Origin of the sequence: Agromyces indicus, assembly GCF_031432295.1 — a bacterium.
GTDB lineage: Bacteria > Actinomycetota > Actinomycetes > Actinomycetales > Microbacteriaceae > Agromyces > Agromyces indicus.
The window spans coordinates 1240851-1296768 of the sequence record NZ_JAVKGS010000001.1 but is presented as its reverse complement, the minus strand read 5'-3'; the positions used below and the strand labels follow the sequence as shown (position 1 = coordinate 1296768).

Here is a 55918-nt window from a genome sequence, read left to right as displayed (position 1 = left end):
CCGCGAAGACCGCGAGTCCCCAGCCGAAGTTGACCATGAGGAAGCCGCCGGCGAAGCCCTTCGTCTTCGCCAGGGCGACGTTGGCGACCACGCCGCAGCCGAGGAGCAGCAGCATGGCCGTGCCGATGAGTTCCGAGAGGAACACGACACCGAGATTGTCCACGTTGACCTTCTTTCGTTCATCCGGACCACCGCCGTCGGTGGCCGGTTCCGGGGGCGGGGCCGCTCGGCCCCGATGAAACGTACCCGCCGGAGCCGCCCGGAACGGGCGGTCCGACGTGCACGTCTGTGCAAGTTCGAGACCTGCGCCTCCGGCGCGCTACTCGACCAGCGACGGCTCGGCGAGGTGCACGCCGTGCCGTTCGGCGAGCACGCTCCGCGTGGCCTCGACCTCGGCCCGGTGCGTTCCCTCGTCCCAACCGAGTACCCCGCCGACGACGTCGGCCAGTTCGTCGAGCAGCGCCGGCGTCAGGGCGCCGGTGAAGGCGAGGCTCGTCCGGCGGAACACCACGTCGGCCAGGTGCACGACGCGCTCGTGGCGGGTGATCCAGGCGATCTCCTCGCGGCTGTACCCGTCGTGGCCGACGAGCGGCGTCTCGGGGCCGTCCTCGACCGCGGCGATGAGTGCGGCGGCGCGCGTGCCGTAGCGCTCGAGCAGCTGCTCGGCGCGCTCCCGTCCGACGCCGTCGCCGTGCCCGGCGATCCAGACCAGCCGCGCGTCATCCGTCGTGGGGTACCCGGCGCCGCCCCCGATCGGCAGGCCCCGGGTGGACCGCACCCGGGTGCGGCCGATGAGCCCGAGCACCTCGTCCGCGAGGTGCTCGGCGAGCGCGCGGAAGGTGGTCCACTTGCCGCCGACGAGGCTCAGCAGGGTCGTGCCCGGTCGCTCCGCGACATCCGCTCGCTCGATGCGGTAATCGCGGCTGACGAAGCCGGGGTTCGTGTCGTCGTGGCGCGGCAGCGGACGGACGCCCGAGAAGCGGTAGACGATCTGCGACCGGTCGACGCGGATGCCTGGGAAAACGTGCGCGACGAGGTCGAAGAAGTAGTCGACCTCCTCCTCGGTGCAGACCGCGGGCTCGCGCATGTCGTGCTCGAGGTCGGTCGTGCCGACCATGACGCGGCCCTTCAGCGGGTAGATCAGGACGATGCGGCCGTCCTCGTGCTCGAAAAAGATCTCGCGGCCGCCCGTGGCCTCGAGCAGCTCGGGGTGGTCGACCACGATGTGCGACCCCTTGGTGCCGCCCATGAAGCGGGTCTCGCGGCCGAGCTGCGCGTTCGTGAGGTCGGTCCAGGGACCGGACGTGTTGACCACCACATCGGCGGCGAGGTCGAACTCGTCGCCCGTGACGCCGTCGCGCACGCGCACGCCGGCCGGGCCGAAGCCGACGGCCTCGAGGTGGTTCGCCGCACGCGCGTGCGTCCCGGCGGCGAGGCCGTCGTGCAGCACGTCGAGGGCGAGCCGCTCCGGGTCGTGCATGCTGGCGTCGTAGTAGGTCGCGGTGTACTTCAACGCGGGGTTCAGGGCGGGCAGCTCCGCGAGCGACCGCTTCCGGCCGAGGAACCGGTGGCGCGGCACGCTGCCGCCGTCGCGCGAGAACGCGTCGTAGATCGTGAGGCCGGCCTTGATGAGGGCCGCCCCGCGCTCGGTGGGCGCGCCCTGCCGGTGGGTGAGGAACCGCAGGGGCGCCGAGAGGATGCCGGAGAAGGTCGAGAAGATCGGCACGGTCGTGCGAAGCGGCTTCACGTAGTGCGGGGCGATCCGCAGCAGGCCGTTGCGCTCCTGCACCGACTCCTGCACGAGCCGGAATTCGCCGTTCTCGAGGTAGCGGATGCCGCCGTGGATCATGTGGCTCGAGGCGGCCGATGCGCCCGAGACGAAGTCGTCGCGCTCGACGAGCACGACGTCGACGCCCTGCAGTGCGAGGTCGCGGAACGTGGCGATGCCGTTGATGCCGCCGCCGACGATGACGACCTCGGCGGTCGGCCGGGCGCGGAGCTCGGCGATCTCGGCGCGCGGGCGGCGGGCGGGCGTGGAGCGGGGCGTCGTCGGCGACGTGGTGGGCGACATCGCTGTCCTTTCGAGCTGGTCACGCCGGGTTGCGGTGGGTGCCCGGCTGTGGATGAATACATCGTGTGCACACGCGCACATGCTTGCAACCGGAATGAACAAACGTGCAAGGGAGTCCCGATGACGGTGACGGATGCCACGGGGCCCGCGCTCGACGGCGCGCTGCCCGACGGCAAGACCCGCGACGCGCTGCGCGCCGCCCACCTCTACTACCTGCAGGACCTCACGATGGACGCCATCGCGAAGGAGCTGCACACCTCGAGATCCTCGGTGTCGCGCCTGCTCAGCCACGCCCGCGCGACGGGACTCGTCGAGATCTCGATCCACTCGCCCCTCGACCTGCCGAGCCGCCTGGAGCAGGAGATCCTCGAGCGCCACGAGGTGTCCGCGCACGTCGTGCCCGTGCCCGACCACGCGAGCGACGTCGACCGCCTCGAGCGCGTGGCCCTCACGGCTGCACGGATTCTCAACCGGTTCATCGACTCGAACCAGACCATCGGCATCGCCTGGGGCTCGACGATGAGCGCCATGAGCCGGCACCTCGCGCCGAAGGCGACCCACAACTCGGAGGTCGTCCAGCTCAACGGCGCGGGCAACCTCCGCACCACCGGCATCCTCTACGCCTCCGAACTGCTGCGCCGGTTCGGCGACGCGTTCGGCGCGCGGGTCCAGCAGTTCCCGGTGCCGGCGTTCTTCGACGACCCGGCGACCAAGGAGGCGTTCTGGCGCGAGCGCAGCACCCGGCGCCTGCTCGACCTGCAGGCCGCGATGGACGTCGCGATCTTCGGCGTCGGCTCCCCCTTCGCCGAGGTGCCGAGCCACGTCTACCAGGGCGGCTACCTCGAGCGCACCGACTACGAGGCGCTCAGCCGCGACGGCGTGGTCGGCGATGTCGCCACCGTCTTCTACCGGGCCGACGGCTCGACCGACGGCATCGCCCTCAACGCGCGCGCGACCGGGCCCGACTTCGCGGTGCTGCGCCGTGCGCCGCGTCGCATCTGCGTGGTGGCGGGTGCCGCGAAGCTGCCGAGCCTGAGGGGCGCGTTGGCCGCCGGACTGGTGACCGACCTCATCGTCGACGAGGGCACCGCGCGCGGGCTCATCGAGACCGCGCCGACGACATCCGGCGACGCGACGCAATCGTGATCCACGACCGGGATTCCGACCGGTAGCGTGAGGCTCGCGGCCCCGGACGGCCGCGCACGAGAGGACCCCATGCACCCGTCCGACGCCACCCCCGCCCGAGGGCGTCGCTCCGCCGGCATCCGAGCCGCCGCGGCCGTCGCCGCGGTCATCGCGGTCGCCCTCACCGGGCACCAGGTGGGCTCGTCCCTCGCCCACGCCCAGGTCTGGCCGCAGTGGTCGGCCGCCGACGGGCGGTACGACGAGGCCACCGTCGACCACGGCGCCGCCGTCGACCACGGCGAGGCCGTGCTGGCCCGCGCGGAGCGGCTCCTCGAGGTGGCGGCCGGCGACCTCGTGAGCGAGGAGCATCGGACGGCGCTCCAGACCGCGGTCGCCGAGGCGGCCGAGGTCGTCGCCGACCGTCCGGCGGGGGCGGCCACGATCGCCTCGCTCACGGCGCCGTCCGAACTCGCGCCCGCGTGGGACCGGTACGGCGACCTGTGGGAACTCGTCGAGCTCATCCCCGAGCGCGTCGCGGCGTCCGAGCGCATCGAGGCATCGACCGAGCGCGTCGCGGGCGCCGTCCGAACGGTGTCGGATGCCGCGGACGCGTTGATGACGGGTGCCGAGGAGGCGGCGGCGTCCGTCCTCGCCGCGAGCCCCTCGGCCACCTACCGCACGCGCGCCGCCCTGCAGGCCGCCCTCGACGACGCGTCGGGCGGCTCGGGCACGACCGTGCGGCTCACCGACCTCGCCACGAGCGTCGCCGCCGTCCGCTCCTCGCACCAGGCCGAGGAGGAGCGGCGCCGGTCGTTCCCGGTGCGCGCCGAGATCGAGGCCTTCGCGCGGTCGATCTCGTTCGGGGTCGAGATCGACTTCGCCTGGGACTACGTCGTCGGCGGCTACTCGAGCGACGGCTGGTACTCGGGCACCGCCGAGTTCTTCGACGACGGCGACGGCTGGGGCCTCGTCTCGCTCAGCGAGAGCATCGAGGACGCCTGGTCGTGGGACGAGAACGCCAAGGCGGTGGTCGTGCACGAGGTCGGCCACACGCAGGTGCTGCGCGAGGCCTGCCATGCGATCTTCGCGGGGCCCGAGTTCTCCGGCGACCACGAGGCGTGGGCCACGGCCTGGGCGATCGGCATGGGCTACGACGTGCCCGGATCGGGCATCGAGGCGTACGGACGGCCGAGCGACGCGCAGATCGCCGCGGCGGCGGCCTGCCGCTGACCGTCGCGCGCGGGGCGTGCGAGCCCGGGAATACCGGGCGCCCTCCGGCGTTGACCTAGAATCGAATCGAAACGTGCTCCGGGGTCGGTGCAAGTCCGAACCGGCGGTGATAGTCCGCGAGCCGGGAGCGCGTGGCCGTCCGGCCGCGCGCGAACGGTTGAACCGGTGGAACTCCGGTACCGACGGTGAAAGTCCGGATGGGAGGCGGCACGGGTCGGCGACGCAGCGCGTCGCCGGCGTTTCCCGCGTCGTCGGGACCCCCGGAGCCTGGAAGGCAGGCACCCGATGTCCACGGCCACGCGAGCGGCGACGGATGCCGCGGCGATGCGCCGGGCGCTCGAACTCGCCGAGCGCGGCCCGGCCCGAGGGGTGAACCCCCGCGTCGGCTGCGTCATCCTCTCCCCCGACGGCCGTCCCCTCGCCGAGGGGTGGCACCGCGGCGCCGGAACCCCGCACGCGGAGGTCGACGCGCTCGAACGGCTCGGCCCCGACGGCGCCCGCGGGACGACCGCGGTCGTGACGCTCGAACCCTGCAACCACACCGGCCGCACCGGCCCGTGCGCCCAGGCGCTCATCGCGGCGGGCGTCGCGCGCGTCGTCTACGCCGTCGACGACCCCGGCGACCACTCGGCGGGCGGCGCCCGCACGCTCCGCGACGCGGGCATCGAGACCGAGGCCGGCCTGCTCGCCGACGAGGTCGAGGCGTTCCTCGACGACTGGCTCTTCGCCGCCCGGCACCGCCGACCGCGCATCACCGTGAAGTGGGCGTCGAGCCTCGACGGCCGCGTGGCCGCGCCCGACGGATCGAGCCGCTGGATCACCGGTCCGGAGGCCCGGGCCGACGTCCACCGGCGCCGCACCGCCGCCGACGCCATCGCGGTCGGCACGGGCACCGTCCTCGCCGACGACCCGTCGCTCACCGCCCGCGACGCCGACGGCTCGCTGCTCGACGCCCAGCCCGTCCCGGTCGTCTTCGGCCGACGCGAGGTCCCCGCCGGGGCGGCCCTCGAGCGGCATCCGCACGACCTGCTGCGGTTCACGGGCGACGACCTCGTCGCCGACCTCGCGGAGCTCCAGCGGCGCGGTATCCGTTCGCTCTTCATCGAGGGCGGACCCACGCTCGCGAGCGCGTTCCTCGCGGCCGGACTCGCCGACGAACTGCTCGTGTACCTCGCCCCCGCGGTGATCGGCGGCCCCAGGACCGCCGTCGCCGACGTCGGCGTGACGACCATCGCCGACACCCTCCGCTACGACTTCGCCGACCTCGTGCGCCTCGGCGACGACCTGCTCGTCGTCGCCCGGCCGCGCACGGCGGCGCACCCCGACCCATCCACCCGAGAGAAGGCCTGAGCATGTTCACCGGAATCATCGAGGAGCTCGGCAGCGTCGCGCGCGTCGAACCGCACGCCGACGTCGTGCGGCTCACGGTCCGCGGCCCCAAGGTCGTCGAGGGCGTCCGCCACGGCGACTCCATCGCGGTGTCGGGCGTGTGCCTCACCGTGGTCGACGCCGACGCGGAGTCGTTCACCGCCGACGTCATGGCCCAGACGCTCCGCATGTCGACGCTCGACGACGTCGCCGAGGGGCGACCGGTGAACCTCGAGCGGGCCGCGCTCGTCGGCGACCGGCTCGGCGGCCACATCGTCCAGGGGCACGTCGACGGCACCGCCGAGGTGCTCGAGGTGCGCCCGGGCGACGAGTGGCGCGTCATCCGCTTCTCGCTGCCCGACGCGCTCGCCGCACTCGTCGTCGACAAGGGATCCATCGCGGTCGACGGCGTCTCGCTGACGGTCAGCGCGCTCGGCGACGAGCCCGACGGCTCCTGGTTCGAGGTGTCCCTCATCCCCGAGACGCTCGCGGCGACCACGCTCGGCCGACTCGAGGCGGGCGACCGGGTGAACCTCGAGACCGACGTGCTCGCACGCCACGTGCAGCGGATGCTGCGGCTCGATGCGCACCGGGCGTTGCCGTCCTCGCTCGCCGAGCCGTCGATCGGAGGCGTCCGATGAGCCTCGCGACGATGCCCGAGGTCCTTGAGGCCCTGCGCGCCGGCAAGCCCGTGATCGTGGCCGACGACGAGGGCCGCGAGAACGAGGGCGACGCGATCATGGCCGCGGAGTTCGCGACGCAGGAGTGGATCGCCTGGATGGTGCGCCACACGAGCGGCTACCTGTGCGCGCCCATGCCGAACGCGTTCGCCGACCGCCTCGGCCTGCCGCTGATGGTCGAGCGCAACGAGGACGTGCGCGGCACCGCCTACACGGTCTCCGTCGACGCGGCCGACCGCATCTCCACGGGCATCTCGGCGTCCGACCGGGCCCACACGCTGCGGATCCTCGCCGACCCGGACGCCACGCCCGAACGGCTCATCCGTCCGGGGCACATCCTGCCGCTCCGCGCGGTCGACGGCGGGGTCCGCGAGCGCGCGGGCCACACCGAGGCCGCGGTGGACCTCATGCGCCTCGCGGGCCTCTCCCCCGTGGGCGTGATCGGCGAGCTCGTCGACGACGACGGCGAGATGATGCGCCTGCCGCGGCTGATCGCGTTCGCCGAGCAGGAGGGCCTGCCGGTCACGACGGTGGAGGCGCTCATCGCCTGGCTCCGCGAGCACCACGACGGCCAGGACCTCGCCGCCGGCGAGGCGCCCGAGCCGATCGCGGAGTCGCCGCGCGTGCAGTTCGAGGTCGAGACGAACCTGCCGACCGTGCACGGCACCTTCCGGGTCCGCGCCTACCGCGACCGCAGCACGGGAGCGGACCACCTGGCGATCATCGCGGGCGACCCCACCGCCGACCCTGCGGGCGCCATCGCGCGCGTGCACTCGGAATGCCTGACGGGCGAGGCGATCGGCTCGCTCAAGTGCGAGTGCGGCCCTCAGCTCGACACCGCCCTCGCCACGATCGCCGAGCACGGCGGCGTCGTCGTCTACCTGCGCGGTCACGAGGGGCGCGGCATCGGGCTCATCAACAAGCTCCGCGCCTACCGGCTGCAGGAGGGCGGACTCGACACCCTCGACGCCAACCTGGCCCTCGGACTGCCGATCGACGCGCGCGACTTCAGCGCCGCGAGCGCGATCCTCGACGACCTCGGGGTCGAGCAGGTGCGCCTGCTCACGAACAACCCGGAGAAGGTCCGCCAGCTCGAGGCCCACGGCATCCGCGTCGCCGACCGCCTGCCGCTCGTCGTGGGCGTCGGAGCGGTCAACGCGGGCTACCTCGAGACCAAGCGCACCCGCATGGGACACTCGATCGACGACGGCCTGCTCACCGAGGCGGCCGCGGACGCACTGCTGAGAGGACACGCATCATGAGCGGAGCCGGATCCCCCGAACTCGACGTCGACGGCCGCGGCCTGAGGGTCGTCGTCGTGGCGGGCAGCTGGCACGACGAGATCACCGACGGGCTCATCGCGGGCGCGACGGGCACCCTCGAGCGCGCCGGCGCCGAGTTCGAGCTCGTCCGGGTCCCCGGCAGCTTCGAGCTGCCCGTCGTGTCGAAGGCTGCCCTCGAGGCGGGCGCCGACGCGGTCGTGGCGCTCGGGGTGATCATCCGGGGCGGCACGCCGCACTTCGAGTACGTGTCGTCGGCCGCGACCGACGGGCTCACGCGCGTCGCCCTCGACACGGGCAAGCCCGTCGGCTTCGGCGTGCTGACCCTCGACGACGAGCAGCAGGGCCTCGACCGGGCCGGCCTGCCCGGGTCCAAGGAGGACAAGGGCCGCGAGGCCGCGGAGGCCGCGATCGTGACCGCGAAGGCGCTGCAGGCGCTGCGCGCCTGATCAGCCGGCGGAGACGAGCGGCGCCGGCCGGTCAGGTCGTCACGCGAGCAGCTTCGCCTTCGCCGCCGCGAACTCGGCGTCGTCCAGGATCCCCTGCTGCTTCAGCGCGGCGAGCTTCTGCAGTTCGGCGACCACGTCGACGCCGCCCTGCGCGGACGCAGCCGCCGATGGCGCAGCCGCCGGCGGAGGCGCGTACTGCGGCGCAGCCGCCGCCTGCTGGGCCTGGTACTGCTCGGCCTCCCACTGCTGCTGCGCCGCCGCCTGCTGCTCGGCCTGCTGGTTCGCGTAGCGCTGCTGCTGCCGACGGGCGACGTTGCCGCTCACCGCGGTCGCGGTGCCTGCGACCACGGCCGTCCGTGCGGCCATGCCGATCAGTCCCGGTCGGCCTCCCCTGCCGAGTGGCATGACGGTCCTCCCCTATTCCACGTTCGCCGCTGCGGCGAACACCTCGTTGACGACGGTCGCCGGGATGCGCTCGACCTGGAGCACCTCGCCGCCGGATGCGGCGAAGGCGGTGGCGAGCCGCTTCGCCCACAGCAGTTCGATCGCCATGACGGCTCCCGCCGTGCCGGGCGGGATCGCCTCGGCGAGCTCGTCGATGTCCTCGTCGCCGATCACGCCGGAGGCCTCGAGCTCGACGATCGTGAACCCGAAGTCGTCGCGGAACTCCTCGTACTCGCGGACGGTGACCGTGCCGTCATCGCCGCGCGCGACGATGAGCAGGTCGAGCAACCGGATCTCGTCGCCCAGCATCAGCTCGCCGAGCGCCGACAGCGTCGCGTCGTCCGGACGATCCCCCTCGAAGCTCACGACGTAGATGTCGACCGGCCCGTACTCCAATTCGGCCATGGTTCCCCCTGCCCCCGGATGTCGCGCGTGCGCGCGATCACGATTCAATCCCGGGTGGAGCGCTGCCGATGTGCCGAAAGTCCCACCCGGGCGGAGGCGAGCCATCCGCTCGCCCGGTTCCAGGCCCACCAGGCGGCGATGCCCACCGCGAACGACGCGACGATCGCGAGCGGCGGCGACACCTCCTCGATCGGCGGGTACACCTGCCAGTGGGTCAGGTAGACGAACATCGAGGCGGATGCCACGGTGCCGAGGCCCGCGGCGAGGCGGACCGGGACCGGCAGGCTCGTGACCCAGACGAGCAGGCCGAGACCCACGAGCACGACGGCCTCCCGGACCGGATCGCCGAAGAAGCCGGGCACGGTCACGAGCGCGATGGCGCTCGCGGCCACCCGACGTCGCGTGGTCGTCGCTCGCGCGATGAACCAGCCGAGCGCGATGAGCCAGGCGACCCCGGGCAGCGCGTAGTGCACCGGCGACGGCGTGGTGAGACCGCCGGATGCCGCGTACCGGAGCGCGAGCGCGGCCGTGAGGACGACCGCGGCGAAGGCGACCGGGCGCCGACGCTCGAGCGCATCCAGCCGCGGCACGGCCATGATCGCCGCGACCGCGAGGATCGCCCAGACGAGCGCCTCGAGGAACCAGAGGTGCCACTGGTCGCTCCATCCGCCGTCGGCTCCGGCGAGCCAGTTCGACAGGAGCACCGTCGCCGGGTCGTACGTGCCGGCGATGAGCGCGACCCCGCCGAGCCAGAGCACGGCCGGCACGGCGATCGATCGGGCGCTCCGGAGGAGGCCGCCGACGCGCCGCATCCGGGCCGCCCGGGTGCCGGCTGCTCCGGCCTCGCCGCCGAACCGCCCGGGCGTGAGCCGGAAGCGGGCGAGGTTGAAGCCGGCGACGGCGAGCAGCAGGTGGGCGCCGCCCTGGAGCTGGATGACGTCGGCGTGCGTCGCGACGATGAGCACGATCGCGACGGCGCGCAGGACCACGGAGGTCTCGACGTGGGCGATGCGGCGGCGTGCCGGCCCCGGACGGTCGATCCGGCCGGGGCTCCGTCGTGCCGGTCGCGTCGCCTCCCGCCCCGCGACGGTCGGTGCCCCTGCGTCGACCGCTGCGGCGGACGGTGAGGGGGTCCTGGCGGCGTCGGCGGCGACATCGGCGGGCGCCCGGGCTCCGGCGAGTTCGGCGATGCTGCGACTCGGCCAGTCCGTCGGCAGCGCCCCGAGGCGCGACTCGAGTCGCAGGGCGAGCTCGACGTAGTTGAGCGAGTCGCCGTCGAGGCTGGTGAAGCTGTCGTCCGCCGTGGCGTCAGGCCGGCCGAGCAGCTCGGCGTAGAGGTCGCGCAGATCCTCGGCGGTGGTCGCGCCGGCGGGCACGGCGGCGGCATCAGCGGCATCCGTCGCTCGCAGCAGGCGCGCGTGCGCCCGGAGCGCGGCGTGGTCCGGCTTGCCGTTCGGCGTGCGCGGGAACTCGGCGATGGCGTGCACGTCGAAGCCGTGCGCGGGCAGGCCGGTGATCCGCGCGGCAGCGTCGCGGGCCCGCGCCACCGTGCGCTCCCCGCGGACGAACACGGCGAGGTGCTCGTCGACGCCCACCACGCGCGCCTCGACGCCGGCCTCGGCGAGGCGTCGCTCGATGAGGTCGAGGTCGAGCCGCAGTCCGAACGCCTTCACGAACCTGCTGAGGCGGCCGGTGATCTCGTAGAGCCCGTCGTCGCGGCGGCGCGCGAGGTCGCCCGTCCGCAGCTCGTCGACTTCGGCTCCGCGCCCGAGGTCGGCGGCCGTCTCGGCGTAGCCCATCATCACGTTCGGCCCGGTGTAGACGAGTTCGCCCTCGCCGGGTGCGCCGCCGAGGCGCTCGTCGATGCGGAACGAGCCGCCCGGGATGGGCACGCCGATCGCGCCGGCCGCGGTCTCGGCCAGCTCGGCCGGCAGGTACGCCATGCGCGCCGTCGCCTCGGTCTGGCCGTACATCACGACGACCTCGAACCCGCGCTCCCGGCCGAGCCGCGCGAGCCCGCGCACGCGCTCGGGGTCCATGCGCCCGCCGGCCTGGGTGACGTACCGGAGCGACGGGTGCGGTCGCTGCGCGAAGTCGGTCGCCTCGAGCAGTTCGTAGGTGTACGGCACCCCTGCGATCGAGGTGGCCTCGTGCGCGTCGAACTCGACCCAGAACGTCGGTTCGACGACCGAGCGGTCGGTGAGCAGCAGGCTCCCGCCTGCGACGAGGTGGCTGTTCACGACCGAGAGTCCGTAGCAGTAGTGCAGCGGCAGGGTCGTCGCCGCACGGTCCTCCGGCGTCAGCTGCAGGTAGTCGGCGATCGCGCGGGCATTGGCGAGCACGTTGCCCTGCGAGAGGCGCACGAGCTTCGGCGAGCCGGTCGATCCCGACGTGCTCGCGAGCAGCGCGAGGTCGCGGTGGAACACGTGCCGGCTCTCGTCGCGGAGCCGGTCGAGCTCGACCTCGTCGTCCGCGCCGACCCGCACGACGACATCGGGTGCGTACCGCGCGACGAGGTCCTCGAGCGCCGATCCGCCCGCGGCGTCCGGTTGCGTGAAGAGCAGCGGGTGACCGCCCGCGAGCGCGGCGAGGTACGTCACGACGGTCTCGACGGTGTTCGAGCCGGCGAGGAAGACGAGGCGTCGGCCGGTGCCGAGTTCCGCCCGGCGGGCGGCGACGCGGTCGGCGAGCTCGGCGTAGTCGACGGATGCCGCGGGCGTGACGAGTGCGGGTGCGCCGGGGTCGCCGCCGAGCAGGTCGAGCGCGTGGGGCTCGGTCCGGGTCAGGGTCGTGCGCACGTGTGGCCGTTCGTGGGAGGGGTGCCGGGACCGCCCCGGCAAGATCAGGTAAGGCTTACCTTACGTGACATCCGTCGTGCGTCGAAATCGCCGACGTCGCCGTTCGTCGCACACCACGATCCGCTCGTCGCGTCCGGCTCGCCGGCGCCGCGGCCGCCGCGTAAGGTGAGCAGGTTGCCACAAGCAGCGGTTCCACCTTCACCCGGCGGGTCGCGCCCCATCCCGGCCCCCCGCCCCGGCCCACGCACGCACCGGAGTCCCGCCCTGCCATGACCGCAACCTCCTCGACCGACCCGAACCCGACCGCCCCGGCCACGCCCGCCGCGCCCGCGAACTCGCGCGGCCGCGTCATCCTCGCGAGCCTCGTCGGCACCACCATCGAGTTCTACGACTTCTACGCGTACGCCACCGCGGCCGTGCTCGTGTTCCCGATCCTGTTCTTCCCGACCGGCGACGACACCACGGCGCTGCTGGCGTCGTTCGCCGTCTTCGGCGCCGCGATGGTCGCCCGACCGGTCGGTGCGATCGTCTTCGGCCACTTCGGCGACAAGCACGGGCGCAAGGCCACGCTCGTGGCGTCCCTGTTCACGATGGGTATCGCGACGTTCCTCATCGGCCTGCTGCCGACGTACGACCAGATCGGCTGGTGGGCGGCCCTGCTGCTGCTCATCATGCGCCTGGCGCAGGGCTTCGCCCTCGGCGGCGAGTGGTCGGGCGCGGCCCTGGTCGCGACCGAGAACGCCCCGAAGGGCAAGCGCGCCTGGTACGGCACCTTCCCGCAGCTCGGGGCGCCGCTCGGCTTCATCATCGCCAACGGGGTGTTCCTCGCCATCAACCTCCTCGCGCCGTCGCGCGAGTGGTTCTTCGAGTGGGGATGGCGCGTGCCGTTCCTCTTCTCGGCCGTCATGGTGGTCGTCGGGCTCTGGGTCCGCCTGAAGCTGGTCGAGTCCAGCGCGTTCACGAAGGCCGCCGAGAAGGGCACGATCCGCAAGCTCCCGCTGGGTGCCGCGTTCCGCCACAACTGGCGCGAGCTCATCCTCGGCACGTTCATCATGCTGGCCACCTACGTGCTCTTCTACCTGATGACGAACTTCACGCTCTCGTACGGCACGAAGGCGGCCGACCTCGAGACCGCGTCGGCCGCCGCCGAAGCCGCGGCCGCGGCATCCGGCGCCGAGTTCGACGCGAACGCGTTCGCCGCGCAGTTCTACCCCGGCCTCGGGTTCGCGTATGCGGACTTCGTGACCATGCAGATCATCGGCGTCGTGTTCTTCGGCATCTTCACGCTGCTCTCGGGCCCGATCGCCGACGCGATCGGCCGCCGCCGCCTGCTCATCTGGGTCACCGTGGCGATCATCGTGTTCGGGCTGACGTTCAACCTGTTCCTCATGCCGCAGCTCGACCCGAAGTTCACCGGCGCGCTCGCGCAGGCGTTCCTCGTCTTCGGCTTCGTCCTCATGGGGGCGACGTTCGGCCCGATGGGCGCCCTGCTGCCCGAGCTGTTCCCGACCAACGTGCGCTACACGGGTTCGGCGGTGGCGTACAACGTGTCGTCGATCCTCGGCGCCGCGGTCGCGCCGCTCATCGCCGTGGCGCTCTGGGCGGCGGCCGGCGGCCAGCCGTGGCCGGTCGGGATCTACCTGTCGACGATGGGCGTGCTCACCCTCGTCGCCCTGCTGCTCTCGAAGGAGACCAAGGACGTCGACTACGACGACGCGGGCATCGGCGCCGACCGGGCGACGGGCCGCATCGCCGAGGGCGAGACCGAGGTCGCGTCGCTGTAGCAACCCCTTCAGGCGGTTCCGTACCCGGCGTACCATGTCGCGCGACAGGGGTCGCCGGGTCCGCAGCCGGCAATGTCGACGCCCGGCCCCCGGAACGGCGAGGTGCGCGGATGAACATGACGATGGACATGATGAAGGGCGCCATGTCGGGATCCGACATGCCCATGAAGGACATGGACATGTCGATGATGCAGGAGGCCATGGAGGCGCTCTCCGCGTGCATGCAGGCGTGCGTCATGTGCGCCGACGCGGACGCGGGCGAGGGCATGGGCCGGTGCGCCGCCATGTGCTCCAACTGCGCCGACGTGTGCGACACCATGATGCGAATGATGCTCCGCACGACCGGCTACGACATGCAGGTCATGATGTCGATGATGGAGACCTGCGTCATGATGTGCCGTGCCTGCTCGGAGGAGTGCGCGAAGCACGCCGAGATGAGCGAGCACTGCCGCATGTGCGCGATGGCCTGCGATCAGGCGGTGTCGGCCATGGAGAAGATGATGGGCTCGATGCGGGAGATGATGCCCGCGAGCTGATCACCCGGTGCGCCGGGCCGGCCCGTGGCCGCCAGTGCTCAGATCGCGGCGACGCTGAAACGGTCCTCGCCGCGCGCGAGCACGTCGTAGACCTCGTGGAAGGCGACCGGGTCGCCCGGCGCGAGCAGTCGGTGGAGCCCGTCGTGGTGCCAGACGCGACGGGTCCCGCCGTCGAGGTCCACGAGTTCGACCACGCCGTCGGCATGCACGGCGGTGACGACCGCGTCGAGCCACCGGCTGGCGGCGATGCGCGAGAGCCGCTCCTGCATGGGGTGCAGTTCGTGACCGGGCCGGAGGCTCGAGCAGGCCTCGCCGTCGACGCAGCCGCGCATGCCCATCGCGAGGCCCGGCTGGGACTCGGCGGCGGCGTGCGGCTTCGGGGTCGACATGGCGTGCTCCTCACGGCTCGGTGACGTGCAGGCGACGATACGCGCGGCCCGAGCGGATGTCGCGGTGAGCCGTCACACGCGGAAACACACGCCGACCGGCGGTTCGGTCAGTCGAGGAACAGCGCCCGCAGGCGCTTCGTGGTGAAGACCAGCCCGACGGCGATCATCGCCGCGTAGTAGGCCACGTGCACCAGCAGTCCGGGCCCCACCACGCCGGTGGTGAGCCCGCGCACCAGTTCGACCCCGTGCCAGAGCGGAAGCGCCTGGATCAGCCACTGGACCGGCTCGGGGTACACGGTGAGCGGGTAGAACGTCGCCGAGAACAGGAACATCGGCAGCATCACGAAGTTGATCCAGTCCATCTGCTGGAACGTCGTCAGGTAGCTCGTGATCGCCATGCCGATGCTGGCGAAGCCGAACGCGATGAGCAGCACGGCCGGGATCGCGAGCACGGCCCACCACGACAGGTTGAGGCCGAGCACCTGCATCACCAGCATGAAGCCGCCCGCGTAGAGCGCTCCCCGCAGGAGCGCGAGCGCGATCTCGCCCAGCGCCACGTCGAGCGGACCCAGGGAGGTCGCGAGCATGCCCTCGTAGAGCTTGGCGAAGCGGATCTTGAAGAAGACGTTCCACGTCGAGTCGTAGATCGCGCCGTTCATCGCCGCGACCGCGAGCAGCGCCGGGGCGATGAAGGCCGCGTAGGGCACCTCGCGGCCGTCGACGGCCACGGTCCCGACGAGGGCGCCGAGCCCGATGCCGAGCGAGAGCAGGTAGAAGATCGGCTCGAACACCCCGCTCAGCATGACCAGCCAGTTCGTCGATCGCGTCGCGCGCCAGCCGCGGTACATCACGGCGCGCGAGTTGCCGGCGTAGAGCGCGCCGACGCCGCGGCGACCGGTCCCGCGGTGCTCGAGCGCGTGGTCGACGAGGGTCATGCGGCCAGCCTCCGCACGGCGATGCGGCGCGCCCAGGCCCACCCGACGATCGTCATGGCGATCAGGACCACCACGTGGAGCACGGTGAGCCACACCGGCTCGGCGTACCCGAAGGTGACGACGCGAGTGAGCTCGGTGCCGTGCCAGAGCGGCGAGATCCAGCCGATCCACTGCAGGAACCACGGCAGCTGCGACAGCGGGAAGAACGTGCCCGAGAAGAGGGTGAGGGGCAGGACGACCAGGCGCTGCACCATCGCGAGCTGGCCCGAGTCCTCGCGGATGGTCGACGCGTACGCCATCAGGAGCGTGCCGAAGGCCATGCCCGTGAGGGTCGCGATCGGCACCGCGAGCCAGCCGGCCGCCGACGGCACCGCGCCGAACAGGAGCATGAAGCCGAAGTAGATCGCGACCGTCGCGGCGAGGCGCACGACGACCGAGATGACGAGGCCGTCGACGATCTGCCCCGGACTGATCGGCCCCGAGTGCATGCCGGTGAAGGTCGGGTTCCACTTGTAGCCGAGCAGCACCGGATACGAGAACTCGATCATCGCCGTGGTCAGGGCCGCGCTGCACAGCAGCGCCGGCGCGACGAAGACGAGGTAGCCGACCCCGCCGGCCTCGAGCGAGAGGTTGCGGTCGACGAGCGTGGCGAGCCCGACGCCCATCGCGTACAGGTAGATGAACGGCTCGCCGAAGCCGGTCACGAGGATGGTCTGCGCGTACGACCACATCACCCGGAACCGGTGCTCGGCGACGTACCACGCACCGAAGCGGCGCGGGCGGATGCCGCCGCCGAGGGCCCGACGTGCGTCATCCGTCGTCGCGTCATCGGCCGCCGACCGGTCGCGGTACGGCGCTCGGCTCTCACTCCCGCTCATTCGATGAGGCTCCGCCCGGTGAGGCGCAGGAAGACGTCCTCGAGGCTCGAGCGTCGCACGAGGCTCGTGATCGGGTGCAGTCCCGCGGCGGAGATCCGCTCGAGCTCGGCCTCGCCGTCGGCCGTGTAGACGAGGATGCGGTCGGGCAGCACCTCGATTCGGTCGCCGGACCCCTCGAGGGCGCGCGCGACCTCCTCGTTGCGGTCGGACCCGAACCGCAGCTCGAGCACCTCGCGCGACGAGTACTCGCGGATGAGCTGGGCGGGCGATCCCTCGGCCATGATGCGGCCGTGGTCGACCACGACGAGGCGGTCGCAGAGCTGCTCCGCCTCGTCCATGTAGTGGGTGGTGAGCACGAGCGTCTTGCCCTGCTCCTTCAGGCGGAACAGGCGGTCCCACAGGATGTGCCGGGCCTGCGGGTCGAGCCCCGTGGTGGGCTCGTCGAGCAGGATGATGCGCGGGTCGTTGATGAGCCCGCGCGCGATGGTGAGCCGGCGCTTCATGCCGCCGGAGAGCGCGTCGACCTTCGCCTGGCCTCGGTCGGCCAGCTGGGCGAACTCGAGCAGCTCGTCGGCGCGCTCGGCGACCACTCGACGCGGCAGGCCGAAGTAGCGGCCGTACACGAGCAGGTTCTCGCGCACCCGCAGCTCGGTGTCGAGGTTGTCGGCCTGCGGCACGACCCCGAGCTGCGAGCGGATGTCGGGACCGTGCCGGTCGGGATCGAGCCCGAGGATCGACAGGTCGCCCGCGGTCCGCGTGGAGACCGAACCGATCATGCGCATGGTCGTCGACTTGCCGGCGCCGTTCGGGCCGAGCAGCCCGAACGACTCGCCGGGCGCCACCTCGAAGGAGAGCCCGTCGACGGCGGCGAACTCCCCGTACTTCTTGACGAGGTCCCTGGCGACGATCACGGGCTGCGGCACGGTTCACCACCCTAGACCCGGCGGCCGACATAGCATGAGGCGCATGCAGACCGCCCCCTCCGCCGGCATCCGCATCGCCGATCGGGTGCGCGCCGCCGTCGCCGCCGGACGCCCCGTGCTCGCCCTCGAGTCGACGATCCTCACGCACGGCCTCCCCCGCCCCCGGAACCTCGAGGTCGGGCTCGAGACCGAGGCGCTCGTCCGCGAGGCGGGCGTCGAGCCCGCCACCATCGGCGTCGTCGACGGCGTTCCGACGGTCGGGCTCGAGACCCCGGAGATCGAGCGGCTGTGCGCGTCGGAGTCCGTCGTGAAGGCGAGCACCCGCGACCTGCCCGTCGCCCGCGCGCGCCGGCTCGACGCGGGGACCACCGTCGCAGCCACGGCATGGCTCGCGCACCGCGCCGGCATCCGCGTGTTCTCGACCGGAGGCCTCGGCGGCGTGCACCGCGGCGCGAACGCGACCTTCGACGAATCGGCCGACCTGCCCGCCCTGTCCGCGACGCCCATCACGGTCGTGAGCGCGGGCGTCAAGTCCATCCTCGACATCCCGGCGACGCTCGAGCGGCTCGAGACCCTCGGCATCACCGTCGTCGGCTATCGCACCGACCGGTACCCGGGCTTCTACGTCGCCGACTCCGGCTTCCCGGTGCCCGCGCGGGTCGAATCGGCGACGGATGCCGCGGACGTCGCCCGGGCGCGCGACGAGCTCGGGCTCGACGCCGCCGTCCTCGTCGCCAACCCGATCGCCGAGTCGGACCAGCTCGATCCGGCGGAGCACGAGCGCGTCCTCGCCGAGGCGCTGTCGGCAGCGGATGCCGCGGGCGTCACCGGCCACGACACGACCCCGTTCCTGCTCGACTTCGTGCAGCGCGCGACCGGCGGACGGAGCCTCGAGGTGAACCTCGCCGTCTACCGCGGCAACGCCCGGCTCGGCGCGGAGATCGCGCGTGACCTCGCCGGCTGAGTCCGCGGCGCCGGGCGTCCTCGTGGTCGTCGGCGATCTGCTCGAGGACATCGTCGTGTGGGCGACGGAGCCGATCCGCGCCGCGACCGATTCGGCGGCGCAGGTGTTCCGTGCTCGCGGCGGGAGCGCGGCGAACGTCGCCGCGCACGCGGCGTCCCGCACGCCGACGCGATTCATCGGCCGGGTCGGCGACGACGCCGCGGGACGCACGCTCGAGGCCGCCCTCGCCGCGTCGGGCGCCGAGGTGCGGGTCCAGCGCGACGGGCGCACCGGCGCGGTCGTGCTCATCGTCGCGCCCGACGGCGAGCGCACGATGTTCCCGGATCGGGCGGCGGCGGCCGAGCTGCACGAGGTCGACACCGGCTGGCTCGACGGGGCGGCGTGGCTGCACGTGCCGAGCTACGGCCTCGAGCACGAGCCCATGCGGTCCGAGGTGCGCCGGCTCATCGGCCTGGCCCGCGGTCGCGGCGCGCGGGTCTCGCTCGACGCGTCGTCGACCGGCCTGCTCGACGGGCTCGGCGTGGAACGCGTGCTGGGCTGGTACGCCGAGCTGCGACCCGACGTGCTGCTGGCGAACGAGACCGAGGCCGAGGTGCTCGGCGTCGCGGGCGGCGGCCCGGTAGCGGCATCCGTCGCCCGTCGGCTCGTCGTGAAGCACGGACCCCACCCGACCGAGGTGTTCGACGACGGCGTGCTCGTCGAGCGCGTGCCCGTGGCGCCCGTCGACGGGGTCCGCGACCTGACCGGGGCGGGCGACGCGTTCGCGGCGGGGTACCTCGCGGCCGCGATCGGCGGGGCGGATGCGACGGCGGCCTGCCTCGCGGGGCATGCCGCCGCGGCATCCGTCATCACGTCGCCCGGCGCGGGCTCGCCCGCCTGACGCCGACGCCCCTCAGCGACGCTCGACGACGAGGTTGAGCACTTCGCCGGGGTGCAGCGTGCTCACGCCGCCCGGCGGGCTGCGGTCGGGGTTGAGGTAGAGGAGGTCGCCGGCCGTGATCCCGAACCTCGCGGCGACCTCGTCGAGGAGGTCGTCGCGAGCGACCGTGTAGGCGACCGGTGCGCCGTCCTCGACCGTCGCGTCACCCCGGGCACCGCCCGTGGCACCGGCGTCGGATGCGACGAGTCCGGTCCGCAGCGGCGCGAACGTCCACTCGATCGGTCCGCGCGCGACGATGTCGGCGAAGCACTCGGTCTCCGCCGTCGCCTCCGCGGGACCGCGGACCAGGACGGCCTCGTCGAGGAAGGACGGATCGCCCTCGCCGAGGTCGGCGACACCCCATCGCGCCGGTTCGCCCTCGACCGGGGTCCCGAGTCCGTACCGCAGGCCCTCGTCGAAGCACGTCGCGTCGTCGGCGAGGGGGCGGGGCGCGAGCATGAGCTCGGTCCTCGCGAGATCGAGTCCCGGGGCGGGCAGGGAACGGATCTCGAGGAGGTCGCCGCCGGATCGCGACACCTCGACCGACACGGCGACCGAGCCGTCGGCGCCCACCAGCGTCGCCCGGCCGATGACGCCGTTCGGCAGCTCCGCCGGCTCGACGGCAGAGAATGACGCGGTCGCCCCGGCCCGCTCGGGCGGCGCGGGCGCGGGCGCGGCCGTCGCCCCGGGCTCCACGGCGGCGCACCCGCCGAGGGTCAGGGCGAGCGCCGCGGCGGCGGCGACGACGGGCAACGGGAATCGGGTCACGACGAGCCCCTTCGGTCGGTGCGACCGCGGCGACGTCGCCGGGCGGTCTGCGCCGAGCGTATCGCCGAGCGCCCCGGCGACGGCGCAGCCGTCCACAGGCTCACGGGATCCGCGTCCGGTTCCCAGCCGCCCGACGTATGCTGCAAGGCGGCCCGCGGCCGGGTGGACGGATGCCCCGGTCGTGCGCCAGGCGACAGGAAGACGAGATGAGCGAGATCGAGATGCGCCCCGGCACCCGAGCCGAGGCACGCGCCGCCGAACGGGCCACCGCACGCTCGGCGCGAACCGGCGGGATCCCCCTCCCCGTCCGGCGCACCGCCGAGCCGGCGACCGACGACGAGTCGGCGTCGACGTCGGCGGCATCGAAGCCGTCCGGCGGTCGAGCGGGCGCAGGTGCCCGACGCAGCCTGTTCGGGCGCCGCGGCGAGACCCCGCCCGGGCCGCGTGCGACCTTCCGGCAACTGCTGCCGTTCGTCTTCGAGCACCGGCCGGTGCTGATCGTCGTCGCGGTGCTGTCGATCGTCGGCGCGGTCGCGAGCCTCGCCCAGCCGCTGCTCGTGGGCCGGGTCATCACCATCGTCGAGGCCGGCGACGCGCTCGACGGGCTCGTGTGGGCGCTCATCGGCCTCGTCGTCCTGAGCGCGGTCATCACGGGGTACCAGCACTACCTGCTGCAGCGCACCGGCGAGGGCGTCGTGCTGTCGAGCCGGAAGCGGCTCATCGCCAAGATCCTCCACCTGCCCATCGCCGAGTTCGACATGCGCCGCACCGGCGACCTGGTCTCACGCGTCGGCAGCGACACGACGATGCTCCGGGCCGTGCTCACGCAGGGACTCGTCGAGGCCATCGGCGGCGCCGTCACGTTCGTCGGCGCGATCATCGCCATGCTCATCATCGACCCCGTGCTGCTCGGGCTCACCGTGCTCGTCATCGCGGTCGCGGTCACCACGGTCACCCTGCTCTCGGCACGCGTCCGCGAAGCCTCCCGCGCCGCACAGGAGAAGGTCGGCGACGTGGCGGCGTCGGTCGAACGCGCGATCACGTCGGTGCGCACCATCCGCGCCGCCGGGGCCACCGAGCGCGAGGTCGCCGACGTCGGCGTCCAGGCCGAGGGCGCGTGGCGCATGGGCGTCCAGGTCGCCCGCATCTCGGCGCTCATCGTGCCGATCGCCGGCATCGCCATGCAGGTGTCGTTCCTCGTCGTGCTCGGCGTCGGCGGATTCCGCGTGGCCTCCGGCGCGATCACGATCGCCGACCTCGTCGCGTTCATCCTGTTCCTGTTCATGATGATCCTCCCGCTCGGCCAGGCCTTCGGGGCGATCACCTCGGTGAACCAGGCGCTCGGCGCGCTCGGTCGGATCCAGGAGATCCTCGACCTCCCCGACGAGGATGCGCACGACCGCCGCATCGCCCCGCGCGCCGTCATGGTCGGGCCCGCGAACGAGGGCCTGCAGCCGGATGCCGCGGCGATCGAGTTCGACGACGTGCACTTCGCCTACGCCGTCACCACCCCGAACGACCCCGCCGACCCCGCGAACGAGTCGCCCGACGAGCACCTGCCGGAGCCCGACGTGACCGACCGGCAGCCGGTGCTGCGCGGCGTGTCGTTCCGGGTGCCGCGCGGGCAGCGCATCGCCCTCGTCGGCCCGTCCGGCGCCGGGAAGTCGACCATCCTCGCGCTCATCGAGCGGTTCTACGACCCGAGCGTCGGCACCGTCCGCATGGGCGGGCTCGACCTCAAGTCGATCGAGCGCCCCGAACTGCGCGCCCAGATCGGGTACGTGGAGCAGGACGCGCCGGTGCTCGCCGGCACCATCCGCGACAACCTGCTGCTCGGCAGCCCGGATGCGACCGACGAGGAGTGCGTGCACGTGCTCCGCGCGGTCAACCTCGGCGGCGTGCTCGAGCGCGACCCGGCCGGGCTCGACGCCGAGGTCGGCGAGAACGGGATCATGCTCTCCGGCGGCGAGCGCCAGCGGCTCGCGATCGCGCGGGCCCTGCTCGCGGCACCGCCGATCCTGCTGCTCGACGAGTCGACCTCGTCGCTCGACGGGGTCAACGAGCGCATGATGCGCGAGGCGATCGACGCCGTGTCCGCCGGCCGCACCCTCATCGTGATCGCCCACCGGCTGTCGACGGTCGTGGACTCCGACCGCATCATCGTGCTCGACGAGGGTCGCGTCATCGGCGAGGGCACCCACGACGAGCTCGTCCGGGCGGTACCGCTGTACCGCGAGCTGGCCGAGCACCAGCTGCTCGTCTGACCGTCGGCCGCGGCGCACCCCCAGGCGCGGCTCAGGGCTGGCCCCCACCCGGTTCCGGGGCGTACGCGGATGCCGCGGGCGACCGCTGTTCGTAGCGTGTCCTCCATTCGAGTCACCCGGCGCGCCCGCGCCGCATCGACGGAGGACCACCATGACCATGCTCGACGCCCCCCGCAGCGCGGACCGCGCGCTGCCCGCACGCGACCTCGCCGCCGTGCTCACCGCACCGCCCACCGACGCCGCACCCGAGGCCGGCCCGGACTTCGACGCGCTCCGCGCCCGCCTGCAGGCGTGGCTGCGCGAGTGGGACACCCAGCGCCTGCCCGCCTTCGAGCAGGCGCGCACCGTGACGCCCGCCGGTGAACGCCACAGCTCGCTGCGGTCCGCGCCGACCCGCACGGACGGCGCGGTGCGCATCACCGCGAGCCTCTACGACGCGCCCAACCGGCAGGGCGAACCGCTCGCGTGGTCCCGCAACTGGGCGAGCGCCGTGGTGCTGCCGACCGCGCCGGCGGACGGTCGCGTCTTCTACCGCTTCCGCGTCGGCAGCCGCCTCGTGCTCGACGGTCGGGCCGAGACGGCGCTGGCCTCGACGAGCGTGCACGTCGGGGTGGCGCCGGATGCGGCATCCGCGAGCCCGTTCGACGCGCCCGGCTTCGCCACGCCCGTGGTCCGCCCGCTCGTCGGCGTCGAGGCGCGCGAGGACGTCGACGCTCGTGCCGAGCACGACGTGGAGGGATCGATCGCGGTGCGCGCCGGCCAGTCGCCCGTGCTCGGCATCGTGTTCGGCGCCGACGTCGTGTTCCGCGACGGCTGGATGCGCGTGCACGAGGGTTCCGGCCTGTGGGTCGGCTCCGCGGGCGGCGGCCCGACCGGGTCGATCGAGATCCGGTTCGCGCCGGACGCGCTCCTCGACCTGTTCGGCGAAGCCGGCATCTGACCGGACCGCAGCGGCCCGTGCCCCGCCTACGCTGGGGACATGGGCCGCTTCGCCGTCGTCCTGCCGCTCGAGCCGCTCGCCGCCGGCGACGCGTTCCCGGTGTCGGCGTGGCCGCTGCACGTCACCGTCGTCGAGCCGTTCGAGACGCACCGCGACGCCGGCTGGGTGGTCGCGCTGCTCGGTCCCGTGCTGCACGGCCGACGCGAGATCGAGGCGGCCGCCGTCGACCGGGCGATGTTCGGCACGCGGCGGACCGTCCCCGTGACCCTGCTCCGCGACGACGGGCCGCTCGGGGCCATGCGCGTGCGACTGCTGGCCGCCCTCCGCGAGGCCGACGTGGATGTCGCGCGGGCGCGCGCGGACTACCGGCCGCATGTCACCGACACCTCGCACGGTTCCGTTCCCCCGGGAAGCTCGGTGCCGCTGCGCCAGGCGGCGCTCGTCGACCTGCGGCCGCCCGAGGGCCGCGCGATGCGCACGGTGGTCGCGGTGTGGCCGCTCGAGGGGTGACTCCGCCGGATCAGGGTCCGTGGCGGTGGTCCCATTCGCGGACATCGGGGTCGTCCCGACGGCGCCATGCTTCGGCGTCCTCCCAGAGGTCCTGGCCCTCGGTGCCCGCCGACCGATCCCGCCGGTGCCGCATCGCAAGCACCGAGCCGAAGACGACCATGCCGACGACGAGCAGACCGGCTGTCCACAGCCAATCCATGGGCGGGACGGTACTCCTGACGGCGCGCTCCCGGCAACCGGCGAGTGCCGTTCGGCACTCCCTCTCGACGGACGCGACCTAGACGCGCTCGGCGGCGACGGCGGCGGTATCGTCATCCGCCTCGACGGCGCCGGCGCGCGCCTTCTGCCACGGCCAGCGGCCCGAGATCTCGACTTCCAGCGACCAGCTGAGGAAGGTCCTGATCACGACGATGAGGGCGAGCACGCTGACCGACTCGATGGTCGGCGTCACCGCGACCGTGCGGATGATGTCGGCGGCGACGAGGAGCTCCAGGCCGACCAGGATGCCGCGCCCGAGCACGCGACGGAACCTCGCGTAAACGGGGCCCATCCGCCGGACGCGGCGGATCGCGGCATCCGCAAGCGCGTAGAGGACGCCGACCACGATCGCGGCGACGCCGAGCACGTCGATGACCTCGCCGACCGTGGTGATGACCGTGCCGAACTCCATGCGCCCCTCCGCGGCTCACGGTAGCGCCGCGGCATGACGAGACGACGGATGCCGCGGGCGTGGCGCGCCTTCCCGTGCACGCCGCGCCCGCGGCATCCGTCGCCGTCGGTCGTCAGGCCGAGGTGGTCTGCTGCTGCAGGTGGTACCGCAGGCTCGACAGCTCGGCGCGGAGCGCCGCCGGCACGCGGTCGCCGAACTGCTCGAAGTACTCCTCGGTCAGGTCGCACTCGGCGAGCCAGGTCGTGGGGTCGACCTCGAAGAGCTCGTCGAGGGTCTCCCGGGGCAGGTCGAGGCCGTCGAGGTCGAGCGACCCGTCGGCCGGCAGGAGGCCGATCGGCGTCTCACGCGCGTCGGCCGTGCCTTCGATGCGACCGACGATCCACTCGAGCACCCGCGAGTTCTCGCCGAAGCCGGGCCAGAGGAACTTGCCGTCGTGTCCCTTGCGGAACCAGTTGACCTGGAAGATCTTCGGCGCGTTCACGTCGAGGATGCGGCCCATCTTGACCCAGTGGCCCCAGTAGTCGGCCATGTTGTAGCCGCAGAACGGGAGCATCGCGAACGGGTCGCGGCGGAGCTCGCCGACCGTGCCCTCGGCCGCGGCCGTCTGCTCGGACGAGATGGTCGCGCCCATGAAGACGCCATGCTTCCAGCTGCGCGCCTCGGCGACGAGCGGCACGTTGGTCGCCCGGCGGCCGCCGAAGAGGATCGCGTCGACCGGCACGCCGTCGTGGGCGTCCCAGTCGTCGGAGATCTGCGGGCACTGCGCGGCGGCGACCGTGAAGCGCGAGTTCGGGTGCGCGGCGGGACGGCCGGACGCGGGCGTCCAGGGCTTGCCCTCCCAGTCGATGAGCTCGGCCGGCGCCTCGTCGGTGAGCCCCTCCCACCAGACGTCGCCGTCGGGCCGGAGCGCGACGTTCGTGAAGATCGTGTTGCCCCAGAGCGTCTGCACGGCGGTCGGGTTGGTCGACTCGCCCGTGCCGGGCGCGACGCCGAAGAAGCCGGCCTCGGGGTTGATCGCGTAGAGGCGGCCGTCCTCGCCGGGCCGCATCCAGGCGATGTCATCGCCGATGGTCTCGACCTTCCAGCCGGGGATCGTGGGCTGCAGCATGGCCAGGTTGGTCTTGCCGCAGGCCGACGGGAACGCGGCCGCCACGTGGTACGCCTTGCCCTCGGGCGAGGTGATCTTGATGAGCAGCATGTGCTCGGCGAGCCATCCCTCGTCGCGCGCCATCACCGAAGCGATGCGCAGCGCGAACGCCTTCTTGGCGAGGAGCGCGTTGCCGCCGTAGCCCGAGCCGTACGACCAGATCTCACGCGAGTCGGGGAACTGGACGATGTACTTCGTCTCGTTGCAGGGCCACTCGACGTCCTCGCGGCGGTGACCGACGCCGTCGACGAGCGGGTAGCCGACCGAGTGGATGGTGCGCACCCACGGCTCGCCCGCCTCGATGAGGCGGTAGACCTGGTCGCCCATCCGGGTCATGATGCCCATGGAGAGCACGACGTAGGGCGAGTCGGTGATCTCGACGCCGAGCTGGCTGATGTCGCCGCCGAGCGGGCCCATCGAGAAGGGCACGACGTACATCGTCCGGCCCTTCATCGAGCCGTCGAAGACCTCGGTGAGCTCCTCGCGCATCGCGTGCGGATCACGCCAGTTGTTGGTCGGGCCCGCGTCCTCCTCGTAGGTGGAGCAGATGAACGTGCGGTCCTCCACGCGCGCGACATCCGTCGGGTCGGTCCGAGCCAGGTAGCTGTTGGGCCGCCACTCGGGGTTGAGCTTGATGAGGCTTCCCTCGGCGACGAGCTGGCGCGTGAGCTCGTCGGCCTCGCGCTTGGATCCGTCGCACCAGACGATCTCGTCGGGCTTGGTCAGGGCGGCGATCTCGGCGACCCAGGCTTTGAGTGCCGGGTCCGTCGTGCCCCGCTGGTGCGCGTGCTCGCCGGCGGCGGTGCCGGGGCCGTTGACGGTGAAGTCGGAGATGGTCATCGTCGTCCCTTCGTGGAGGATCGGGAAGCACCGGGATCGGTGATGTGCTTCAAGTCTGCGAGCAGAAGCGGCATCCGTTCGACGAAATCGGATGTTAAGAATCGCGGATCTTTCGATATTCTCAAGGCATGAAGCTCGGCAGCCCGGACTTGGCCACGCTCGGCCACCGCATCCGCCACTACCGCGGTGAACGTGGCCTCACCCTCGACCAGCTCGGCGCCGCGGTGGGGCTGGCGGGCAGCCAGCTCTCGCTCATCGAGAACGGCAAGCGCGAGCCGAAGCTGTCGACGCTCGACGCGCTCGCGTCGACGCTCGGCGTGGACCTGGCCGACCTGCTCTCGCGCGAGGCGCCGAGCCGCCGGGCGGCGCTCGAACTCGAACTCGCGCGCGTCCAGGCCAGCCCGCTGTACGCGGCGCTCGGGCTGCCGCACGTGAAGCCGACGCGCGGCATGACCGACGAGTCCCTCGAGGCCATCGTCGGGCTGCACCACGAGCTCGAGCGCCGCGCGACCGAGGCGATCGCGACGCCGGAGGAGGCGCGTCGCGCCAACACCGACCTGCGCGAGCGCATGCGCGAACGCGCGAACTTCCTGCCCGAGATCGAGGACCTCGCCGAGGAACGGGTGCGCGCCTCGGGGCACCGGTCGGGCGCCCTCACCCACCGCGAGGTGAGCGTCATGGCCGAGCAGCTCGGATTCCAGCTCATCTACGTCAACGACCTGCCGGACTCGACGCGCTCGATCACCGACCTCGAGAACGGTCGCATCTACCTGCCGCCGGCCTCCATCCCGGGCGGGCACGGCCTGCGGTCGATGGCGCTGCAGGCGATGGCGCACCGACTGCTCGGCCACACGCCGCCGGCGAGCTACGACGAGTTCCTGTGGCAGCGGCTGGAGATCAACTACTTCGCGGCGGCGTGCCTCATGCCGCAGGAGGCCTCGGTCGCGTTCCTGCAGCAGGCGAAGAAGGAGAAGCGACTCGCGATCGAGGACTTCCGCGACGCGTTCGGCGTCACGCACGAGGCCGCGGCCCTGCGCTTCACGAACCTCGCGACCAGTCACCTCGACATGACGGTCCACTTCCTCAGGGTCGCAGGCGACGGCGCCCTCCTCAAGGGGTACGAGAACGACGGCCTGCCGCTGCCGACGGATGTCACGGGTTCGATCGAGGGCCAGTGGGTGTGCAAGCACTGGAGCGCCCGGCGCGCGTTCGAGCACACCAACCGGACCACGGAGAACTACCAGTACACCGACACGCCCGCCGGTACCTTCTGGGACGCGACGCAGACCGGGCACACGGATGCCACGGAGTTCTCGATCACCGTCGGTGTGCCGTTCAACCAGGCGAAGTGGTTCCGCGGCCGCGAGACCACGGTGCGCGCGACGTCGACGTGCCCCGACGAATCGTGCTGCCGCCGCGCACCGGATGGCCTGGCGGAGCGGTGGGCGGGCCGGGCGTGGCCGAGCGCGCGACTGCACGCGCACGTCCTCTCGCCGCTCCCGTCGGGCACGTTCCCCGGCGTGGACGACGCCGAGGTCTACGCCTTCCTCGAGGCGCACGCCACCGAGTAGCTGCGCTTCTCAGGAGTCCCTGCGGCGCGTCGCTGCGCGGGACGGCGTGTCCTCCTGAGAAGCGGCCCGTTTCGGCGAGCGCTCCTGAAAACGGGGATGGCGGAGGCGGGAGGGGGCGGCATCCGTTGATGGGTGTCTTGCAATAGTGTGCGTTGGACAGTACAGTGCATGGCATGAGTACGGATGACACGACAGCCGGGCACCTGCAGGAGCTGCGCCGCGGCACGGTCGTGCTCGGCTGCCTCGTGCGGCTGCGCGAGCCCGACTACGGATACGCCCTGCTCGAGTCGCTCAACGAGCTCGGCATCACGGTCGACGCCAACACGCTCTACCCGCTGCTGCGACGACTCGAGAAGCAGGGCCTCCTCACGAGCGAGTGGAACACCGACGAGGCCCGGCCTCGCAAGTTCTACCGCACGAGCCCCGCGGGCGAGCAGCTCGCGGGGGTCCTCACCGCCGACTGGAAGAACATCGACCGGGCCCTGACCCGGCTGACCTCGGGAGACGACCGATGACCACCCCGACCGCCACGCTCACCGACCGCTACGTCGCCGCGGCCGCGCGTCACCTGCCGGAGACCCAGCGCGACGAGTTCGCCCGCGAGCTGCGCGAGCGCATCGCCGACGAGATGGACGCGCGGCTCGCGGCCTCCGCGAACGGTGCGCCCACCACCGCCGCCGACGCCGAGGACGCCGTGCTGCGCGAGCTCGGGGACCCGGCCGCCCTCGCGGCGGCCTACGTCGACCGGCCGCTGCAGCTCATCGGTCCGCGCTACTTCCTCGCGTGGAAGCGGCTGCTGACCCTGCTGTACGCGATCGTCCTGCCGATCACGGCCGCGGCGGTGCTGCTCGCGCAACTGCTCTCCGGCGCGGGACCGGGCGAGATCGCCGCCGAGGTCGTGGGCGTCGTGCTCGCGCTCGTGGTGCACCTGGCGTTCTGGGTCACCCTCGTGTTCGCGATCCTCGAGCGCACTCCCGGTACGAAGGCCGTCGAACGGTGGACCCCCGACCAGCTGCCCGAGATCCGCGACGAGGGTCGCGCGGGTCGCCTCGGCGACCTCATCGCGTCGCTGGTGTTCCTCGGCCTGTTCGCCGTGGTGATCGTCTGGCAGCAGGTCCGGCCGCCGTCCTTCGGGGGCCCCGGCCAGGAGATCCCGGTGCTCGACCCCGCGCTGTGGTCGTTCTGGCTGCCGTACTTCCTCGTGCTCATCGTCCTCGAGATGCTGTTCGCCGTGGCGATCTACCTCTGGGGCTGGAACTGGCCGCTCGCGATCGCGAACCTGGTCCTGAACGTCGCGTTCACGGTGCCCGCGCTCTGGCTGCTCGCCACGGAGCAGCTGTTCAACCCGGCGCTCCTCGACGTGATCGGCTGGCCGTGGGGCGAGGCCGGCGCCGTCACCACGACCGTCCTGGTCTTCGTGTTCGTGGGCATCGCCGTGTGGGACGTCATCGACGGCGTCGTCAAGACGGTGCGCGGGCGCGGCGGTTCGGCGCTCACCCTCGGCCGCATCTGATCGGGCGTCGAACGAGCGGATGCCGCGGGGCACTCCCCCGCGGCATCCGCTCGTGTCGTCTCGGTCCGGGCCTACTTCGGCTGCATGCGGATCGCCCCGTCGAGGCGGATCACCTCGCCGTTCAGCATCGGGTTCGCCACGATCGATCGCACGAGGGCCGCGTATTCGGCGGGGTGGCCGAGGCGCGACGGGTGCGGCACCTGCTGCTCGAGCGAGGTGCGCACGTCGTCGGGCATGCCGGCCATCATGGGCGTCTCGAAGATGCCCGGCGCGATCGTGACGACGCGGATCAGCAGCCTCGACAGGTCGCGGGCGACGGGCAGCGTCATGCCGGCCACGCCGGCCTTCGACGCCGAGTAGGCGGCCTGGCCGATCTGGCCGTCGAAGGCGGCGACCGAGGCGGTGTTGACGATCACGCCGCGCTCGGCGGTCTGCGGACCGCCCGGAACGCCGGCCGTCGCCGGCTCGGTCTCGGCCATCGCGGCCGCCGCGAGCCGCAGCACGTTGAAGGTGCCGATGAGGTTCACGCGGATCGTGCGCTCGAACGCGTCGAGCGGCGCCGGCCCGTCGCGGCCGACCGTGCGGTTCGCGGTCACGATCCCCGCGCAGTTCACGGCGACGCGCAGGGGCGCGAGGGCGGATGCCGCGGCGACCGCCTCGGCGACCTGCGCCTCGTCGGCCACGTCGGCGGCCACGAACCGCGCCCGATCGCCGAGCGCCGCAGCGGCCTCGTCGCCGCGCGGGCCGGGCAGGTCGACGATCACGACGTGCGCGCCGCCGTCGATGAGGGCCTCGGCCGTCGCGCGGCCGAGGCCCGACGCGCCGCCGGTGACGATCGCGGATGCTCCGCTGAGTTCCATGTCTCTCCTCCTGTGGGTGTCGTCCGGTGTTCCCCGAGGGGACGCGACTGGCCGCGAGCCGAGCCGACCGGGCGGCGTGTCGCCACCCCTCGCGAGGCCGGGCGTACGTTGCGCGCCCTCGCGAGGGGCTGCGGGTCAGACGCGTTCGATGACGGTGGCGTTCGCCATGCCGCCGCCCTCGCACATCGTCTGCAGTCCGTACCGCCCGCCGGTCGCCTCGAGCTGGTTCACGAGCGTCGTCAGCAGGCGCGTGCCGCTCGACCCGAGCGCGTGGCCCAGCGCGATGGCGCCGCCGCGCGGGTTGAGCTTCGCGGCATCCGCCCCCGTGTCGGCGAGCCACGCGAGCGGCACCGACGCGAACGCCTCGTTGACCTCGTACGCATCGATGTCGTCATGCGTGAGGCCGGCGCGGTCGAGCACCTTCGCCGTCGCCGGGATGACGCCCGTGAGCATGTACAGCGGGTCGCTGCCGACCACCGAGAACGCGCGGAACCGGGCGCGCGGCGCGAGCCCGAGGCGTTCGGCGGCCTCGGCGCTCATGATGAGCGCGGCCGAAGCGCCGTCGGTGAGCGGTGACGAGTTGCCGGGCGTGATGCGCCAGTCGAGCTCGGGGAAGCGCTCGGCGAGCCGATCGGTGCGGAACGCCGGATTGAGGCCGGCGAGCGACTGGACCGTGGTCGCGGGGCGGACCGTCTCGTCGACGAGCGCGTCGACGCCCGGCACGGGCACGACCTCGGTCGCGAACGCGCCGGACTCCCCCGCCGCCGCGGCGAGCGCGTGCGAACGCGCTGCGAACTCGTCGAGCTGCTCGCGCGAGAATCCCCACTTCTCGGCGATGAGTTCCGCGGAGACGCCCTGGTTGACGAGTCCCTCGGGATACCGCTCCCGCACCCGCGAGCCGTACGGGTCGGCGCCCGCGGCGCTCGAGCCGAGCGGGACCCGGCTCATCGATTCGACGCCGCACGCGACGACGATGTCGGCGTGCCCGGCCATGATCGCCTGCGCCGCGAAGGTCGCGGCCTGCTGGCTCGACCCGCACTGCCGGTCGATCGTCGTGCCGGGCACGGTCTCCGGGAAGCCGGCGGCGAGCACCGCGTTGCGGACGGTGTTGTACGACTGCTCGCCGACCTGGCTGACGCACCCGCCGATGACGTCGTCGACGAGCCCCGGATCGAGGTCGTTGCGGTCGACGAGCGCGTTCAGCACGCCCGCGAGCAGGTCGACGGGGTGGATCCCGCTGAGCTGCCCTCCGGGCTTGCCGCGCCCGACCGGGGTTCGGATGACGTCGACGATGACGGCTTCTCGGGTCATGCCATCAGCCTAGGCGCGTGCGCCGGGCAGCGGCATCCGCTCAGCCGACCTCGGCGACCTCGGGCACGGATGCCGCGACGACCTGCTCGACGCGCACCGGCTGGCGCTCGGGCAGGACCATGGGGTGGGTGCCCGCCATGGCCTCGATGACGCGCACCACCTGGCAGGAGTAGCCGTACTCGTTGTCGTACCAGACATAGAGCACGACGTCGGTGCCGTCGGCGATCGTCGCGAGTCCGTCGACGATGCCGGCGCGGTGGCTGCCGACGAAGTCGGTCGAGACGACCTCGGCCGACTCGATGTAGTCGACCTGCTGGCGCAGCGGCGACGTGAGCGAGACCTGCCGGAGGTAGGCGTTCAGCGCCGCCTTGTCGGTGGGGCGCTCGAGCTGGAGGTTCAGGATCGCGAGCGACACGTCGGGCGTGGGCACGCGGATCGCGGACCCGGTGAGCTTGCCCTCGAGGGCGGGCAGCGCCTTCGAGACCGCCTTCGCCGCGCCGGTCTCGGTGATGACCATGTTGAGCACGGCCGAGCGCCCGCGGCGGTCGCCCTTGTGGAAGTTGTCGATCAGGTTCTGGTCGTTCGTGAACGAGTGCACGGTCTCGACGTGACCGCGGACGATGCCGTACGCGTCGTCGATGGCGGCGAGCACGGGCGTGATGGCGTTCGTCGTGCACGACGCGGCCGAGAGGATGCGGTCGTCGTCGGCGATGGCGTCGTGGTTGATGCCGTGCACGATGTTCTTGATCGCGCCCTTGCCCGGCGCAGTGAGGAGCACCCGGGCGACGCCCTTCGACTCCAGGTGGCGGCTGAGGCCGGCCTCGTCGCGCCAGCGGCCGGTGTTGTCGACGACGATCGCGTCCGAGATGCCGTAGGCGGTGTAGTCGATGGTGCCCGGGTCGTCGGAGTAGATCACCTGGATGAGGGTGCCGTTCGCGAGGATCGTGTTCGCCTCCTCGTCGACCGTGATGGTGCCCTGGAAGGGACCGTGCACCGAGTCGCGGCGCAGCAGGCTCGCGCGCTTCTGCAGGTCGTTCTCGGCGCCCTTGCGCACGACGATCGCCCGCAGGCGCAGGTTCTGGCCGCCGCCGGCGTGGGCGATGAGGATGCGGGCGAGGAGCCGCCCGATGCGGCCGAAGCCGTACAGCACGACGTCGGTGCCGGATGCCGCGGGCTCGCCGGCGTCGACGAGCACCGGCGCGAGTTCGCCACGGAGGAAGTCGACCAGCTCGGTACCGGGCTCGGCGGCGTGGAAGCGCGACACGAGGCGCGCGACGTCGATGGAGGCGGGACCGGGCGCGATCTCGGTCAGCGCCTCGAGCACGCGCGTGGTGTCGTCGAGGTCGAGCTCGACGTCGCCGGCCTGGCGGGCGAAACGGTGCGCCTTGAGCAGCTCGACCGCGGAGCGGTTGATCAGGCGGCGGCCGTGGATCGAGGTCACGACGCCGTGGCGACGGTAGAGGCTGCCGATCAGCGGGATCATCCGCTCGGCCTGCTCCTCTCGGGAGATCCATTCCTCACGGCGGGCGTCGAACTCGTGGCTCACGGCGTGTCCTCTCGGCCGCGAGCGTGGGCGTCGTCGGCCATCGTGCGGCCGAGCGCGGTGGTGGCAGCGTCGACCACGGGGTTTCCGAAGGGGATGCCTCGATGATAGCGGCGGCGCGCATGCCGCCCGGTGTACATGGCGGCGGGTGCGGGGGCGAGCGGATGCCGCCGCGGCGACGTCAGGCCACGAGGTCGTCGACGAGCGCGATGTCGTAGACGGCCACGCGCTGCGGCACCCCGTCGAAGGCCGCGGCGCGCGCGTCGGACGCCAGGTACTCCTGCTCGCGGGCGACGAACGCCTCGGCGTCGCCGGGGGCGCTCACGGCCCACACGAACTGGTTCGCCTCGCGGATGCCGTAGGCGAACTCGATCGTGAACCCGGCCTCCGACCGCACGCGCGGCATCCATTGCGTCCACCACGCCACGAAGGCGTCGTATTCCCCGTCGACGAGCGTGTACCTGCGCAGCTGAACCGTCTTCACCCGGCCATTCTGTCGTGCGGGGCCTTGGCGGCAGAACGTATACGATTTCAGATACCTCATGTAGCATCACGGTGACGCCCGACGACGAAGTGGAGCCCCATGCTGGACCCATCCCGCATCGCCGAGATCGCCGACGAACTGGCCGCCGCCGACCGCGACCGCACGATCGTCCCGCTGCTCACCGCCCGGAACCCCGATATGACCGTCGAGGACGCGTACGCCGTCCAGCGGCTCTGGGCCGACCGGCAGATCGAGGGCGGCCGACGCCTGGTCGGTCGCAAGATCGGCCTCACCTCGAAGGTGATGCAGGCCGCCACGGGGATCACCGAGCCGGACTACGGCGTGATCCTCGACGACATGGTCCACGAGTCGGGCGCGGTGATCGAACACGCGCGCTTCTCCAACGTGCGCATCGAGGTCGAGCTCGCCTTCGTGCTGTCCGAGCCGCTGCGCGGACCGGGCACCACGATCTTCGACGTGCTCGACGCGACCGCCTACGTCGTGCCGGCGCTCGAGATCCTCAACTCCCACATCGAGCTGCAGGGTCGCACCATCGTGGACACGATCTCCGACAACGCGGCGATGGGCGCCATGGTCGTCGGCGGCACGCCCGTGAAGGTCGACGCGGTCGACCTGCGCTGGGTGCCGGCGCTGCTGTACCGCAACGAGACCATCGAGGAGTCCGGCGTCGCGGGTGCGGTGCTCGGCCACCCTGCTATGGGCGTGGCCTGGCTCGCGAACAAGCTCGCGCAGCACGGGCAGTCGCTCGAGGCCGGCGAGATCATCCTCGCGGGCTCGTTCACGCGGCCCATGTGGGTCGAGCGCGGCGACACGGTCCACGCCGAGTACGGACCCCTGGGGGCGATCACGTGCCGATTCGAATGAACCTCCCCGACACCTTCGCGGCCCGTCTCGCCGCCGCCGACCGCCCGCTCATCGGCATGTGGGCATGCTCGGGCAGCCCCGTCATGGCCGAGATCGTCGCCGGCAGCGGCGTCGACTGGGTGCTGATCGACGGGGAACACTCCCCCAACGGCCTGGAGTCGATCCTCGCGCAGCTCTACGCGGTCTCCGCGTACCCGGTCGCCCCGGTGGTGCGCGTGCCGATCGGCGACACCGTGATCATCAAGCAGGTGCTCGACCTCGGCGCGCAGAACCTCTTGGTGCCCATGGTGGACTCGGCGGACCAGGCGGCGGAGCTCGTACGCGCCATCCGCTACCCGGCCGAGGGCGTGCGCGGCGTCGGTGCGTCGCTCGCGCGCTCGTCGCGGTGGAATCGAGTGCCGGCGTACCTGCGGGATGCCTCGGCGACGATCAGCCTCACGGTGCAGGTCGAGTCGGCGGCGGCCGTCGCCGCGGTCGACGACATCGTGGCCGTCGACGGCGTCGATGCGATCTTCGTCGGGCCCGCCGACCTCGCCGCGTCCATGGGGCGCCTCGGCGAGCCGTCGCACCCGGAGGTCGTCGAGGCCGTGCTCGCGTCGCTGCGCGCGGCACGCCGTGCGGGCAAGCCCGCGGGGGTCAACGCGTTCGTGCCCGAGGAGGCCGAGCGCTACCTCGAGGCCGGCGCGGCGTTCGTCGCCGTCGGCGCGGACGTCTCGATCGTCGCGCGCGCCTCGGAGGCGCTGGCCGACCGATTCTCGGGCCGATCGGCGGGCGAGACGGGCAGCGCCGGTTCGGCGGCGGATGGCGCCCCGCGCGCCTCCTACTGACCCGCGTTGCCCCGCCCGACTGGATCGTATACGATTTCCGATACGAAAGAGACGAGGATGTCCATGACGACCGATGCCATTCCCACGCCGGGCAAGATCATCGCCGTGCACCTCAACTACCCCTCCCGCGCCGCGCAGCGCGGCCGCACGCCGGCGATGCCGAGCTACTTCCTGAAGCCGTCGAGTTCGCTCGCCGCGACCGGCCACACGCTCGAGCGGCCCGCGGGCACCGAGCTCCTCGCGTTCGAGGGCGAGATCGCGCTCGTCATCGGCGTGCCCGCGCGACGCGTCTCCCCCGCCGACGGCTGGCGGCACGTGGCATCCGTCACCGCCGCCGACGACTTCGGCGTCTACGACCTGCGGGCCGCCGACAAGGGCTCGAACGTCCGCTCCAAGGGCGGCGACGGCTTCACGCCGATCGGTCCGGCGCTGATCCCGGCTGCCGACGTGGCACCCGACGCGCTCCGCGTCCGCACGTGGGTGAACGGCGAGCTCGTCCAGGAGGACACGAGCGACACGCTCCTCTTCCCCTTCGGTCAGCTCGTGGCCGACCTGTCGCAGCTCATGACGCTCGAGACCGGCGACGTGATCCTCACCGGCACGCCCGCGGGGTCGTCGGTCGTCGTGCCGGGCGACGTCGTCGAGGTCGAGGTCGATGCACCGGATGCCGCGGGCGCCCCGAGCACGGGCCGACTCGTCACGCGCATCACCGAGGGCAGCCAGCCGTTCGGCGACTTCGGCACGAAGCCAGCGGTCGACGACCTGCAGCGCATCGAGGCGTGGGGCTCCGAGGCCGAGCACGCCGCCGCGGTCGCCGTCGGACGGGCGACGCCGCTCGACGCCTCGGGCCAGCAAGCCGCGGATGCGGGTGCCCCCGCCTTCGAGCTCACCGACGAGCTCCGCGCCCGGCTCTCCTCCGCGGCGGTCGCGACCCTCTCGGTCGCGCTCCGCAAGCGCGGCTACCACGACGTGTTCATCGAGGGCGTCTTCGCGAACCACCCCGGCGACCGCATCGTGGGCCGAGCCCGCACGCTCCGCTTCATCCCCGCCCGCCCCGACCTGTTCGCCGAGCACGGCGGCGGCTACAACGCCCAGAAGCGCGCGTTCGACACGGTCGGCGCCGGCGAGGTGCTCGTGGTCGACGCCCGCGGCGAGCGCGGCACCGGCACGGTCGGCGACGTGCTCGCCCTGCGTGCCAAGGTGCGCGGCGCCGCCGGCATCGTGACCGACGGCGGGGTCCGCGACTTCGATGCGGTCGCCGAGATCGGCATCCCCGTCTTCTCGCAGGGCCCGCACCCGAGCGTGCTGGGCCGCCGCCACGTGCCGTGGGAGACCGACGTGACCATCGCATGCGGCGGCGCCGCGGTACAGCCGGGCGACGTGATCGTCGGCGACGGCGACGGCGTCATCGTGATCCCGCCGCACCTCGCCGCCGAGGTCGCGGCCGAGGCCGCCGAGCAGGATGCCGCGGACGCCTGGGTCGCGGAGCGCGTCGCCGAGGGCGAGCCCGTCGACGGGCTGTTCCCGATGAACGCCGAGTGGCGTGCGCGCTACGAGGCCGCTCACCGCGGGCAGCAGGGCGCAGCGGAGGAACGATGAGCGCCGAGAGCAAGTCGCAGCAGGCGTACCGGTTCGTGCGCGAGCGCATCGACGACGGGCGCTACGTCCCGGGCTATCGCCTGGTGCTCGGGCAGATCGCGCGCGAGCTCGACGTCTCGGTGGTGCCCGTGCGCGAGGCGATCCGGCTGCTGGAGGCCGAGGGGCTCGTCACGTACGAGCGCAACGTCGGCGCCCAGGTGGCGCTCGTGAAGGAGACCGAGTACCTGCACACCATGCAGACCCTCGCGCTCGTCGAGGGGTACGCGACCGCGCTCGCGTCGGGTTCGATCACTCCCGACCAGCTGTTGCGAGCGCGCGAGGTCAACGAGCGGATGCGGCGCACCCTCGACGACTTCGACCCGCACCGCTTCACCGAGCTCAACCTCGAGTTCCACTCCATCCTGTTCGAGAGCTGTCCGAACCCGCACGTGCTCGACCTCGTGCGTCGCGGCTGGAACCGCATGAAGGTGCTGCGCGACTCGTCGTTCAGCTTCGTGCCCGGCCGCGCCCGCGAGTCGGTCGCCGAGCACGCCCGCATCATCGAGCTCATCGAGCAGGGCGCCGACGAACTCGAGATCGAGCTCGCCGCCCGCCGTCATCGCACGGCGACGCTCGACGCGGTGCTCGCGTACCAGTCCGAGCACAAGACCCCGGCGACGGATGCCGCGTCCGGGCCCACCACCACCGAACCTGCTCCCGAGCCCGGCGACGCCGCCGCGGCATCCGCTTCGAACCTGGAGGCCACCGCATGACCCAGCACATCCCCGAGGGGCTGCCCGACCGCATCCGCCACTACATCGACGGGGAGTTCGTCGACTCGGTCGGCGGCGAGACGTTCGACGTGCTCGATCCGGTGTCGAACCAGACCTACGTGCAGGCCGCGGCCGGCCAGCAGGCCGACATCGACCGCGCCGTCGAGGCGGCGTCCCGCGCGTTCCGCGAGGGCCCGTGGCCGCGCATGCTGCCCCGCGAGCGCTCGCGCGTGCTGCACCGCATCGCCGACCTCGTGGAGTCGCGCGACGCCAGGCTCGCCGAACTCGAGACGTTCGACACCGGCCTGCCCATCACGCAGGCGCTCGGCCAGGCGCGTCGCGCGGCCGAGAACTTCCGGTTCTTCGCCGACCTGATCGTCGCGCAGGCCGACGACACCTACAAGGTGCCCGGCCGCCAGGTCAACTACGTCAACCGCAAGCCGATCGGCGTCGCCGGCCTCATCACGCCGTGGAACACGCCCTTCATGCTCGAGTCGTGGAAGCTGGCACCGGCCATCGCGACCGGCAACACGGTCGTGCTGAAGCCGGCCGAGTTCACGCCGCTGTCGGCGAGCCTGTGGCCCGAGATCTTCGAGGAGGCGGGACTGCCGAACGGCGTGTTCAACCTCGTCAACGGGCTCGGCGAGGAGGCGGGCGACGCGCTCGTGAAGCACCCCGGCGTGCCGCTCATCTCGTTCACGGGCGAGAGCCGCACCGGGCAGATCATCTTCGGCAACGCCGCGCCGTACCTCAAGGGCCTGTCCATGGAGCTCGGCGGCAAGAGCCCGGCGGTCGTCTTCGCCGACGCCGACCTCGATGCGGCGGTCGACGCGACGATCTTCGGCGTGTTCTCGCTGAACGGCGAGCGCTGCACGGCCGGCAGCCGGATCCTCGTCGAGCGGGCGATCTACGACGAGTTCGTCGAGAAGTACGCGGCGCAGGCGAAGCGCGTCGTCGTGGGCGACCCGCACGACCCGAAGACCGAGGTCGGCGCGCTCGTCCACCCCGAGCACTACGAGAAGGTCATGAGCTACGTCGAGATCGGCAAGTCGGAGGGCCGGCTCGTCGCCGGCGGCGGCCGCCCCGAGGGACTCGAGGCGGGCAACTACGTCGCCCCGACCGTCTTCGCCGACGTCCCGAAGGATGCGCGCATCTTCCAGGAGGAGATCTTCGGACCGGTCGTGGCGATCACGCCCTTCGACTCCGAGGAGGAGGCGCTCGAGCTCGCCAACGGCGTCAAGTACGGCCTCGCCGCCTACATCTGGACCAACGACCTCAAGCGAGCGCACAACTTCGCCCAGGCCGTCGAGGCGGGCATGGTGTGGCTGAACTCGAACAACGTGCGCGACCTGCGCACCCCGTTCGGCGGCGTGAAGGCCTCGGGCCTCGGACACGAGGGCGGCTACCGCTCGATCGACTTCTACACCGACCAGCAGGCCGTGCACATCACCCTCGGGGCCGTGCACAACCCGACGTTCGGCAAGCAGGAGCACCACGACGAGACCGACCTCGACGACCCGGACCCGCGCTGACGCGGCATCCGTTCACCACCGTTGATTCGCAAGCAAGGACGCTGACATGACCAACCGCGACGACAAGACGCTGACCTCCTCGGGCTTCTACGTGAGCCAGGAGGCCCCGATCCACACGGACGACCCGATTCCGACCCCGTCGGTGCCGGCGCCGGACATCCTGCGCTGCGCGTACATGGAGCTGGTGGTCACCGACCTCGAGGCCAGCCGCCGGTTCTACGTCGACGTGCTCGACCTCGTCGTCACCGAGGAGACCGAGGACACGGTCTACCTCCGCTCCCTCGAGGAGTTCATCCACCACAACCTCGTGCTCCGCAAGGGGCCGGTCGCCGCGGTCGCCGCGTTCTCGTACCGCGTCCGCACGCCCGAGGATCTCGACAAGGCAGTCGCGTTCTACACGGAGCTCGGCTGCCGGGTGGAGCGCCGGCCGGAGGGCTTCACCAAGGGGATCGGCGATTCCGTGCGCGTCGAGGACCCGCTCGGGTTCCCGTACGAGTTCTTCCACGACGTCGAGCACGTCGAGCGCCTCGCCTGGCGCTACGACCTCTACACCCCGGGCGCGCTCGTGCGCCTGGACCACTTCAACCAGGTCACGCCCGACGTGCCCCGCGCCGTCGCGTTCATGCAGGACCTCGGCTTCCGCGTCACCGAGGACATCCAGGACGACGAGGGCACGGTGTACGCGGCGTGGATGCGCCGCAAGCCGACCGTGCACGACACCGCCATGACCGGCGGCGACGGCCCGCGCATGCACCACGTCGCGTTCTCCACGCACGAGAAGCACAACATCCTCGCGATCTGCGACAAGCTCGGCGCCCTGCGGATGTCGGACCGGATCGAGCGCGGTCCCGGCCGCCACGGCGTCTCGAACGCGTTCTACCTCTACCTCCGCGACCCCGACGGCCACCGCGTGGAGATCTACACGCAGGACTACTACACGGGCGACCCCGACAACCCCGTCGTCACGTGGGACGTGCACGACAACCAGCGGCGCGACTGGTGGGGCAACCCGGTCGTGCCGAGCTGGTACACCGAGGCCTCGCTCGTGCTCGACCTCGACGGCAACCCGAAGGAGGTCGTCGCGCGGACCGACGCCAGCGAGATGGCGGTGACGATCGGCGCCGACGGCTTCTCGTACACGCGCCAGGACGACGCGTCGATGCCCGAGTGGAAGCAGGGCGAGTACAAGCTGGGCAACCAGCTGTGACGCCCGGAATGCCGCAGGCACGCTGATTTCCGAAGCGTACCGTATTCCGGCGCACCTCGAAATGACTAGACGATCTAACTACATGTGTGGTCTCGTTGTTCTGTGATCGCGGACAAGGGAACGACCGCACTGCGGGCGATCACGCATGGGGGGATGACCCCGGGGGGCCGTGGCCCCCCGGGTCTCCACAGCGCCGTCGGCTACAGTGAGCAGCAATGGACAGCACGGACGGCGTGATCGGCATCGCCGGAGGCCGCGAACTCATCGACTTCGAGCAGTTGCTCGAGCGCATGGTCGCCCGCTTCCCGCTCCTGTCGCGAGCCGAGATCCACGCGGCGGCGATCATCGAGCACGATGCGATCACGGGCGGCGCCCTCTACGCCGTCCCCGCCGAACTCGAAGAGGGACTCATCGAGGTCCTCGGATCGAGTTCCGGTGCCGCCGAGGAACCCACGACTGCAGCCTGAGGTCCGGCTCTCCGCCGACCCGCCGACGCGACCGGGCGCGACGCGATCACCTCGCGACCGCCCGCTCCCCCCAGAGCGCCGCAACCACGCGGCGTCATCGCCGACAGAAAGGCTCGACCATGAACATCCTGCTCATCATCATCGCGATCATCGCGGTCATCCTGCTGTTCACCGGCGGATTCGTGCAGTCCCTGAACTTCCTGCTCTGGGTCGGCATCGTGCTGCTCGTGCTGGCCGTCATCGTCTGGCTCGTGCGGATGCTCACCGGGAACCGGAGCGTCTGAGCGCTCCATCAGTCATGCCTGCGGGCCGTCGCGATGTCGCGGCGGCCCGCACGCTGTCTAGGCGACCGGCTGCTCGTGCGCGTCGGCGTCCGCCAGTTCGACGGCCTCGATCATCCCGGAGAGGAACCGGGCGACGGCGACCAGTTCCTGCGGCTCGAGCGCATCGGCGACGTCGATCATGGCCCGGTGCATGCGCCCCAGGGTCTTGCGCACCTCGGCGTCGCTGTCGGTCGTGCTGACGACGACGAGCGAGCGGCGGTCGGTCGGATGCGGCCGCCGCGCGAGGTGGCCGCTGCGCTCGAGCCGATCGATGAGGACCGTGGTCGAGGCGGTGGAGATCCCGAGCTGCTTGGCGAGCATGCCCGGGGTGAGCACGCTGCCCTCGCGCTCGGCGCGGAACACGTAGCGCAACGCGAGCAGGTCGGTCTCGCCCATGCCCATCGAATCGCGCGTGCGTCGCCGCATCTCCTGGTCGGCTGCCCGATAGCGCCGCAGCAGGTTGAGCACGTCGACGCTGCCGATGCGCGTGGCGTCGGGCTCGTACCAGTAGCCGCTCGAATCGAAGCCGGTGGAAGAACTGGACACCCTGACACCATAGTTCGACAGGGCGTCAGGACAGGAACGCAACGGCCGCGTCCTTGAACGCGCGAGCCGTGAGCGTCGACACGTGATCACGTCCGGGGACGGTCACGAGGTCGCTCCCCCAGTCGAGCGCGAGCTGCTGCACGCCCACCGGCACCGGGTCGTTCTCGCCCGCCACGAACAGCACCGGGATGCCGCCGGGGATGGCGAGCGGCGCACCGGCCACGCCCTCGGTGCACGCGAGCAGCGCCTCCCGGTCGGCGCCCGCGCGGAGCGCGGGTCCGAGCACCTGCGCGATGACGGGATTGCGCGGCGGCACGCCGTCGAGCACGTAGGCGCGCACCTCGTCGAGGTCCCACGTCGCGAACAGCTCGGACGGTCCCGCGCCGCCGACGACGACCCGCCGCACCCGATCCGGTGCGAGTTCGCACAGCGCCGACACCACGCGATTGCCCATCGAGTACGCCACGACGTCGACGACGCCGACCTCGGCGGAGTCGAGCACCGCGACGAGGTCGGCACCCAGCCGGTCGGGTGCGTACGAGTCCGCGTCGGCCGGCTTGTCGCTCTCGCCGTGACCTCGCAGGTCGGTCGTGATCACGGCGCGGCCGGCATCGCGGAGCGCGCCCACCCAGCCGGTGCCCTCCCACGTGACGACCGAATCGGAGGCGAAGCCGTGCACGAGCAGCACCGGCGGCGGCGTGGCATCCGCTCGCAGGTCGCCGTGGACCCGATAGGCGACGAGCACCCCGTCGGGCGCCTCGGCGTGCAGGACGGGCATCGACCCGCTCGTGCGGTCGAGGTTCACGCGCCGGCCGCCTCGTCGGTTCCGGATGCCGCGGCCGAGTCGACGATCGCCGCACCGGCGTGGCCGAGCTCGGCGAGCGCCGCATCCGACGTCTCGGCCGCGACGCCCGCGACGAGGTCGCGGATCACGCGGACGTGCTGGCCGTGCTCGAGCGCGTCGAGGGCCGACGCGCGCACGCAGTAGTCGGTCGCGATACCCACGATGTCGACGTCGGTGACGCCGTGGCGGGTGAGCACCTCGGTGATCGACGCGCCCGCGTCATCCGTGCCCTCGAAGATAGAGTACGCGGGCACGCCCTGGCCCTTGCGGATGTGCACGTCGACCTGCGACGCGTCGAGGGCCGGGTGGTACTCGGCCCCCGGCGTGCCCGCCATGCAGTGCTGCGGCCACGTCGTGACGAAATCGGGCGCGGCATCCGTGGCGAAGTGCCCGCCGTTGTCGTTGTCGGCGTCGTGCCAGTCGCGCGACGCCACGACCACGGCGTAGTCGTCGCGATGCTCGGCGAGGTACTCGGTGATGCCCGCGGCCACCGCGGCACCCCCCTCGACGCCGAGCGCGCCGCCCTCGGTGAAGTCGTTCTGCACGTCGATGATGAACAGGGCCCGACTCATGACCGGCTCCTTCGCTCCTCGGGTCTCGCGACGATCCGCCGCTGGTTCCATTCTGTCGGGTCGGCGGACGCCGCGCCCGGGCCGTCCGTCACACGGATGCCGCGCCCGGCGGGCGTTCGTCCCGTCGGTGGCCTCCGGTCGGTCAGTCGTCCGCGAGCTCGTCGCCGCAGCGGTAGAAGCCGGTCGCCAGGGTGTCGATGGCCTGCTTCGCCGCGGCGGTCACGTCGCCGAGCGCGTAGACGGCGAAGGTGAGGGTCGTGCCGTCCTGCGCCCGGATGATGCCCGACAGCGTGTACCCGGTGGTGATCCAGCCCGTCTTGGCCAGCACGGCGCCGTGCGCGACCGCGTTGTCGCCCGCGAACCGGTCCGCGTACGACAGCGACCCCTTCCGGCCGGCGACGGGCAGGCCGTCGAGGATGACGCCGAGGTTCCCCTCGCGCGCGTCGACCTTCGCGAAGAGCCGCGTGAGGTAGGCGGGCGGCACGGCATTGTCGGGCGAGAGCCCCGACCCGTCGATGACGCGGATGCCGCCGCGCGCGATGCCGTACCCGGTGAGCGCCTGCCGGACCGCGGGGTCGATCGCGGCGAAGTCGGTGCCCGTGCCGAGCTCGATCGCCACAAGGCGCGCGAGCATCTCGGCGACCGTGTTGTCGGAGACGATGAGGGACTTGTCGACGAGCTGCGCGACCGTCGGCGACCAGACGCGTCCGAGCTCGGCGGCCCCGGCCGGCGCGGTGCCCCGCTCGATCGCGCCCACGCCGCCCAGCGCGGCGGCGAACGCCTCGCCGGCTCGCGCCACGGGGTCCGTGCCGCGCGAGGAGATGTTCGCGTAGGGGTCGGCGCGGTCGCCGTCCACCATCAGCGCGGTGAGGTGCGGCATGAACCCGAGTTCGCGCTCGGCGGGATCCCAGCTCGCGTGCCATGTCTCGCCGCTGAACAGCGAGCTGTCGAGCACGAGCTTCGTGAGGGGCGGATTCGACGGATCGGCCTCCCACGCGGCACGGACCTGCCGGGCCAGGTCGTCGAGGTGCGCGGCACCCGGGTAGACGGTCTCGTTGCCGCTGGGCGTCCGCGAGAGCGTGACGTCGCCGCCGCCGACGAGCACCACCGATCCGGGCTCCGCACCACGGACCACGCGCGTCGCGAACCGGTCGTCGGGCGAGAACACGGCGAGGGCGGCGGCGGCCGTGACGACCTTCATGACGCTCGCCGTCCGCGACGCGGTGAGGCCGCCGCGGTCGTAGAGCACCTCGCCGGTGGCGGCGTTCATGACCTGCGCCTGCAGGTTCGCGAGCCTCGGGTCGGCGGCGAGGCCGGCCACGGAACAGGTCCGCACCCGTTCCGGCGGCGCACTGGTCGGGGGTGCGGCCACGGGCGTGGGGGTCGGCGTGGACGTCGGGCGCTCAGTCGGGGTGGGCGACGGCGCCGCGGCGGTGGGCTCGTCGTCGAGCGCGGCACCGAGCGCGACCGCGCCCCCGCCCGCGAGCACCGCGGCGACGATCCCGGCGGCGACGGCGATGGTGCGGTGGCGGGCGATCAGGGCACGGATGCCGCGCGGTGCGGCGTCGGCTGCGGCCGGCGCTGCGGCCGGCTCCCCGTCCGGCGCCCCGTCATCCGTCTGATCGTTCACCCGCCGCATTGTACGGACCCGGTCCGGACGGGGCCCGGGAGCCCCCGCGCGCAAGACGGCCGGCGCGGAGTCAGCGCGGTGCGCAGAACCCGTCGATGGAGGTCCGCAGGACGGCGACGAGCGTCTCAAGTGAATCCGTCGCGACCCACTCCTCGTCGGCGTGCGCGCCGCCGCCGACCGGGCCCACCAGCACGACCGGGATGCCCCGCTCGGCGATCAGGCCCGCGTCGGTCCACCACGGGTCGCCACGGCGGACGGCCGGGACCCCCGGTGGCGCGCTCGACCGCATCGACGACGACCCGCGCGATCGGCGCGCCGGGGTCGGCCTCCATCGCCGGCCTCGCGACGAGCGGGACGATCCGGCCTGGGCGCGACGGCGCGAGCACGCGGGCGAGTTCGGCTGCCGGATCGGGCTCGCCCGGCAAGGTACGCCGCTCCACCACGAGCACGCAGCGGTCGGCGACCGTCGCGGCATCCGTCCCGCCCTCGATCGTCGCCACGCGCACGCTGCCGGTGCCGAGCAGCGGGTGCCGCGGCCGGGCCGCGAGCTCGGCCCCGAACCCGCGCAGGGCCACCATCCCGTCGAGCGCCCGGTCGATCGCGTCGACGCCGAGCTCGGGCTGCGACCCGTGCGCCGCCGACCCCTCGTACTCGACGCGGTACCAGGCGAACCCGCGATGGGCGAGCGTCACCTCCAGATCGGTGGGCTCGAGCACGACCGCGCCGTCCGGGCGCGACGCGTCGAGCTCGGCGAGCAGCTCCTCCATGCCGGCGGAGCCGAACTCCTCATCGGCCGCGAAGGCGAGCACCACGTCACCGGCGACGTCGGCGCCCGCGGCGGCGACCATCGCCGCGGCCAGGCCGCCGGCCATGTCGTACGCCCCGCGGCCCACGACGCGATCGCCGTCGGGCGCGGCATCCGCTCGGCGACCGCCGTCACCCGCACCGCCCACGGTGTCGAGGTGGCCGGCCAGCAGCAGCGTGCGCCCGCCGCCGGCACCCCGTCGTCGGGCCAGCACGCTGGGGCGCGCGGGGTCGGCGCCGACCAGGCGGACGTCGAAGCCGCGCCCGCCCAGCCAGTGACCGATCGCCTCCGCGATCTCGCGCTCGCCCGCACCGCCGTCGACGAGCGCCGGATTGACGGCGTCGATCGCCACCAGTGCTCGCGTCAGCTCGACGACGTCGTCGGTGCGGATCACGGGACGGCCCCTCGCCCGGTGCCTCGCCGGCTCAGTCCTCGTTCGGGTAGCGGAGCCCGATCTCCGCGCGGATGCGGTCCAGCGTGCCCATGATCGCCACCGACTCCTCCGTCGACAGCACGTCGCCGCCGTCGAGGCGCCCCTCGGCGACGAGCCGCTCGAGCGCGGCCGCCTGGAAGTGCATGCCGCGCCCGTTCACGTCGGCACGGAACTCCTCCAGCACCCGGCCGTCGTGCGCGACGACGCGGAAGCTCGTCGCGGAGTACCAGACCGGATCGATATCGATGCGCGCCTCGGTCCCGAGCACCGTGGCCGCATTCGGTCCGCGCACATCGCTCGCCGAGAACGTGGAGGCGATGCGGCCGTCCTCGTACCCGAGCTGCACCGCGATCTGCACGTCGGCGCCCGTCGAGCGGAAGACCGCGGTCGATTGGATGCTGGTCGGATCGCCGAAGAGGTCCCACGCGAACGACACCGGGTAGATGCCGAGGTCGAGGAGCGCGCCGCCGCCCAGCTCCAACGCGTTCAGCCGGTGCGCCGGGTCGTCGGGCAGCTTCTGGGTGTGGTCCGCGATCAGCGTGCGCACGTCGCCGAGCGTTCCGGCGGCGACGATCTCGCGGATGCGCGTCATGTGCGGCAGGTAGCGGGTCCACATCGCCTCGAGCGCGAGCACGCCCCGCTCGCGGGCGGCATCCGCCACGACCCGGGCCTCGGCCTGGTTGAGCGTGAAGGGCTTCTCGATGAGCACGTGCTTGCCGGCCTCGATGGCCAGCAGCGCGGTCGCCGCATGCCACGGATGCGGCGTGGCGATGTAGATCACGTCGACATCCGGATCGGTCACGAGCTCCTCGTAGCTGCCGTAGGCGGCCGGGATCCCGCGCTCGGCCGCGAAGGCCTCCGCGTTCGCGAGGGTCCGGGAGCCCGCCGCGCGCACGTCGAAGCCGTTGCTCAGCAGGTCGTCGGTGAAGGCGCGGGCGATGCCGCCCGGCGCGAGGATGCCCCAGCGCAGTCCGTCAGTCATGCGCGCCAGCCTAGCGGCGCCCGTGCCCCCACGACGGACGAGCGCTCGCGGCCCGGGTGTGGCACCCGTTCGGGGAAGTGCGGCCCGGCGGCGCCGGCGGTACGGTTCGCTCATCTTCGCGGCTCGGAGCCTGCGAACCGATGGGAGCGATCATGTCCGCCACCGTCTCGGCGTCGTCCTCGCGCGGTCGACGCGCGGCCCTCGTCCTCGCGATCCTGCTCGCCGCGTTCGCACTCCTCCTCGGCTCGAGCATCGCCGGCCCGGCCGACTCGGCGTGGGCCGCGGTCGCGACGGGCAAACCCGACAAGCCCGGGAAGCCGGGCGGCGGCGGCGGAGGCGGGACGACCGAACTGGAGTACGCCGCCATCGGCGACTCGTTCGCGGCCGGCACCGGCGCGCGCAGCTACCTCGACACGAGCTGCTACCGCAGCGCGAACTCGTACCCGAAGCTGCTCGACGCCGACGCCAACCTCAGGCTCGTGGCGTTCCCCGCGTGTTCGGGCGCCTCGACCGTCGAGGTGATCTCGCAGCAGGTGCCCGCCATCCCGTCGACCGCCCGCGTCGTGACGGTGACCGTCGGCGGCAACGACGTCGGGTTCGCCGACGTGATGCAGAACTGCTTCGTGCTCGTGACGAGCTCGTGCCCGACCTTCATCGCGAACGGCTCCACCATCGCCGCATCCTCCGGATTCGCGACGTCGATCCGCAACGTCGTCGCCGCTGCCAAGGCGAAGGCGCCCGGTGCGAAGGTCATCGTCACGGGGTACCCGCTGCTGTTCCACCTCAACTCGTCCGGCGTCAACGCCAAGTACGCATGGGCGGACGAGGTGAACGTCGAGACCGTGAAGCTCAACGACGTGATCGAGACCAACGCCATCGCTGCGGGAGCGGTGTTCGTCGACGCCGAGGGCCCGTTCGCCGGACACGGCATCGGCAGCAGCAGTCCGTGGATCAACGACTGGAACTGGCTGCGCCCGAAGGACGGCTTCCACCCGAACGCCACCGGGTACGCCGCGTACGCGGCCGCGCTGCGGCTCGTGCCCGTTCCCTGACCGAACTGATCCCCACGGAAAGGGCGAATGCAAGCCCCCCTCGGATCCGATTCGCCCCGCCTACGCTTGCCGCATGATGCACGTGACCTTCGCGGACAAGAGCCTGCTCGTCGGCGACCGGGTCGCCGACCTCCTCGTCGAGTACTGCGCCATTCTCGCGCGCGACAACGACGCCGACACGATCAGCCTCAACGCCTACAGCAACGACGGCCAGAAGGTCGTCGCGAAGTTCGCGCTGAGCGAGGGAGCCGCCCTGCTCGCAGAGTCGACCGAGACCGACCTGCCCGACCCTGAGAACGACGAGGCCGAGCGGTACCTGCGGGCGAGGATCGACCGCCGGACCTCCCCTCCGCCGGCGCGACCGGCGCACGACACGGGCGGGCCGTGTACGACGAACTCGGACTGTGATCGGTCGGGTCCTCCGTCGGACCGGTCTGGAGACGACGAAGGCCCGGACATCGTCCGGGCCTTCGCGGTGGAGCCGCCTGTGGGAATCGAACCCACGACCTATTCATTACGAGTGAATCGCTCTGCCGACTGAGCTAAGGCGGCGTGGCATCCGTTGCGTTCGGCACCGGACGGCACGAGAGACCATGTTAGCGGATCACGAGCGTGCCCATGACCACTCGCCGCGCTCCCCCATGGGCGAGCCGATCAGCACTCCGGATCGGCTTCGGGTACCCGGCCGTCGAGCAGGTAGGCCTCGACGGTGGTGTCGATGCAGGCGTTCGACTTGCGGTACGCCGTGTGGCCCTCGCCGTCGTAGCTGACGAGCACGCCGCTGTCGAGCTGGTCGGCGAGCGCCACGGCCCACTCGTACGGCGTGGCGGGGTCGCCCGTGGTGCCGATGACGAGGATCGGTGCGGCCCCCTCGGCCGTGATCGCCGCTCGCTCGGACCGGCTCTGCACGGGCCAGACGGCGCAGCCGATGTCGCCGAACCCGAAGTAGGGCCCGATGATCGGCGCCGCCTCGGCCAGTTCGGCGGCTGACTCCCGCATCTCGGCGGGGTCGGCGTCGTAGGTGTAGTCGAGGCAGTTGATGGCCCGGAACGCCTCGGTCGAGTTGTCGAGGTACGTGCCGTCGGTGTCGCGGCCGTAGTACAGGTCGGCGAACGCCAGCGCCGTGTCGGCATCGCCGAGCATGACGGACTCGAACATGTCGCTCAGGTACGACCACGACTCCGCACTGTAGAGCGGGAAGATGATCGCGGTCACGAGCGAGTCCGCACCCAGGAAGCGGCCGTCGCTGCCGCGGAGCGGGCTCCGCTCGACGGACGCGAGCAGCCGCGCGACCTCGTCGGCCGCCTCGTCGACGGTGCCCGAGAACGGGCACTCCGATCCGGAGAGGCAGTCGGCGAGGTAGGCGCGCAGGGCCTGCTCGAAGCCGATCGCCTGGGCCTGCGTCACCTCGTGGTTGCTGGCGGACGGGTCGATCGCGCCGTCGAGCACGAGTCGTCCGACCCGCTCGGGGTAGAGCCCGGCGTAGGTGGCGCCGAGGAACGTGCCGTAGGAGTACCCGAGGTAGTGCAGTTCGTCGTCGCCGAGCACGGCCCGCAGCAGGTCGAGGTCGCGCGCGGCGCTCACGGTGTCGACGTTGCCGAGCAGTTCGCCCGTGCCCTCGGCGCATGCCGCGCCGAACTCCTGCGAGGCGGCGCCGACCTCGGCGATCCATGCGTCGGTGCCTCGCTCCGCCTCGGGGATGCCGTAGAGGAACTCGTCCATCTGCGCGTCGTCGAAGCAGGTCACGGCCGTGGAACGACCGACCCCGCGCGGGTCGAAGCCGACGACGTCGTAGCGCTCCTGGACCCGCTTGCCGACGGCGAAGTCGATCGAGTCGGCGATGAAGTCGTACCCCGATCCGCCCGGGCCGCCCGGGTTGACCAGCAGCGAGCCGATCGGGTCGCCGCCGCGGGCGGTCTGCCGGACCAGGGCCAGTTCGGTCTCGCCGGCGCCGGGGTCGCTCCAGTCGAGCGGGGCGGTGGCGGTCGCGCACTGGAATTCGCCGCAGCGCTCCCACTCGAGCACCTGCGAGTAGAACGGCTCGAGCTCGGCATCGACGGACTCGCCGGTCGGCTCGGACCGCTCCGGCTCGGGCTGCAGGAAGCCGGGCACGGTGCACCCGGTGAGGGCGAGCAGGCCCGCCGCGAGGAGGCCGGCGATGGTCACGCGCGTGCGGCTCATGGGCGGGCCGTCCGCGCGGGTTGGGGGCGTCGGATCGCCGAGACGAGCATCGCCTCGAGGGCGAGCGCGGGCTGGACGTTGGCGTCGATGCGGATGCGGGCCTCCTGGATGGCGTCGAGCGTGGCGAGGGTCCGGGCCGGCGTGGCGGATGCCGCGGCGTGGGCGACCTCGTCGGCGATCTCGAGGTTGACGAGCTCGACGTCGGCGCCGAGCTGGGTGACGAGGATGTCGCGGAACAGCGACGCGAGATCGACGAGGATGCGGTCGATGCCGTCGCGGAGGGTCCGGGTCGCCCGGCGCTTCTGGTCCTCCTCGAGCGCGCGCAGTTGCGCCCGGAGCGCGGCCGGCACCGCCTGGCCGGGTGCGACGCCGAGCGACCGCAGCGTGTGCTCGCGCTCCTCGGCGTCGCGGAGCTCGGCGATCGCCTTCGCGTCGTCGCCGGCGATCTCGAGCAGTCGCGCCGCGGTGATGACGGCACCCGGCGTGGAGCGCACCTGCAGCGCGAGGCGGAGGGTCTCGGCGCGGCGGTCGCGCGCCTCGGCGCTCGTGGCGAGCCGGTGCGCCATGCCGATGTGGCTCTGCGCCTCGCGCGCCGCCCGCGCGGCGAGCGCGGGGTCGACGCCGTCGCGGCGCACGAGCAGGTCGGCGACATCCGCCACGCTCGGCACCTGCAGGCGAACCGACCGCACGCGCGAGCGGATGGTCGGGATGAGGTCGGCTTCGCTCGGCGCGCACAGGATCCAGACGGTGCGCTCCGGCGGCTCCTCGAGTTCCTTCAGCAGCACGTTCGAGGTCTGCTCGGTCATGCGGTCGGCGTCCTCGACGACGATCACCCGGTGATGGCCGACCGATGGTGCGTAGTGCGAGCGCTCCACGATCTTGCGCACGTCGGCGACCTTGATGATCACGCCCTCGGTCGCGAGGACGTGGAGGTCGGGATGGCTGCGCGCCTCGACCTGGATGCCCGTCGCGCGGTCGCCATCGGGCTCACCTGACAGGAGCGCCTCGGCGAAGGCGTAGGCGAGGTTGGACCGACCGGATCCGGGAGGGCCGGTGATGAGCCACGAGTGCGTCATGTCGGCCGAGCTGCGGGAGTCGCGCGCGGCGACCGCGGCGGCGCGCAGCAGCTCGATGGCGGCATCCTGGCCGGTCAGGTCACTCCACACGGTCACGATCCAACGCTACCCTCGACCACCCACGCCGCGCCGGTCACCCCAGCCCCTCGACCAGCTTCCGGATGTCGGCGGCGATCACCTCGACCGGCCGCGAGGCGTCGAGGACCGCGATCCGCGCGGGATCGGATTCCGCGATCTCGAGGTAGGCGGCCCGGACCCGGTCGTGGAAGGCGGCCGCCTCCGCCTCGAGCCGGTCGTACCGGGTGCGGGCACCGTCGAGGCGCTCGCGCGCGGCGCGGGGCGGCAGGTCGAGCAGCAGGGTGAGGTCGGGCATGAGGCCCTCGGTCGCCCAGTCGGACAGCCCGCGGACCTCACGAGGGTCGAGCACGCGGCCGGCGCCCTGGTACGCCACCGACGAATCCACGTACCGGTCCTGGATGACGACCTCGCCCCGCTCGAGCGCGGGCCGCACGACGGTCGCCACGTGATGCGCGCGGTCGGCTGCGTAGAGGAGCGCCTCGGCGCGGGGCGCGATGTCGCCGCGGTGGTGCAGGACGATCTCGCGCACCTCCACGCCGACGCCGGTGCCGCCGGGCTCGCGCGTGCGCAGGGTGGTGCGGCCCTGTTCGACGAGCCATCGCTCGAGCAGCTCGGCCTGCGTCGTCTTGCCCGAGCCGTCACCGCCCTCGAGCGTGATGAAGAGCCCTCGGGTCACGACGGCGACTTCTTGGCGCGCGACGTCGTCGAGCGCTTCGCGGCGGGCTTCGCCGTGGACTTCTTGGCGCGCGACGGGGCGGGACCCTTGTCTCGCTTGATCTGCAGCAGCTCGACGGCGCGTTCGAACGTGATGTCCTCGACGGACTCCGCTCGCGGGATCGTCGCGTTCGTGGTGCCGTCGGTGACGTACGGGCCGAAGCGGCCGTCCTTCACCTTGATCGGCTTGCCGCTCACCGGGTCCTCTGAGAACTCCTTGAGGGCGCTCGACGCACGGCGCGCGCCGTACTTGGGCTGTGCCAGCAGCTCGAGCGCGCCGGACAGGTCGATCTCGAAGATGGCGTCCTCGCTCGGCAGGGTGCGCGTCTCGGATCCCTTCTTGAGATAGGGGCCGTAGCGACCGTTCTGCGCGGTGATCTCGTCGCCGGACTCGGGGTCGGCACCGACCACGCGGGGCAGGTCGAGGAGCTTCAGCGCGGTGGCGAGGTCGACCTCCTCGATCTGCATGCTCTTGAAGAGCGAGGCCGTGCGCGGCTTGACCGCCGCCGCCTTCTTCGCCCCCCGCTTCGGCTTGGCCTCGACGACCTCCCCGGTCGCCGGGTCGACGGATGCCTCGGCCTGCTCCGGCTCGGGCTCGACCTCGGTCACGTACGGCCCGAACCGGCCGTCCTTGACCACGACCTGCTTGCCGTTGTCGGGGTTCACGCCGAGCACGCGGTCGCCCTGGACCGGCGCGTCGATGAGCTCCCGCGCCTTCTCGGCGGTGAGCTCGTCCGGCGCGAGGTCCTCGGGGAGGTTGACGCGGCGCGGCGGCGCGTCGGGGCCGGCGTCGGCGTCGACGGTCTCGAGGTAGGGCCCGTACTTGCCGATGCGGAGCGTCACGCCGGGCGCGATCTCCACGGAGTTGATCTCGCGCGCGTCGATCTCGCCGAGGTTGTCGACGACCTGGCGGAGCCCGCGGTGCCGGTCGCTGCCGAAGTAGAACTCGTTCAGCCAGTCGACCCGGTCGGCCTCGCCCGAGGCGATGCGGTCGAGGTCGTCCTCCATCTCGGCGGTGAAGTCGTACTCGACGAGATCGCCGAAGTGCTCCTCCAGCAGGCGGACGACCGAGAACGCGACCCAGCTCGGCACGAGCGCCTGGCCGCGCTGGGTGACGTACCCGCGGTCGAGGATCGTCGAGATGATCGACGCGAAGGTCGACGGGCGGCCGATGCCGAGCTCCTCGAGCCGCTTCACGAGGCTCGCCTCCGTGTAGCGGGGCGGCGGGCTGGTCTCGTGCCCCTTCGCCTCGAGCTCGGCGAGGCCCACCGACTGGCCCTCCTTCAGCGGGGGCAGCTTGGCCTCGCCGGGCGTCTCGTCGGCGTTGCGCTCCTCGTCGCGGCTCTCCTCGTACGCGGCGAGGAACCCGCGGAAGGTGATGACCGTGCCGCTCGCGGTGAACTCGGCGGTCGTGCCGCCGATGCGCGTCGTCGCCTCGGCCGGCGCCGCGGCATCCGCGCGGGTCGGCCCCACCGCGATGGTCACCGTCGCGGTCTGCCCCTTGGCGTCGGCCATCTGCGATGCGACGGTGCGCTTCCAGATCAAGTCGTACAGCTTGAACTCGCTGCCGCGCAGGACCCCCTGCAGCTCGGACGGCGTGCGGAAGACCTCGCCCGACGGGCGGATGGCCTCGTGCGCCTCCTGCGCGTTCTTCGACTTGCCCGCGTAGACGCGGGGCCTGTCGGGGATGCTGTCGGCTCCGTAGAGCTTGGTCGCCTGGGTGCGCGCCGCCTGGACGGCCTGCTGCGAGAGCGACACCGAGTCGGTGCGCATATAGGTGATGTACCCGTTCTCGTACAGCGACTGCGCCACCCGCATGGTGTCGCGGGCCGAGAGCCGGAGCTTGCGCGCCGATTCCTGCTGCAGCGTCGAGGTGGTGAACGGCGCGGCCGGGCGGCGCGAGTAGGGCTTCGACTCGACCTTGGCGACGCGACGCGCGACCGTGTCGTCGCGCAGCGCCTCGGCGAGTGCGTGCGCCGTCGGCTCGTCGAGCACGACCGCGGAGCCCTTGAGCCGGCCGAGGTCGTCGAAGTCGCGGCCCGTGGCCACGCGCTCGCCGCCGACGCGCACGAGCTTCGCCTCGAATCCGGCGTCATCGCTCGTGAACCGGCCGATCAGGTCCCAGTAGCCAGCGGCGACGAAGGCGAGCCGCTCGCGCTCGCGGTCGACGACGAGCCGGGTGGCCGCGGACTGCACGCGCCCCGCGGAGAGCCCCGGACCGACCTTCCGCCACAGCACCGGCGAGACCTCGTAGCCGTAGAGCCGGTCGAGGATGCGGCGGGTCTCCTGCGCGTCGACGAGCGACGTGTCGAGTTCGCGCGTGTGGTCCTTGGCCTTCTGGATGGCGTCCTTCGTGATCTCGTGGAACACCATGCGGCGCACGGGCACCTTCGGCTTGAGCTCCTGCAGGAGGTGCCACGCGATGGCCTCGCCCTCGCGGTCCTCATCAGTGGCGAGCAGGAGTTCGTCGGCGTCCTTGAGTGCGCGCTTGAGCTCGGCGACCGTCTTCTTCTTCGAGTCCGAGACGACGTAGTACGGCTCGAAGCCGTTCTCGACGTCGACCGAGAACTTGCCGAGCGAGCCCTTCTTGAGCTCCGGCGGGAGGTTCTTCGGCTCGACGAGGTCGCGGATGTGACCGACGGAGGACAGCACCTCGTAGCCCTCGCCCAGGTATTGGGCGATCGACTTCATCTTCGTCGGCGACTCCACGATCACGAGCTTCTTCGTGCCTGCCACCGGACTCCTCTTGCTTGAAATTCGAGAACGAGAAAACGCACAATGTCGCCGCGCCCCCGAGCGGTGTGCACTGGATCGGCGGATGCCGCCGACAGCCACACCATACACATTCCGACCGTGAGCGCACCCACCGCCGGGGCCGCGACGCACGGGCCGTAGGGCCTTGCGCCTGTGCAGGACAGGAGGACAATGGCGGCATGGACACGTCATCCGGCACCTACACCGCGAAGCTGATCGACGGGCCCCTCGAGGGGAAGACGGTCTCCACCGGCTTCCTCGACTCGGGCGATCCACGGCCGCGGCTCGAACTGCCCGGGGACGGCGGCAAGCGGTACATCTACTCCCGCGGTGCGGGTCTGGAGTTCGACGCTCCGGACGACGATCGCCCCACGGCCGTGGAGTACCGCTTCATCGAGACCGTCTTCGATTGATCCCGCGGGCCGGGGCGGCGCGCTCGTCACCAGCCGCCCCGGCTCCCGGTCGTCAGCGGGCGACCGTGAAGTTGAAGATCGACGTGTCGAACCGGTTGTAGCCCTCGTAGTCGATGAGGTCGTACAGGTCGGCCCGGTGCTGCATCTCCGGCAGCAGGCGGGTGAGGGCACCGGCATCCGTCAACTCGTCGAGTGCACGGCCCGTCGCGCCCATCGCGATGCGCAGCATCGAGACCGGCCAGATGACGAGGTTCATGCCGACGTCGGCGAGCTGCTGCACGGTGAACAGGTCGCTCTTGCCGAACTCGGTCATGTTCGCCAGCAGCGGCACGTCGACGGCCGCGCGGATGGCGGCGAACTCCTCCAGCGAGGCCATCGCCTCGGGGAAGATGGCGTCGGCGCCCGCGTCGACGAGTCGCCTGGCGCGATCGACGGCGGCGTCGAGGCCGTCGACCGCGCGGATGTCGGTGCGCGCCATGATGAGGAAGTTCGGGTCGCGGCGCGCGTCGACCGCGGCGCGGATCCGCTGCAGCGCGGTGTGCTCGTCGACGACCTGCTTGCCGTCGAGGTGGCCGCAGCGCTTCGGGTTGACCTGGTCCTCGATGTGGAGGCCGGCGAGTCCCGCGTCCTCCATCTCCTGGACGGTG

The 55918-nt window shown here is 72.3% G+C and carries 54 protein-coding genes, 1 tRNA gene and 1 riboswitch (2 of these 56 only partly in view); of the genes, 26 read left to right on the top strand and 29 right to left on the bottom strand.

Annotated features, from left to right (window positions below):
- Window positions 1-115: the 5' portion of an MIP/aquaporin family protein gene (locus RH861_RS06200; RefSeq protein WP_374760959.1), read on the bottom strand. 596 nt of this gene lie to the left of the window's left edge; only the first 115 of its 711 coding nucleotides appear in the window; the start codon lies at window positions 113-115; the stop codon falls past the left edge of the window.
- Window positions 116-319: 204 nt separating this feature from the next.
- Window positions 320-2071 (bottom strand): glycerol-3-phosphate dehydrogenase/oxidase, encoded by a 1752-nt coding sequence (locus tag RH861_RS06195; protein ID WP_310520253.1) that lies wholly within the window; start codon window positions 2069-2071, stop codon window positions 320-322.
- 120 nt (window positions 2072-2191) lie between these two features.
- Here RH861_RS06195 and RH861_RS06190 point away from each other — a divergent pair, with 120 nt between their 5' ends.
- The 6 genes from RH861_RS06190 to ribH all read left to right on the top strand — a co-directional run bounded on the left by RH861_RS06190 (window position 2192) and on the right by ribH (window position 8203).
- The gene (locus RH861_RS06190; protein ID WP_248598423.1) at window positions 2192-3217 is read left to right on the top strand and encodes a sugar-binding transcriptional regulator; all 1026 of its coding nucleotides are present in this window, start codon (window positions 2192-2194) and stop codon (window positions 3215-3217) included.
- 69 nt (window positions 3218-3286) lie between these two features.
- Window positions 3287-4426: a hypothetical protein gene (locus tag RH861_RS06185; protein WP_310520252.1), complete on the top strand. Its 1140-nt coding sequence runs from the start codon at window positions 3287-3289 to the stop codon at window positions 4424-4426.
- A gap of 69 nt (window positions 4427-4495) precedes the next feature.
- Window positions 4496-4641: riboswitch (FMN riboswitch) on the top strand.
- A 70-nt stretch (window positions 4642-4711) separates the two neighbouring features.
- Window positions 4712-5776 carry a bifunctional diaminohydroxyphosphoribosylaminopyrimidine deaminase/5-amino-6-(5-phosphoribosylamino)uracil reductase RibD gene (ribD, locus tag RH861_RS06180; protein ID WP_310520251.1) on the top strand — a complete coding sequence of 355 codons (1065 nt, stop codon included), beginning with the start codon at window positions 4712-4714 and terminating at the stop codon, window positions 5774-5776.
- A gap of 2 nt (window positions 5777-5778) precedes the next feature.
- Window positions 5779-6435: a riboflavin synthase gene (locus RH861_RS06175; RefSeq protein ID WP_248598270.1), complete on the top strand. Its 657-nt coding sequence runs from the start codon at window positions 5779-5781 to the stop codon at window positions 6433-6435.
- On the top strand, window positions 6432-7736 hold the full coding sequence (gene ribA, locus RH861_RS06170; RefSeq protein ID WP_310520250.1) for a GTP cyclohydrolase II: 1305 nt from the start codon (window positions 6432-6434) through the stop codon (window positions 7734-7736). The genes RH861_RS06175 and ribA overlap by 4 nt, the downstream gene beginning before the upstream one ends.
- Window positions 7733-8203: a 6,7-dimethyl-8-ribityllumazine synthase gene (gene ribH, locus RH861_RS06165; RefSeq protein WP_067947972.1), complete on the top strand. Its 471-nt coding sequence runs from the start codon at window positions 7733-7735 to the stop codon at window positions 8201-8203. The genes ribA and ribH overlap by 4 nt, the downstream gene beginning before the upstream one ends.
- A gap of 39 nt (window positions 8204-8242) precedes the next feature.
- Here the strand turns inward: ribH and RH861_RS06160 are convergent, their stop codons facing one another.
- Genes RH861_RS06160 through RH861_RS06150 form a run of 3 tightly spaced genes read right to left on the bottom strand, consistent with a single transcriptional unit; the run spans window position 8243 to window position 11850 of the window.
- The gene (locus RH861_RS06160; protein ID WP_310520249.1) at window positions 8243-8569 is read right to left on the bottom strand and encodes an SHOCT domain-containing protein; all 327 of its coding nucleotides are present in this window, start codon (window positions 8567-8569) and stop codon (window positions 8243-8245) included.
- 51 nt (window positions 8570-8620) lie between these two features.
- Entirely contained in the window at window positions 8621-9052 is a 432-nt protein-coding gene (locus RH861_RS06155; RefSeq protein WP_310520248.1) for a DUF6325 family protein, read from the bottom strand.
- 44 nt (window positions 9053-9096) lie between these two features.
- Entirely contained in the window at window positions 9097-11850 is a 2754-nt protein-coding gene (locus tag RH861_RS06150; protein ID WP_310520247.1) for an AMP-binding protein, read from the bottom strand.
- A gap of 269 nt (window positions 11851-12119) precedes the next feature.
- Here RH861_RS06150 and RH861_RS06145 point away from each other — a divergent pair, with 269 nt between their 5' ends.
- Entirely contained in the window at window positions 12120-13634 is a 1515-nt protein-coding gene (locus tag RH861_RS06145) for an MFS transporter (protein WP_310520246.1), read from the top strand.
- Between the two features lie 110 nt (window positions 13635-13744).
- Complete coding sequence (locus tag RH861_RS06140) at window positions 13745-14170, top strand: four-helix bundle copper-binding protein (RefSeq protein ID WP_310520245.1); 426 nt, start codon at window positions 13745-13747, stop codon at window positions 14168-14170.
- 38 nt (window positions 14171-14208) lie between these two features.
- Here the strand turns inward: RH861_RS06140 and RH861_RS06135 are convergent, their stop codons facing one another.
- The 4 genes from RH861_RS06135 to RH861_RS06120 form a co-directional block, all read right to left on the bottom strand.
- On the bottom strand, window positions 14209-14559 hold the full coding sequence (locus RH861_RS06135) for a hypothetical protein (protein WP_310520244.1): 351 nt from the start codon (window positions 14557-14559) through the stop codon (window positions 14209-14211).
- 107 nt (window positions 14560-14666) lie between these two features.
- Complete coding sequence (locus RH861_RS06130) at window positions 14667-15494, bottom strand: ABC transporter permease (protein WP_310520243.1); 828 nt, start codon at window positions 15492-15494, stop codon at window positions 14667-14669.
- A complete protein-coding gene (locus RH861_RS06125) occupies window positions 15491-16372 on the bottom strand; it encodes an ABC transporter permease (protein WP_310520242.1) in 882 nt (293 codons plus the stop codon). Before RH861_RS06125 ends, RH861_RS06130 begins: the two co-directional genes overlap by 4 nt.
- Window positions 16369-17295 carry an ABC transporter ATP-binding protein gene (locus tag RH861_RS06120; RefSeq protein WP_310520241.1) on the bottom strand — a complete coding sequence of 309 codons (927 nt, stop codon included), beginning with the start codon at window positions 17293-17295 and terminating at the stop codon, window positions 16369-16371. The genes RH861_RS06125 and RH861_RS06120 overlap by 4 nt, the downstream gene beginning before the upstream one ends.
- A 43-nt stretch (window positions 17296-17338) precedes the next feature.
- Here RH861_RS06120 and RH861_RS06115 point away from each other — a divergent pair, with 43 nt between their 5' ends.
- Window positions 17339-18259: a pseudouridine-5'-phosphate glycosidase gene (locus RH861_RS06115; RefSeq protein ID WP_310520240.1), complete on the top strand. Its 921-nt coding sequence runs from the start codon at window positions 17339-17341 to the stop codon at window positions 18257-18259.
- Entirely contained in the window at window positions 18243-19139 is an 897-nt protein-coding gene (locus tag RH861_RS06110) for a carbohydrate kinase family protein (RefSeq protein WP_310520239.1), read from the top strand. Before RH861_RS06115 ends, RH861_RS06110 begins: the two co-directional genes overlap by 17 nt.
- Before the next feature lie 12 nt (window positions 19140-19151).
- Here the strand turns inward: RH861_RS06110 and RH861_RS06105 are convergent, their stop codons facing one another.
- On the bottom strand, window positions 19152-19946 hold the full coding sequence (locus RH861_RS06105) for a LysM peptidoglycan-binding domain-containing protein (RefSeq protein ID WP_310520238.1): 795 nt from the start codon (window positions 19944-19946) through the stop codon (window positions 19152-19154).
- A 206-nt stretch (window positions 19947-20152) separates the two neighbouring features.
- Here RH861_RS06105 and RH861_RS06100 point away from each other — a divergent pair, with 206 nt between their 5' ends.
- The 3 genes from RH861_RS06100 (at window position 20153) to RH861_RS06090 (ending at window position 23660) form a co-directional block, all read left to right on the top strand.
- Window positions 20153-22210: an ABC transporter ATP-binding protein gene (locus RH861_RS06100; RefSeq protein WP_310520237.1), complete on the top strand. Its 2058-nt coding sequence runs from the start codon at window positions 20153-20155 to the stop codon at window positions 22208-22210.
- A 151-nt stretch (window positions 22211-22361) separates the two neighbouring features.
- A complete protein-coding gene (locus RH861_RS06095; RefSeq protein ID WP_310520236.1) occupies window positions 22362-23150 on the top strand; it encodes a hypothetical protein in 789 nt (262 codons plus the stop codon).
- Window positions 23151-23189: 39 nt separating this feature from the next.
- Window positions 23190-23660: a 2'-5' RNA ligase family protein gene (locus tag RH861_RS06090; RefSeq protein ID WP_310520234.1), complete on the top strand. Its 471-nt coding sequence runs from the start codon at window positions 23190-23192 to the stop codon at window positions 23658-23660.
- A 10-nt stretch (window positions 23661-23670) separates the two neighbouring features.
- On the opposite strand, the gene RH861_RS06085 is transcribed toward RH861_RS06090, so the two are convergent.
- The 3 genes from RH861_RS06085 to RH861_RS06075 form a co-directional block, all read right to left on the bottom strand.
- The gene (locus tag RH861_RS06085; protein WP_310520233.1) at window positions 23671-23859 is read right to left on the bottom strand and encodes a hypothetical protein; all 189 of its coding nucleotides are present in this window, start codon (window positions 23857-23859) and stop codon (window positions 23671-23673) included.
- Window positions 23860-23937: 78 nt separating this feature from the next.
- Window positions 23938-24330 (bottom strand): DUF1622 domain-containing protein, encoded by a 393-nt coding sequence (locus RH861_RS06080; RefSeq protein WP_310520232.1) that lies wholly within the window; start codon window positions 24328-24330, stop codon window positions 23938-23940.
- 112 nt (window positions 24331-24442) lie between these two features.
- A complete protein-coding gene (locus tag RH861_RS06075) occupies window positions 24443-26317 on the bottom strand; it encodes a phosphoenolpyruvate carboxykinase (GTP) (RefSeq protein WP_310520231.1) in 1875 nt (624 codons plus the stop codon).
- Between the two features lie 128 nt (window positions 26318-26445).
- Here RH861_RS06075 and RH861_RS06070 point away from each other — a divergent pair, with 128 nt between their 5' ends.
- From RH861_RS06070 to RH861_RS06060, 3 genes are all read left to right on the top strand, one after another.
- Complete coding sequence (locus RH861_RS06070) at window positions 26446-27888, top strand: helix-turn-helix domain-containing protein (RefSeq protein WP_310520230.1); 1443 nt, start codon at window positions 26446-26448, stop codon at window positions 27886-27888.
- A 173-nt stretch (window positions 27889-28061) separates the two neighbouring features.
- On the top strand, window positions 28062-28403 hold the full coding sequence (locus tag RH861_RS06065) for a PadR family transcriptional regulator (protein ID WP_067947940.1): 342 nt from the start codon (window positions 28062-28064) through the stop codon (window positions 28401-28403).
- Window positions 28400-29401 (top strand): HAAS signaling domain-containing protein, encoded by a 1002-nt coding sequence (locus RH861_RS06060; protein ID WP_310520229.1) that lies wholly within the window; start codon window positions 28400-28402, stop codon window positions 29399-29401. Before RH861_RS06065 ends, RH861_RS06060 begins: the two co-directional genes overlap by 4 nt.
- 71 nt (window positions 29402-29472) lie before the next feature.
- Here RH861_RS06060 and RH861_RS06055 read toward each other — a convergent pair whose 3' ends face one another.
- The 4 genes from RH861_RS06055 to RH861_RS06040 form a co-directional block, all read right to left on the bottom strand.
- Entirely contained in the window at window positions 29473-30261 is a 789-nt protein-coding gene (locus RH861_RS06055; RefSeq protein ID WP_310520228.1) for an SDR family NAD(P)-dependent oxidoreductase, read from the bottom strand.
- 135 nt (window positions 30262-30396) lie between these two features.
- A complete protein-coding gene (locus tag RH861_RS06050) occupies window positions 30397-31572 on the bottom strand; it encodes a thiolase family protein (protein ID WP_310520227.1) in 1176 nt (391 codons plus the stop codon).
- Between the two features lie 40 nt (window positions 31573-31612).
- Entirely contained in the window at window positions 31613-33118 is a 1506-nt protein-coding gene (locus RH861_RS06045) for a glyceraldehyde-3-phosphate dehydrogenase (RefSeq protein WP_310520226.1), read from the bottom strand.
- A gap of 178 nt (window positions 33119-33296) precedes the next feature.
- The gene (locus tag RH861_RS06040; protein WP_310520225.1) at window positions 33297-33599 is read right to left on the bottom strand and encodes a hypothetical protein; all 303 of its coding nucleotides are present in this window, start codon (window positions 33597-33599) and stop codon (window positions 33297-33299) included.
- Window positions 33600-33698: 99 nt separating this feature from the next.
- Between RH861_RS06040 and hpaH the strand changes: the two genes are divergently transcribed.
- The 8 genes from hpaH to RH861_RS06000 all read left to right on the top strand — a co-directional run bounded on the left by hpaH (window position 33699) and on the right by RH861_RS06000 (window position 41152).
- Entirely contained in the window at window positions 33699-34484 is a 786-nt protein-coding gene (hpaH, locus tag RH861_RS06035) for a 2-oxo-hept-4-ene-1,7-dioate hydratase (RefSeq protein WP_310520224.1), read from the top strand.
- Window positions 34469-35311 (top strand): aldolase/citrate lyase family protein, encoded by an 843-nt coding sequence (locus RH861_RS06030; RefSeq protein WP_310520223.1) that lies wholly within the window; start codon window positions 34469-34471, stop codon window positions 35309-35311. Before hpaH ends, RH861_RS06030 begins: the two co-directional genes overlap by 16 nt.
- 63 nt (window positions 35312-35374) lie before the next feature.
- Complete coding sequence (locus RH861_RS06025; RefSeq protein ID WP_374760950.1) at window positions 35375-36910, top strand: fumarylacetoacetate hydrolase family protein; 1536 nt, start codon at window positions 35375-35377, stop codon at window positions 36908-36910.
- Entirely contained in the window at window positions 36907-37662 is a 756-nt protein-coding gene (locus RH861_RS06020) for a GntR family transcriptional regulator (RefSeq protein ID WP_310520221.1), read from the top strand. Before RH861_RS06025 ends, RH861_RS06020 begins: the two co-directional genes overlap by 4 nt.
- Entirely contained in the window at window positions 37659-39194 is a 1536-nt protein-coding gene (gene hpaE / locus RH861_RS06015; RefSeq protein ID WP_310520220.1) for a 5-carboxymethyl-2-hydroxymuconate semialdehyde dehydrogenase, read from the top strand. The genes RH861_RS06020 and hpaE overlap by 4 nt, the downstream gene beginning before the upstream one ends.
- Window positions 39195-39240: 46 nt before the next feature.
- A complete protein-coding gene (gene hpaD, locus RH861_RS06010; RefSeq protein ID WP_310520219.1) occupies window positions 39241-40401 on the top strand; it encodes a 3,4-dihydroxyphenylacetate 2,3-dioxygenase in 1161 nt (386 codons plus the stop codon).
- Between the two features lie 215 nt (window positions 40402-40616).
- A complete protein-coding gene (locus RH861_RS06005) occupies window positions 40617-40868 on the top strand; it encodes a hypothetical protein (protein WP_310520218.1) in 252 nt (83 codons plus the stop codon).
- A gap of 119 nt (window positions 40869-40987) precedes the next feature.
- Window positions 40988-41152, top strand: a complete 165-nt coding sequence (locus tag RH861_RS06000) for a hypothetical protein (protein WP_197466990.1) — start codon at window positions 40988-40990, stop codon at window positions 41150-41152.
- Between the two features lie 57 nt (window positions 41153-41209).
- Here the strand turns inward: RH861_RS06000 and RH861_RS05995 are convergent, their stop codons facing one another.
- From RH861_RS05995 to RH861_RS05970, 6 genes are all read right to left on the bottom strand, one after another.
- Window positions 41210-41737 carry a MarR family winged helix-turn-helix transcriptional regulator gene (locus tag RH861_RS05995; protein ID WP_310520217.1) on the bottom strand — a complete coding sequence of 176 codons (528 nt, stop codon included), beginning with the start codon at window positions 41735-41737 and terminating at the stop codon, window positions 41210-41212.
- A gap of 25 nt (window positions 41738-41762) precedes the next feature.
- A complete protein-coding gene (locus RH861_RS05990) occupies window positions 41763-42542 on the bottom strand; it encodes an alpha/beta fold hydrolase (protein WP_310520216.1) in 780 nt (259 codons plus the stop codon).
- Window positions 42539-43153, bottom strand: a complete 615-nt coding sequence (locus tag RH861_RS05985; RefSeq protein WP_310520215.1) for an isochorismatase family protein — start codon at window positions 43151-43153, stop codon at window positions 42539-42541. The genes RH861_RS05990 and RH861_RS05985 overlap by 4 nt, the downstream gene beginning before the upstream one ends.
- A 142-nt stretch (window positions 43154-43295) precedes the next feature.
- Window positions 43296-44783, bottom strand: coding sequence for a D-alanyl-D-alanine carboxypeptidase/D-alanyl-D-alanine-endopeptidase (locus tag RH861_RS05980; protein ID WP_310520214.1), 1488 nt, complete (start codon window positions 44781-44783; stop codon window positions 43296-43298).
- 125 nt (window positions 44784-44908) lie between these two features.
- Entirely contained in the window at window positions 44909-45982 is a 1074-nt protein-coding gene (locus RH861_RS05975) for a M20/M25/M40 family metallo-hydrolase (protein ID WP_310520213.1), read from the bottom strand.
- A 31-nt stretch (window positions 45983-46013) separates the two neighbouring features.
- A complete protein-coding gene (locus RH861_RS05970) occupies window positions 46014-47003 on the bottom strand; it encodes a Gfo/Idh/MocA family protein (protein WP_310520212.1) in 990 nt (329 codons plus the stop codon).
- Between the two features lie 152 nt (window positions 47004-47155).
- Between RH861_RS05970 and RH861_RS05965 the strand changes: the two genes are divergently transcribed.
- Window positions 47156-48055 carry an SGNH/GDSL hydrolase family protein gene (locus tag RH861_RS05965; protein WP_310520211.1) on the top strand — a complete coding sequence of 300 codons (900 nt, stop codon included), beginning with the start codon at window positions 47156-47158 and terminating at the stop codon, window positions 48053-48055.
- A 476-nt stretch (window positions 48056-48531) separates the two neighbouring features.
- Here RH861_RS05965 and RH861_RS05960 read toward each other — a convergent pair.
- The 5 genes from RH861_RS05960 to topA all read right to left on the bottom strand — a co-directional run bounded on the left by RH861_RS05960 (window position 48532) and on the right by topA (window position 54840).
- Window positions 48532-48607: transfer RNA gene (locus RH861_RS05960), tRNA-Thr, on the bottom strand.
- Window positions 48608-48709: 102 nt separating this feature from the next.
- The gene (locus RH861_RS05955) at window positions 48710-50236 is read right to left on the bottom strand and encodes an alpha/beta hydrolase (protein ID WP_310520210.1); all 1527 of its coding nucleotides are present in this window, start codon (window positions 50234-50236) and stop codon (window positions 48710-48712) included.
- Window positions 50233-51408 carry a DNA polymerase III subunit delta' gene (locus RH861_RS05950; RefSeq protein ID WP_310520209.1) on the bottom strand — a complete coding sequence of 392 codons (1176 nt, stop codon included), beginning with the start codon at window positions 51406-51408 and terminating at the stop codon, window positions 50233-50235. Before RH861_RS05950 ends, RH861_RS05955 begins: the two co-directional genes overlap by 4 nt.
- Before the next feature lie 37 nt (window positions 51409-51445).
- Entirely contained in the window at window positions 51446-52066 is a 621-nt protein-coding gene (gene tmk / locus RH861_RS05945) for a dTMP kinase (RefSeq protein WP_310520208.1), read from the bottom strand.
- A complete protein-coding gene (topA, locus tag RH861_RS05940) occupies window positions 52063-54840 on the bottom strand; it encodes a type I DNA topoisomerase (RefSeq protein ID WP_310520207.1) in 2778 nt (925 codons plus the stop codon). Before topA ends, tmk begins: the two co-directional genes overlap by 4 nt.
- 197 nt (window positions 54841-55037) lie before the next feature.
- Between topA and RH861_RS05935 the strand changes: the two genes are divergently transcribed.
- Window positions 55038-55271: a hypothetical protein gene (locus tag RH861_RS05935; protein WP_067948780.1), complete on the top strand. Its 234-nt coding sequence runs from the start codon at window positions 55038-55040 to the stop codon at window positions 55269-55271.
- A gap of 52 nt (window positions 55272-55323) precedes the next feature.
- Here RH861_RS05935 and prpB read toward each other — a convergent pair whose 3' ends face one another.
- On the bottom strand, window positions 55324-55918 hold the 3' portion of the coding sequence (gene prpB / locus RH861_RS05930) for a methylisocitrate lyase (protein WP_067948782.1). 305 nt of this gene lie beyond the right edge of the window; only the last 595 of its 900 coding nucleotides appear in the window; its start codon lies off the right edge, out of view; its stop codon occupies window positions 55324-55326.

Coding starts and splice junctions, on each gene's coding strand:
- RH861_RS06085 (WP_310520233.1), bottom strand. CDS start 23,859: ATGGATTGGCTGTGGACAGCCGGTCTGCTCGTCGTCGGCATGGTCGTC.
- RH861_RS06075 (WP_310520231.1), bottom strand. CDS start 26,317: ATGACCATCTCCGACTTCACCGTCAACGGCCCCGGCACCGCCGCCGGC.
- RH861_RS06115 (WP_310520240.1), top strand. CDS start 17,339: ATGCAGACCGCCCCCTCCGCCGGCATCCGCATCGCCGATCGGGTGCGC.
- ribD (WP_310520251.1), top strand. CDS start 4,712: ATGTCCACGGCCACGCGAGCGGCGACGGATGCCGCGGCGATGCGCCGG.
- RH861_RS06000 (WP_197466990.1), top strand. CDS start 40,988: ATGAACATCCTGCTCATCATCATCGCGATCATCGCGGTCATCCTGCTG.
- RH861_RS06125 (WP_310520242.1), bottom strand. CDS start 16,372: ATGAGCGGGAGTGAGAGCCGAGCGCCGTACCGCGACCGGTCGGCGGCC.
- RH861_RS06090 (WP_310520234.1), top strand. CDS start 23,190: ATGGGCCGCTTCGCCGTCGTCCTGCCGCTCGAGCCGCTCGCCGCCGGC.
- RH861_RS05935 (WP_067948780.1), top strand. CDS start 55,038: ATGGACACGTCATCCGGCACCTACACCGCGAAGCTGATCGACGGGCCC.
- hpaH (WP_310520224.1), top strand. CDS start 33,699: ATGCTGGACCCATCCCGCATCGCCGAGATCGCCGACGAACTGGCCGCC.
- RH861_RS05970 (WP_310520212.1), bottom strand. CDS start 47,003: ATGACTGACGGACTGCGCTGGGGCATCCTCGCGCCGGGCGGCATCGCC.
- RH861_RS06055 (WP_310520228.1), bottom strand. CDS start 30,261: ATGGAACTCAGCGGAGCATCCGCGATCGTCACCGGCGGCGCGTCGGGC.
- RH861_RS06080 (WP_310520232.1), bottom strand. CDS start 24,330: ATGGAGTTCGGCACGGTCATCACCACGGTCGGCGAGGTCATCGACGTG.
- RH861_RS06195 (WP_310520253.1), bottom strand. CDS start 2,071: ATGTCGCCCACCACGTCGCCGACGACGCCCCGCTCCACGCCCGCCCGC.
- RH861_RS06070 (WP_310520230.1), top strand. CDS start 26,446: ATGAAGCTCGGCAGCCCGGACTTGGCCACGCTCGGCCACCGCATCCGC.
- RH861_RS06050 (WP_310520227.1), bottom strand. CDS start 31,572: ATGACCCGAGAAGCCGTCATCGTCGACGTCATCCGAACCCCGGTCGGG.
- RH861_RS06190 (WP_248598423.1), top strand. CDS start 2,192: ATGACGGTGACGGATGCCACGGGGCCCGCGCTCGACGGCGCGCTGCCC.
- RH861_RS05955 (WP_310520210.1), bottom strand. CDS start 50,236: ATGAGCCGCACGCGCGTGACCATCGCCGGCCTCCTCGCGGCGGGCCTG.
- RH861_RS05965 (WP_310520211.1), top strand. CDS start 47,156: ATGTCCGCCACCGTCTCGGCGTCGTCCTCGCGCGGTCGACGCGCGGCC.
- ribA (WP_310520250.1), top strand. CDS start 6,432: ATGAGCCTCGCGACGATGCCCGAGGTCCTTGAGGCCCTGCGCGCCGGC.
- RH861_RS06020 (WP_310520221.1), top strand. CDS start 36,907: ATGAGCGCCGAGAGCAAGTCGCAGCAGGCGTACCGGTTCGTGCGCGAG.
- RH861_RS06095 (WP_310520236.1), top strand. CDS start 22,362: ATGACCATGCTCGACGCCCCCCGCAGCGCGGACCGCGCGCTGCCCGCA.
- RH861_RS06160 (WP_310520249.1), bottom strand. CDS start 8,569: ATGGCCGCACGGACGGCCGTGGTCGCAGGCACCGCGACCGCGGTGAGC.
- RH861_RS06145 (WP_310520246.1), top strand. CDS start 12,120: ATGACCGCAACCTCCTCGACCGACCCGAACCCGACCGCCCCGGCCACG.
- RH861_RS06060 (WP_310520229.1), top strand. CDS start 28,400: ATGACCACCCCGACCGCCACGCTCACCGACCGCTACGTCGCCGCGGCC.
- RH861_RS06005 (WP_310520218.1), top strand. CDS start 40,617: ATGGACAGCACGGACGGCGTGATCGGCATCGCCGGAGGCCGCGAACTC.
- RH861_RS06100 (WP_310520237.1), top strand. CDS start 20,153: ATGAGCGAGATCGAGATGCGCCCCGGCACCCGAGCCGAGGCACGCGCC.
- RH861_RS06155 (WP_310520248.1), bottom strand. CDS start 9,052: ATGGCCGAATTGGAGTACGGGCCGGTCGACATCTACGTCGTGAGCTTC.
- RH861_RS06175 (WP_248598270.1), top strand. CDS start 5,779: ATGTTCACCGGAATCATCGAGGAGCTCGGCAGCGTCGCGCGCGTCGAA.
- RH861_RS06185 (WP_310520252.1), top strand. CDS start 3,287: ATGCACCCGTCCGACGCCACCCCCGCCCGAGGGCGTCGCTCCGCCGGC.
- RH861_RS06065 (WP_067947940.1), top strand. CDS start 28,062: ATGAGTACGGATGACACGACAGCCGGGCACCTGCAGGAGCTGCGCCGC.
- RH861_RS06140 (WP_310520245.1), top strand. CDS start 13,745: ATGAACATGACGATGGACATGATGAAGGGCGCCATGTCGGGATCCGAC.
- hpaD (WP_310520219.1), top strand. CDS start 39,241: ATGACCAACCGCGACGACAAGACGCTGACCTCCTCGGGCTTCTACGTG.
- RH861_RS06025 (WP_374760950.1), top strand. CDS start 35,375: ATGACGACCGATGCCATTCCCACGCCGGGCAAGATCATCGCCGTGCAC.
- RH861_RS06135 (WP_310520244.1), bottom strand. CDS start 14,559: ATGTCGACCCCGAAGCCGCACGCCGCCGCCGAGTCCCAGCCGGGCCTC.
- hpaE (WP_310520220.1), top strand. CDS start 37,659: ATGACCCAGCACATCCCCGAGGGGCTGCCCGACCGCATCCGCCACTAC.
- RH861_RS06130 (WP_310520243.1), bottom strand. CDS start 15,494: ATGACCCTCGTCGACCACGCGCTCGAGCACCGCGGGACCGGTCGCCGC.
- ribH (WP_067947972.1), top strand. CDS start 7,733: ATGAGCGGAGCCGGATCCCCCGAACTCGACGTCGACGGCCGCGGCCTG.
- RH861_RS05985 (WP_310520215.1), bottom strand. CDS start 43,153: ATGAGTCGGGCCCTGTTCATCATCGACGTGCAGAACGACTTCACCGAG.